At 65.1% G+C, this 54,135-nt stretch carries 59 protein-coding genes and 1 tRNA gene (1 of these 60 only partly in view); 30 read left to right on the top strand and 30 right to left on the bottom strand.

Going from position 1 to position 54,135, the window contains the following annotated elements; genetic code table 11:
- Nucleotides 1-290 carry the end of a YggS family pyridoxal phosphate-dependent enzyme gene (locus AC13EK_RS04830; RefSeq protein ID WP_017499451.1) on the top strand. The gene continues 445 nt to the left of window position 1, outside the view, so only the last 290 of its 735 coding nucleotides appear in the window; the start codon falls outside the window, past its left edge; it ends in the stop codon at nucleotides 288-290.
- Here AC13EK_RS04830 and AC13EK_RS04825 read toward each other — a convergent pair.
- A complete protein-coding gene (locus tag AC13EK_RS04825) occupies nucleotides 268-3,063 on the bottom strand; it encodes a TonB-dependent receptor (RefSeq protein WP_170828799.1) in 2,796 nt (931 codons plus the stop codon). The two genes, AC13EK_RS04830 and AC13EK_RS04825, sit on opposite strands and share 23 nt — an antisense overlap.
- 190 nt (nucleotides 3,064-3,253) lie before the next feature.
- Nucleotides 3,254-3,913 carry a ligase-associated DNA damage response endonuclease PdeM gene (gene pdeM / locus AC13EK_RS04820; protein ID WP_069338950.1) on the bottom strand — a complete coding sequence of 220 codons (660 nt, stop codon included), beginning with the start codon at nucleotides 3,911-3,913 and terminating at the stop codon, nucleotides 3,254-3,256.
- A 65-nt stretch (nucleotides 3,914-3,978) separates the two neighbouring features.
- Between pdeM and trhO the strand changes: the two genes are divergently transcribed.
- Entirely contained in the window at nucleotides 3,979-4,800 is an 822-nt protein-coding gene (gene trhO / locus AC13EK_RS04815; protein ID WP_069338951.1) for an oxygen-dependent tRNA uridine(34) hydroxylase TrhO, read from the top strand.
- Here the strand turns inward: trhO and AC13EK_RS04810 are convergent.
- Genes AC13EK_RS04810 through AC13EK_RS04795 form a run of 4 tightly spaced genes read right to left on the bottom strand, consistent with a single transcriptional unit; the run spans nucleotide 4,797 to nucleotide 6,835 of the window.
- Nucleotides 4,797-5,057, bottom strand: coding sequence for a hypothetical protein (locus AC13EK_RS04810; protein ID WP_004209188.1), 261 nt, complete (start codon nucleotides 5,055-5,057; stop codon nucleotides 4,797-4,799). The two genes, trhO and AC13EK_RS04810, sit on opposite strands and share 4 nt — an antisense overlap.
- Nucleotides 5,058-5,061: 4 nt before the next feature.
- The gene (locus tag AC13EK_RS04805) at nucleotides 5,062-5,796 is read right to left on the bottom strand and encodes a M48 family metallopeptidase (protein WP_375178286.1); all 735 of its coding nucleotides are present in this window, start codon (nucleotides 5,794-5,796) and stop codon (nucleotides 5,062-5,064) included.
- Nucleotides 5,753-6,178, bottom strand: a complete 426-nt coding sequence (locus tag AC13EK_RS04800; RefSeq protein ID WP_004209190.1) for a YcgN family cysteine cluster protein — start codon at nucleotides 6,176-6,178, stop codon at nucleotides 5,753-5,755. The genes AC13EK_RS04805 and AC13EK_RS04800 overlap by 44 nt, the downstream gene beginning before the upstream one ends.
- A gap of 3 nt (nucleotides 6,179-6,181) precedes the next feature.
- A complete protein-coding gene (locus tag AC13EK_RS04795) occupies nucleotides 6,182-6,835 on the bottom strand; it encodes an SCO family protein (RefSeq protein WP_069338952.1) in 654 nt (217 codons plus the stop codon).
- Between the two features lie 44 nt (nucleotides 6,836-6,879).
- Here AC13EK_RS04795 and AC13EK_RS04790 point away from each other — a divergent pair, with 44 nt between their 5' ends.
- The gene (locus AC13EK_RS04790; RefSeq protein ID WP_069338953.1) at nucleotides 6,880-7,518 is read left to right on the top strand and encodes an ankyrin repeat domain-containing protein; all 639 of its coding nucleotides are present in this window, start codon (nucleotides 6,880-6,882) and stop codon (nucleotides 7,516-7,518) included.
- A gap of 39 nt (nucleotides 7,519-7,557) precedes the next feature.
- Here the strand turns inward: AC13EK_RS04790 and AC13EK_RS04785 are convergent, their stop codons facing one another.
- From AC13EK_RS04785 to AC13EK_RS04735, 11 genes are all read right to left on the bottom strand, one after another.
- Nucleotides 7,558-8,064, bottom strand: a complete 507-nt coding sequence (locus tag AC13EK_RS04785) for an MmcB family DNA repair protein (RefSeq protein ID WP_010335781.1) — start codon at nucleotides 8,062-8,064, stop codon at nucleotides 7,558-7,560.
- Between the two features lie 103 nt (nucleotides 8,065-8,167).
- Nucleotides 8,168-8,839, bottom strand: a complete 672-nt coding sequence (locus tag AC13EK_RS04780) for a cell wall hydrolase (protein WP_063975995.1) — start codon at nucleotides 8,837-8,839, stop codon at nucleotides 8,168-8,170.
- Between the two features lie 175 nt (nucleotides 8,840-9,014).
- The gene (locus AC13EK_RS04775; RefSeq protein WP_069338954.1) at nucleotides 9,015-9,365 is read right to left on the bottom strand and encodes a DUF1491 family protein; all 351 of its coding nucleotides are present in this window, start codon (nucleotides 9,363-9,365) and stop codon (nucleotides 9,015-9,017) included.
- Nucleotides 9,358-9,855, bottom strand: coding sequence for a PaaI family thioesterase (locus AC13EK_RS04770; protein WP_004209196.1), 498 nt, complete (start codon nucleotides 9,853-9,855; stop codon nucleotides 9,358-9,360). Before AC13EK_RS04770 ends, AC13EK_RS04775 begins: the two co-directional genes overlap by 8 nt.
- Nucleotides 9,815-10,282, bottom strand: coding sequence for a PTS sugar transporter subunit IIA (locus tag AC13EK_RS04765; protein ID WP_010335784.1), 468 nt, complete (start codon nucleotides 10,280-10,282; stop codon nucleotides 9,815-9,817). Before AC13EK_RS04765 ends, AC13EK_RS04770 begins: the two co-directional genes overlap by 41 nt.
- A gap of 130 nt (nucleotides 10,283-10,412) precedes the next feature.
- Nucleotides 10,413-11,009, bottom strand: coding sequence for a ribosome hibernation-promoting factor, HPF/YfiA family (gene hpf, locus AC13EK_RS04760; protein ID WP_010335785.1), 597 nt, complete (start codon nucleotides 11,007-11,009; stop codon nucleotides 10,413-10,415).
- A gap of 71 nt (nucleotides 11,010-11,080) precedes the next feature.
- Nucleotides 11,081-11,782, bottom strand: a complete 702-nt coding sequence (dnaQ, locus tag AC13EK_RS04755; RefSeq protein WP_069338955.1) for a DNA polymerase III subunit epsilon — start codon at nucleotides 11,780-11,782, stop codon at nucleotides 11,081-11,083.
- Between the two features lie 32 nt (nucleotides 11,783-11,814).
- Nucleotides 11,815-12,408, bottom strand: coding sequence for a dephospho-CoA kinase (gene coaE / locus AC13EK_RS04750; protein ID WP_069338956.1), 594 nt, complete (start codon nucleotides 12,406-12,408; stop codon nucleotides 11,815-11,817).
- 11 nt (nucleotides 12,409-12,419) lie between these two features.
- Nucleotides 12,420-13,244 carry a shikimate dehydrogenase gene (aroE, locus tag AC13EK_RS04745; protein ID WP_010335787.1) on the bottom strand — a complete coding sequence of 275 codons (825 nt, stop codon included), beginning with the start codon at nucleotides 13,242-13,244 and terminating at the stop codon, nucleotides 12,420-12,422.
- Nucleotides 13,241-13,834 (bottom strand): Maf family protein, encoded by a 594-nt coding sequence (locus AC13EK_RS04740; protein WP_069338957.1) that lies wholly within the window; start codon nucleotides 13,832-13,834, stop codon nucleotides 13,241-13,243. The genes aroE and AC13EK_RS04740 overlap by 4 nt, the downstream gene beginning before the upstream one ends.
- On the bottom strand, nucleotides 13,831-14,658 hold the full coding sequence (locus tag AC13EK_RS04735; protein WP_026108809.1) for a pyruvate, water dikinase regulatory protein: 828 nt from the start codon (nucleotides 14,656-14,658) through the stop codon (nucleotides 13,831-13,833). Before AC13EK_RS04735 ends, AC13EK_RS04740 begins: the two co-directional genes overlap by 4 nt.
- Nucleotides 14,659-14,949: 291 nt before the next feature.
- Between AC13EK_RS04735 and hemE the strand changes: the two genes are divergently transcribed.
- From hemE to AC13EK_RS04715, 4 genes are all read left to right on the top strand, one after another.
- The gene (gene hemE / locus AC13EK_RS04730) at nucleotides 14,950-16,011 is read left to right on the top strand and encodes a uroporphyrinogen decarboxylase (protein ID WP_069338958.1); all 1,062 of its coding nucleotides are present in this window, start codon (nucleotides 14,950-14,952) and stop codon (nucleotides 16,009-16,011) included.
- Entirely contained in the window at nucleotides 16,011-16,451 is a 441-nt protein-coding gene (locus AC13EK_RS04725) for a CopD family protein (RefSeq protein WP_069338959.1), read from the top strand. Before hemE ends, AC13EK_RS04725 begins: the two co-directional genes overlap by 1 nt.
- 117 nt (nucleotides 16,452-16,568) lie before the next feature.
- Nucleotides 16,569-17,177, top strand: a complete 609-nt coding sequence (locus tag AC13EK_RS04720; RefSeq protein WP_069338960.1) for a hypothetical protein — start codon at nucleotides 16,569-16,571, stop codon at nucleotides 17,175-17,177.
- A 172-nt stretch (nucleotides 17,178-17,349) separates the two neighbouring features.
- A complete protein-coding gene (locus tag AC13EK_RS04715; RefSeq protein ID WP_257211443.1) occupies nucleotides 17,350-17,484 on the top strand; it encodes a hypothetical protein in 135 nt (44 codons plus the stop codon).
- On the opposite strand, the gene panC is transcribed toward AC13EK_RS04715, so the two are convergent.
- Nucleotides 17,481-18,326: a pantoate--beta-alanine ligase gene (panC, locus tag AC13EK_RS04710; protein WP_069338961.1), complete on the bottom strand. Its 846-nt coding sequence runs from the start codon at nucleotides 18,324-18,326 to the stop codon at nucleotides 17,481-17,483. The two genes, AC13EK_RS04715 and panC, sit on opposite strands and share 4 nt — an antisense overlap.
- 108 nt (nucleotides 18,327-18,434) lie before the next feature.
- Here panC and AC13EK_RS04705 point away from each other — a divergent pair, with 108 nt between their 5' ends.
- From AC13EK_RS04705 to AC13EK_RS04645, 13 genes are all read left to right on the top strand, one after another.
- Complete coding sequence (locus AC13EK_RS04705; protein ID WP_004209209.1) at nucleotides 18,435-19,241, top strand: division plane positioning ATPase MipZ; 807 nt, start codon at nucleotides 18,435-18,437, stop codon at nucleotides 19,239-19,241.
- Nucleotides 19,241-19,699, top strand: a complete 459-nt coding sequence (locus tag AC13EK_RS04700; protein ID WP_037519257.1) for a J domain-containing protein — start codon at nucleotides 19,241-19,243, stop codon at nucleotides 19,697-19,699. Before AC13EK_RS04705 ends, AC13EK_RS04700 begins: the two co-directional genes overlap by 1 nt.
- A gap of 19 nt (nucleotides 19,700-19,718) precedes the next feature.
- On the top strand, nucleotides 19,719-21,101 hold the full coding sequence (gene pgmG / locus AC13EK_RS04695) for a phosphoglucomutase/phosphomannomutase PgmG (protein ID WP_069338962.1): 1,383 nt from the start codon (nucleotides 19,719-19,721) through the stop codon (nucleotides 21,099-21,101).
- A gap of 422 nt (nucleotides 21,102-21,523) precedes the next feature.
- A complete protein-coding gene (locus tag AC13EK_RS04690; RefSeq protein ID WP_004209213.1) occupies nucleotides 21,524-22,825 on the top strand; it encodes an OmpP1/FadL family transporter in 1,302 nt (433 codons plus the stop codon).
- A 51-nt stretch (nucleotides 22,826-22,876) separates the two neighbouring features.
- Entirely contained in the window at nucleotides 22,877-24,022 is a 1,146-nt protein-coding gene (gene ispG, locus AC13EK_RS04685) for a flavodoxin-dependent (E)-4-hydroxy-3-methylbut-2-enyl-diphosphate synthase (protein WP_004209214.1), read from the top strand.
- A gap of 5 nt (nucleotides 24,023-24,027) precedes the next feature.
- On the top strand, nucleotides 24,028-24,369 hold the full coding sequence (locus tag AC13EK_RS04680; RefSeq protein ID WP_069338963.1) for a hypothetical protein: 342 nt from the start codon (nucleotides 24,028-24,030) through the stop codon (nucleotides 24,367-24,369).
- On the top strand, nucleotides 24,344-25,273 hold the full coding sequence (locus AC13EK_RS04675) for a DMT family transporter (RefSeq protein ID WP_234792536.1): 930 nt from the start codon (nucleotides 24,344-24,346) through the stop codon (nucleotides 25,271-25,273). Before AC13EK_RS04680 ends, AC13EK_RS04675 begins: the two co-directional genes overlap by 26 nt.
- Nucleotides 25,270-25,761, top strand: coding sequence for a GNAT family N-acetyltransferase (locus AC13EK_RS04670; RefSeq protein ID WP_069338965.1), 492 nt, complete (start codon nucleotides 25,270-25,272; stop codon nucleotides 25,759-25,761). The genes AC13EK_RS04675 and AC13EK_RS04670 overlap by 4 nt, the downstream gene beginning before the upstream one ends.
- Nucleotides 25,762-25,992: 231 nt before the next feature.
- Nucleotides 25,993-28,317: an FtsK/SpoIIIE family DNA translocase gene (locus AC13EK_RS04665; RefSeq protein ID WP_037508930.1), complete on the top strand. Its 2,325-nt coding sequence runs from the start codon at nucleotides 25,993-25,995 to the stop codon at nucleotides 28,315-28,317.
- A gap of 407 nt (nucleotides 28,318-28,724) precedes the next feature.
- On the top strand, nucleotides 28,725-29,363 hold the full coding sequence (locus AC13EK_RS04660; protein ID WP_004209221.1) for a LolA family protein: 639 nt from the start codon (nucleotides 28,725-28,727) through the stop codon (nucleotides 29,361-29,363).
- Between the two features lie 247 nt (nucleotides 29,364-29,610).
- Nucleotides 29,611-30,408: an exodeoxyribonuclease III gene (gene xth / locus AC13EK_RS04655; protein ID WP_483022064.1), complete on the top strand. Its 798-nt coding sequence runs from the start codon at nucleotides 29,611-29,613 to the stop codon at nucleotides 30,406-30,408.
- Nucleotides 30,408-31,469: a GTP cyclohydrolase II gene (ribA, locus tag AC13EK_RS04650; RefSeq protein ID WP_048938000.1), complete on the top strand. Its 1,062-nt coding sequence runs from the start codon at nucleotides 30,408-30,410 to the stop codon at nucleotides 31,467-31,469. Before xth ends, ribA begins: the two co-directional genes overlap by 1 nt.
- A complete protein-coding gene (locus AC13EK_RS04645; protein ID WP_069338966.1) occupies nucleotides 31,466-31,966 on the top strand; it encodes a L,D-transpeptidase family protein in 501 nt (166 codons plus the stop codon). Before ribA ends, AC13EK_RS04645 begins: the two co-directional genes overlap by 4 nt.
- A 7-nt stretch (nucleotides 31,967-31,973) precedes the next feature.
- Here AC13EK_RS04645 and AC13EK_RS04640 read toward each other — a convergent pair whose 3' ends face one another.
- A complete protein-coding gene (locus AC13EK_RS04640; protein WP_037490690.1) occupies nucleotides 31,974-34,736 on the bottom strand; it encodes a [protein-PII] uridylyltransferase in 2,763 nt (920 codons plus the stop codon).
- A 9-nt stretch (nucleotides 34,737-34,745) separates the two neighbouring features.
- Nucleotides 34,746-37,388, bottom strand: coding sequence for a DNA mismatch repair protein MutS (mutS, locus tag AC13EK_RS04635; RefSeq protein WP_069338967.1), 2,643 nt, complete (start codon nucleotides 37,386-37,388; stop codon nucleotides 34,746-34,748).
- Between the two features lie 137 nt (nucleotides 37,389-37,525).
- Here mutS and AC13EK_RS04630 point away from each other — a divergent pair, with 137 nt between their 5' ends.
- From AC13EK_RS04630 to AC13EK_RS04615, 4 genes are all read left to right on the top strand, one after another.
- The gene (locus AC13EK_RS04630; protein ID WP_010335805.1) at nucleotides 37,526-39,787 is read left to right on the top strand and encodes an NADP-dependent malic enzyme; all 2,262 of its coding nucleotides are present in this window, start codon (nucleotides 37,526-37,528) and stop codon (nucleotides 39,785-39,787) included.
- Between the two features lie 101 nt (nucleotides 39,788-39,888).
- Complete coding sequence (locus AC13EK_RS04625; RefSeq protein ID WP_004209228.1) at nucleotides 39,889-40,386, top strand: flavin reductase family protein; 498 nt, start codon at nucleotides 39,889-39,891, stop codon at nucleotides 40,384-40,386.
- Between the two features lie 157 nt (nucleotides 40,387-40,543).
- Nucleotides 40,544-41,524: a polysaccharide deacetylase family protein gene (locus tag AC13EK_RS04620; protein WP_069338968.1), complete on the top strand. Its 981-nt coding sequence runs from the start codon at nucleotides 40,544-40,546 to the stop codon at nucleotides 41,522-41,524.
- Complete coding sequence (locus AC13EK_RS04615; protein WP_069338969.1) at nucleotides 41,521-42,729, top strand: carboxylate--amine ligase; 1,209 nt, start codon at nucleotides 41,521-41,523, stop codon at nucleotides 42,727-42,729. Before AC13EK_RS04620 ends, AC13EK_RS04615 begins: the two co-directional genes overlap by 4 nt.
- Here AC13EK_RS04615 and AC13EK_RS04610 read toward each other — a convergent pair.
- Nucleotides 42,698-43,249: an arsenate reductase/protein-tyrosine-phosphatase family protein gene (locus AC13EK_RS04610; RefSeq protein ID WP_069338970.1), complete on the bottom strand. Its 552-nt coding sequence runs from the start codon at nucleotides 43,247-43,249 to the stop codon at nucleotides 42,698-42,700. The genes AC13EK_RS04615 and AC13EK_RS04610 overlap by 32 nt on opposite strands.
- Nucleotides 43,250-43,340: 91 nt before the next feature.
- Here AC13EK_RS04610 and AC13EK_RS04605 point away from each other — a divergent pair, with 91 nt between their 5' ends.
- A complete protein-coding gene (locus AC13EK_RS04605; protein WP_069338971.1) occupies nucleotides 43,341-44,375 on the top strand; it encodes a LacI family DNA-binding transcriptional regulator in 1,035 nt (344 codons plus the stop codon).
- A gap of 4 nt (nucleotides 44,376-44,379) precedes the next feature.
- Here the strand turns inward: AC13EK_RS04605 and uxaC are convergent, their stop codons facing one another.
- Entirely contained in the window at nucleotides 44,380-45,789 is a 1,410-nt protein-coding gene (gene uxaC / locus AC13EK_RS04600; protein ID WP_069338972.1) for a glucuronate isomerase, read from the bottom strand.
- A gap of 46 nt (nucleotides 45,790-45,835) precedes the next feature.
- Here uxaC and AC13EK_RS04595 point away from each other — a divergent pair, with 46 nt between their 5' ends.
- Complete coding sequence (locus AC13EK_RS04595; RefSeq protein WP_081331853.1) at nucleotides 45,836-47,365, top strand: UxaA family hydrolase; 1,530 nt, start codon at nucleotides 45,836-45,838, stop codon at nucleotides 47,363-47,365.
- Nucleotides 47,366-47,476: 111 nt separating this feature from the next.
- Here the strand turns inward: AC13EK_RS04595 and AC13EK_RS04590 are convergent, their stop codons facing one another.
- Both AC13EK_RS04590 and AC13EK_RS04585 read right to left on the bottom strand, forming a co-directional pair.
- A complete protein-coding gene (locus tag AC13EK_RS04590) occupies nucleotides 47,477-47,752 on the bottom strand; it encodes an HU family DNA-binding protein (RefSeq protein ID WP_017499409.1) in 276 nt (91 codons plus the stop codon).
- 199 nt (nucleotides 47,753-47,951) lie between these two features.
- A tRNA-Ser gene (locus AC13EK_RS04585) sits at nucleotides 47,952-48,043 on the bottom strand.
- 231 nt (nucleotides 48,044-48,274) lie between these two features.
- On the opposite strand from AC13EK_RS04585, the gene AC13EK_RS04580 reads away from it, so the two are divergent.
- Nucleotides 48,275-49,078, top strand: coding sequence for a DUF1134 domain-containing protein (locus AC13EK_RS04580; RefSeq protein WP_010335812.1), 804 nt, complete (start codon nucleotides 48,275-48,277; stop codon nucleotides 49,076-49,078).
- 3 nt (nucleotides 49,079-49,081) lie between these two features.
- Here the strand turns inward: AC13EK_RS04580 and dinB are convergent, their stop codons facing one another.
- The 3 genes from dinB to AC13EK_RS04565 are packed head-to-tail and all read right to left on the bottom strand — an operon-like array spanning nucleotide 49,082 to nucleotide 51,297.
- Nucleotides 49,082-50,179, bottom strand: coding sequence for a DNA polymerase IV (gene dinB / locus AC13EK_RS04575; protein ID WP_069338973.1), 1,098 nt, complete (start codon nucleotides 50,177-50,179; stop codon nucleotides 49,082-49,084).
- A 48-nt stretch (nucleotides 50,180-50,227) separates the two neighbouring features.
- Nucleotides 50,228-50,773: a YceD family protein gene (locus tag AC13EK_RS04570; RefSeq protein WP_004209271.1), complete on the bottom strand. Its 546-nt coding sequence runs from the start codon at nucleotides 50,771-50,773 to the stop codon at nucleotides 50,228-50,230.
- Nucleotides 50,770-51,297, bottom strand: coding sequence for a ubiquinol-cytochrome C chaperone family protein (locus AC13EK_RS04565; RefSeq protein ID WP_010335815.1), 528 nt, complete (start codon nucleotides 51,295-51,297; stop codon nucleotides 50,770-50,772). Before AC13EK_RS04565 ends, AC13EK_RS04570 begins: the two co-directional genes overlap by 4 nt.
- 162 nt (nucleotides 51,298-51,459) lie before the next feature.
- Here AC13EK_RS04565 and AC13EK_RS04560 point away from each other — a divergent pair, with 162 nt between their 5' ends.
- Nucleotides 51,460-51,972: an outer membrane protein assembly factor BamE gene (locus AC13EK_RS04560; RefSeq protein WP_004209273.1), complete on the top strand. Its 513-nt coding sequence runs from the start codon at nucleotides 51,460-51,462 to the stop codon at nucleotides 51,970-51,972.
- Between the two features lie 40 nt (nucleotides 51,973-52,012).
- Here the strand turns inward: AC13EK_RS04560 and AC13EK_RS04555 are convergent, their stop codons facing one another.
- Nucleotides 52,013-52,330, bottom strand: coding sequence for a hypothetical protein (locus tag AC13EK_RS04555; protein ID WP_483022063.1), 318 nt, complete (start codon nucleotides 52,328-52,330; stop codon nucleotides 52,013-52,015).
- A gap of 19 nt (nucleotides 52,331-52,349) precedes the next feature.
- Here AC13EK_RS04555 and AC13EK_RS04550 point away from each other — a divergent pair, with 19 nt between their 5' ends.
- Complete coding sequence (locus AC13EK_RS04550) at nucleotides 52,350-52,520, top strand: hypothetical protein (RefSeq protein WP_483022062.1); 171 nt, start codon at nucleotides 52,350-52,352, stop codon at nucleotides 52,518-52,520.
- Here the strand turns inward: AC13EK_RS04550 and AC13EK_RS04545 are convergent, their stop codons facing one another.
- Nucleotides 52,521-53,117 carry a recombinase family protein gene (locus AC13EK_RS04545; protein WP_483022061.1) on the bottom strand — a complete coding sequence of 199 codons (597 nt, stop codon included), beginning with the start codon at nucleotides 53,115-53,117 and terminating at the stop codon, nucleotides 52,521-52,523.
- 105 nt (nucleotides 53,118-53,222) lie between these two features.
- Between AC13EK_RS04545 and AC13EK_RS04540 the strand changes: the two genes are divergently transcribed.
- Nucleotides 53,223-53,426, top strand: a complete 204-nt coding sequence (locus tag AC13EK_RS04540) for a hypothetical protein (RefSeq protein WP_483022060.1) — start codon at nucleotides 53,223-53,225, stop codon at nucleotides 53,424-53,426.
- A 3-nt stretch (nucleotides 53,427-53,429) separates the two neighbouring features.
- Here the strand turns inward: AC13EK_RS04540 and AC13EK_RS04535 are convergent, their stop codons facing one another.
- On the bottom strand, nucleotides 53,430-53,927 hold the full coding sequence (locus AC13EK_RS04535) for a hypothetical protein (protein WP_483022059.1): 498 nt from the start codon (nucleotides 53,925-53,927) through the stop codon (nucleotides 53,430-53,432).
- Nucleotides 53,928-54,135 lie beyond the last annotated feature (208 nt).

Below are 54,135 nucleotides of genomic sequence, written 5' to 3'. Positions count from 1 at the left end.
CGGCGCTGATCGCCGCCGCGCGCGACGCCGACATCCCCTTGCTCGGCCTGATGTGCGTGCCCCCGGCCGATGTCGAACCGGCACCCTATTTTGCCCTGCTCGCAAAAATGGCGCGGGAAGAGGGCCTCCCGCGCCTGTCGATGGGCATGTCGGGCGATTTCGAAACCGCCCTGATGCTGGGCGCCACCGACATTCGCGTCGGCACCGCCCTGTTCGGCGAACGCGCCCCCGTCAGCCGCCCCGTCCCCCGGAGCGGCCTGGGGATGATCAGAAACGCCCCCGCAAGGTAATGCCGTAGGTGCGGGGCTCGGCCAGATAGGCGGAGATAAGCTGGTTCGCCATCGGCGCCCCTTGCGCGAACTGCCCGGTGGTCGATGTCGCCGGGCTGCTCGACTGGAGCGGGCTGCTGAAGGCGACCTGGGTATAATCCTGGTTGAAGATATTCTGGCCCCAGAATTCCACCGCCCAGCGCTGATCCTTGCCCCGCAGGCCGACGCGCGCATTGAACACCGCAAAGCCGTCCTGCGCCTTTTCCGGGAACAGGTCGGACCCGGTATTATAGTCGCTCATCATGCGGCCATCGATGTAGAAGAGTGCGGACAGGCCGTTCGACCCGATATCGGGCGTCCAGGCCATGCTCGCCGTGGTCACCAGTTGCGGCGCATTGCTGTTGATCGATCCGGGCAGCAGGAACAGCGCCGGATCGAGCGGCACGCTGCCATCGCCGCTGCCGACCAGCCGCTTGGCGAATTTCGCCCGTGCATAGGTCAGGCCACCGGTCAGGCGGAAATGGCGCACCGGTGAAGCGGTCAGTTCCAGTTCCACGCCCTGGCTGATCAGGCCCGGCCCGACATCGCCGGAATCGCAGGTCCGCGCCGCCGACAGGGCGCTGTCACAGCCATTGATATTCTGCACGACGAAGCTGGTGCCGTTGAAGGTGTTCAGCTGGAAATTCTTGAACTCCTGACGGAAGGCCGCGATGTTCGCGCTCCATTTCGGCTGGGTATATTTGAAACCGATTTCAAAGGCATCGACCTTCTCCGCAGCGAAGCGCAGGCTCGTCACATCGGCATTGGTGCGCGGCGCATAGACCGCCGGCACGGTATTCAGGCCGGTCGATCCCAGCTGGAAGCGGTCGAGGTTGAAGCCACCCGCCTTATAGCCCTTGGAATAGCTGCCATAGACCAGCATCTCGTCGATCGGCTTCCACGACAGCACTGCCGTGCCGCTGAACTCGCCGTCGCTGATCTTGTCGTTGAGGTCGAGCGCATTGAGCGTGGTCGAGCCATTGCCAAGGCAACCGAGCGTCAGGATGCCGCCCGCCAGCGCCGCCGCACTGCCCAGCGCCGCATTGGTCGCCAGCGTCGGCAGCGAAGAGGCCTGCAACGCCGCGCAGGTCGCGTTGTTGTTATTGAAGTCCGAAGAGAATTTCTTAGATTCATGGGTGTAGCGCAGGCCCAGGGTCAGATCGAGCCGCTTGGTGATATGAATGATATTATGGGTGAAGAGCGCCCAATTCTCGCTCTTCTGGCGATAGATGGAGGCAACGTCGCCGGTGCCTTCCGGGATTGCCGCCAGCGCGCGCAGGCCATTGCCAAGACCGGTGGAGATAGCCCCCGCCTGTGCCGCCGCAACGCCGGCCGGCAATCCGGCATTGATCAGCGCGGCGGTAAGCCCAGCGTTGAGATTTGCCTGCGTGCCGCCGATCAGCGCCGACGTGGCAAGACCGCTGCCGCAGGCCGCCAGTTGCGCTGCGGTGAAGTTGCTGTTGACGCCCGCACCCGCCATCAGGCGGCAGGCGGCAAAGCGGCCATAGTCGGCGCCGAAGCGGATATTATCTTCCAGCGTCAGCTTCTCATTGGCGTAATAGCCGCCCACCAGCCAGTCGAGCGCTTCGTTGAAGGCCGAACCCTGCGCCCGCAATTCCTGGGTGAAAGTCTTGAACTGGCGATAGGTGTTGGGATCGCGATAGAGAAGGTCGGCGCCCGAATAGTCATAATCGCCATAGTCGCGGGATTTATAGTCGCGATAGGCGGTGATGCTGGTCAGTTTCGCGCCGCCCAGATCATAGTTGATCTCGCCCGACACGCCCCAATCCTTGAGCTTGCTGACATAGTCGCGCCCTTCGGTGATGGTCAGCTCGCGATCATACGGATCGGCGGGGAAGACGCTGCCCTGCCCGGCCAGGATCGCGCCGATGCGGTTGAACGGCGCCGTGCTATAGCCGCCGCCGGTCGCCGGCCGCCGTTCGCGCGTCTCGACATAGGCCGCGCCGCAGCAGCTTTCGTCGCGATTGGTATAATCGCCGATCAGCCGGATCGACAGGGCATCACTGGGTTCGATCAGCGCCTGACCACGCAGGAAATAACGGTCGCGGTCATTGGTGTCGCCGACCTTGTTGCCGCTGGTATCGACCAGATCGTAGAAACCATCGCGCTTCGACCAGACGCCATCCAGGCTCAGCGCAATCCCCTTGGCGATCGGGCCGGTGATGCGCCCGGCCAGGCGCCAATAATCATAATTGCCATAGGTCGCCTCGGCCATGCCGCCCAGAATGAATTCCGGCGCCTTGCTGACGATGTTGATCAAACCGGCCGACGCATTGCGGCCGAACAACGTGCCCTGCGGCCCGCGCAGCACCTCGACCCGCTCGATCTCGCCCAGATCATTGAGGCCCGCGCCGGTACGCGAACGATAGACGCCGTCGATGAACACCGCGACCGAGCTTTCCAGGCCAGGATTGTCGCCGACCGTGCCGATACCGCGAATACGGGCCGAACCATTGGCCTCGGTCCCGGTCGAAGAGACCAGCAGGGACGGCGCCAGCTGATTGAGCGCGCGAATATCATTGGCGCCGCTATTCTGCATCGCCTGCTGGCCGACCGCCGATACCGCGATCGGCACGTCGGACAACGGGCTGGCGCGGCGGGTCGCGGTGACGATGATGTCGACGCTTTCGGTGTCCACTGCCGCCTGCGGCGCGGCATCCTGGGCATGGGCAAGCGGTATGGCGCCCACCAGTGCGACGGCACCGGCGGACAGCAGCCAAAGGCTCTTGTGCATCATGATGTGCATCCTCTCCTGGCCCACCTGGCTTTTTGCCGGGTCGGGACTATGCGCGATTATGCTGCCACAGTCGGAATAACGCAATATATCGCGTGATTCCGGGCGTTTTCCGCAGTTGCGTGATGATGGCCGCATGGCCCTGTTGCCTAGCAGCAACAATTTAACGCCCGGTTTCCGTAGCGTTTGCTTACGTCAGCGGAAAGCGCAGCAATCGGTCGGAAACGGGTATCAACGCCATTGCACCCGGCCCGACGGCCTTTTGTATCTCGCCATGGCCCGCATCCAGCCCGCCCGTCAGCGCGCCGAGCGCCGGCAGGATCAGCTTGGTCGGCGATCCGACGAAGCAGCGGCGCGATACATGCCGGCCGCGCAGCGACAGGCGCAGCTTGGGGTGGAAATGGCCCGATATCTCCGGCCGGGGGTCGGCCGGGTCGGCCTCATGCCGCAGCCAGACGCCGTCCACCTCCGCCTCGACCGCACGGCGTCCGCCCGGCATATGCGCCACGCCGACGTCATGATTGCCGGTTATCCACAGCCAGTCGAGCCGTTCGGTCAGCGCCTGCAATCGCGCCCGCGCCCGCGGGTCCAGCCGCGCCGCGCCATCGGCATCATGAAAACTGTCGCCCAGCGACCAGATCGCCCGTGCGCCGGTGCGCGCCACCAGCGCCTCGATCATGTCCAGCGTCGCCGCGCTGTCATGGGGCGGCAGAAACTGGCCGAAGCGCGCATACCAGCTCGCCTTCTCGAAATGCAGGTCGGCCACCAGCAGCGCGCCATGCGCCGGCCAGAACAAAGCCGCCTCCGGCAAAGCCAGGAAATCATGACCTGCGAACGAAAGGGGAACCATCGCCCGGCTATGCGCCCTCTTCGCCCGGCTTTCAAGTATGCGCGCCAGCGCCTATAGGGCTCCCCATGTTCACCGTCGCAGCCCTCTACCGTTTCGCCACCTTCGCCGACCCGCAGGCAACCGCCGCCGATCTGCGCGCGCTGTGCGCCGATCTCGGCACTTGCGGCACGCTGATCCTGGCGCGTGAGGGCATCAATGGCACGGTCGCGGGCACGGCCGAGGCGATCGAGCGGCTGGTCGCCCATATCCGTGCCCTGCCCGGCTGCGCCGATGTCGATGTGAAATATGCGACGGCCGACAGCGCCCCCTTCGGCAAGATGAAGGTGAAGGTGAAGGCGGAGATCGTGACGCTGGGCGCGGGCGACCTGGACCCCGCCCATCAGGCCGGCGTGCATCTCGATCCCGCGGACTGGAACGCACTGATCGCCGATCCCGACACCGTCATCATCGACACGCGCAACGCCTATGAGGTGGCAGTCGGCACGTTCGAGAATGCGATCGACCCGGCCACCCGCTCCTTCCGCGAATTTCCGGCCTGGTTCGACGATTTCGCCGCCAAGCTGCGCGACGAAGGCCGCAGCCCCAAGATCGCGATGTTCTGCACCGGCGGCATCCGCTGCGAAAAATCGACCGCGCTGGTTAAGGCGCGCGGCTTTGACGAAGTCTATCACCTCAAGGGCGGGATCCTGCGCTATCTGGAGGAAATGCCGCAGGCGCAAAGCCGCTGGCAAGGTGACTGCTATGTCTTCGATGAGCGGGTCGCGGTCGGCCATGGCCTGAAACAGGGCCATTATGCCACCTGCAGCGCCTGTGGCCTGCCCTATCCGCGTGATACCGACCATGACTGCCCCGGCGACGCCGACGGCGCCTGGCCGCATCGGGGCTAATCCGCGCTTTCTACCAGTTCGACCATCTCGAACTGATAGGATGTCCAGCCCCGCATCCGCGCGCCGTCGGGCGCGGCGGCGCGCTTCTTCTTCGCCTCGGCCAGCGAGCGGGTGTGGCCCCAGAAAACCTCGGTCTTGCCATTTTCCAGTATGGCGACGATCCGCCAATAATGGGTGAAGGGGTCGGCGGTCGGCCCGATCTTCTTCACATAGCCGTCGGGCATGGTGGCAGTCAGATAGCGTTTCCGGCGCGCCATCGGTTCAGGCCTGATAGCGGTGCAGGCCCGCCCCATGCGCCTTCAACCAGGCGCGCGCCGGGCGCGGATCCTCGCCATAGATGCGGGCATGGGCGGCGTGGAAGGCCGGGCTATGGTCCATGTGCAGCAGATGCGCCAGTTCATGCGCCACGGTCGATCGCCGCACCCAGGCCGGCGCCAGGATCAGCCGCCAGCTATAGCGGATCGCCCCGGTCGATGTGCAACTGCCCCAACGGCTGCGCGTGTCGCCGGTGCCGACCGAGGCGACGATCAGGCCATGATCCTGCGCCATCGCCAGCGTCTCCGCCTCCAGCACCGCCTTGGCCCGTGTCCTCAGCCAGCGCAGCACCCGCGCACCGACCGATTCCGCCGCCCCACCCAGGATCAGCCGGTCGCCCTCCAGCCGGATCGTGCGGGTAGCCCCCGCGATCCAGCAGATGCGCACCTCGCGCCCCTCCAGCGGAAAGGTCGCGCCATCGCCCAGCAGCGTCACCGCCGGCGTCACCGCCATTTGCGCCCGAACCCAATCCTCATGCCCCTGCGCCCAGCCCAGCGCGCGCTTGAGGTTCGCCCGCGCCGGCAAGGACAGCCGTAATTCGCCGCGCAACCCGTCGATCGTCAGCTTGTAGGCGCGCGCTCGCGCGGACCGGCGCACCCGCACCGGCATGGCGACGCCATCGATCAGGATTTCTGCCTCAGAGCTCTCGGTCGACAAGATGATGTTCCCAATCGCCGGCATCGGCCTCCGCCACGGTCCAGCCGCGTACGGATTCCTTGGCCCGATGCACCGCCTCGCGATCGCCGCAGACCAGATAATGCCAGTCCGGCAGCGGCAGCCCTGCCTCGCGCAGCCGATAGGCACAGGTGCGCGGCAGCCAGCTGATCTGTTTCACCTTGGCCGGGGTCAGTCGCACGCAATCGGGCACGAACCGCCGCCGGTCGGGATAGTTGGTGCATTGGCCGCTATGCCGGTCGAGCAGGCGGCAGGCGACATTGGTCGGATAGATGCGGCCCGTGTCCTCATCTTCCGCCTTGTGCAGGCAGCATTTGCCGCAACCGTCGCACAGCGCTTCCCATTCGGCGCGGTTCAGCTTGTCGAGGGGCTTGTCCCAGAAGTCCAAATGTCACTTGACCCATTTTTCGAGAAAGGCGCGCACGATATCGGGTGCGCCCTCGTCCACGTCCGGCGTGCCCGGATCATCCACCGGCACCAGCGCGATCGGCTTGCCGTCCGGCCCGAACAGATAGGGCGTGCGGCTGTGGCTGACCAGATAGTCGCTCGCCCCTTCCGGCTTTTCCGCATTGTAGAGGACGACGAAGTCCTTGGCCACCTTCGCGATCTGTTCCGGCGTGCCGGTCAGGCCGACGAGGCGCGGGTGGAAGGCCGCGACATAGGGCTTCAGCACCGCCGGCGTGTCCCGCTTGGGGTCGACGCTGATGAAGATCGGCTGCACCTTGGCGGCTCGGGCCGGCGCTGCCTTCTCGAAGGCGCTGAACGCCTGCATGATCCGCTGCAGATCGACCGGGCATACATCCGGGCAATAGGTGTAGCCGAAATAGACGATCCGATACTGGCCCTTATAATCGTCCCAATGCACGGTCCTGCCGTCCTGATCGGTCAGGGTGAAGGGCGCGCCGATGCGCGCACCGACCAGATTGCCCTGCTCGCTCTCGCCGCTTGATGCGTTGCCGCCAGCCCCCATATTGCATGCTGTCAGCAAGGCCAGAAGCGGCAGGGCGAGCGAGATCAGCGCTTTGTTCATGGTGTCGCCTGCCATGCCTTGCTATGGGCCGATTTGCAAATCGAACGGGGCGCGCGACGATGAAGATTGGGATGAAGAGCGGACTTTCCACCTGGCTGTTTCTGGCGCGGCCTGCCGCCATCACCCTGGCACTGATGGCCCCGGTTGCGGCCCAGGCCCAGTTTTCCAACAATTACAACTTCCTCAAGGCGGTGAAGGACGCTGACGGCGACAAGGCAACCGAACTGCTGCAGAAGCCGGGTTCAACCGTCATCAACAGCCGTGACGTCACCACCGGCGAAACCGCGCTGCACATCGTCATCGGCCGCCGCGACACGACATGGCTCAACTTCATGCTGTCGAAGGGCGCCAATCCGAACCTGGCCGACAATAATGGCACCACGCCGCTGCTGCTCGCCGTGCAGAACCGTTTCGAGGAAGGCGTGCGCCTGTTGCTCGCCCGCGGCGCCCAGGTCGACAAGGCCAATGGCAGCGGCGAGACCGCATTGATCCGCGCGGTGCAGCTGCGCGACATCGGCCTGGTCCGCCTGCTGGTGGCGCAGGGCGCCAATGCGGACAAGCGCGACACGATCGCTGGCATGTCCGCCCGCGACTATGCCGAACGGGACAGCCGCACGCCGGGTCTGGTCGAAGCCCTCGATTCCGCCAAGGCCAACGCCGCCGCGCCCAAGGGCCCGGTCCAGGGCCCGGTCTTTTGATATGAAAAAGGGCGGCCAGGCCGCCCTTTTCTTTAACCCTTACCAGCCCAGTTCCGCCGCATAATCCGGGTCGGCCAGCGCCGACAGACGGCGGGCGGCGCGGCGGGCGAAGCGCAGCGTCTCTGCCTTGCGCCGGGCGGCGGCCAGCGGCTCGAACGGCGCGGCCCGCACCAGTTCGGCATCATATTGGTCGGCGACGATCAGGCCGGTGCGAGCCGGCCACAGCGCCTCGCTGTCGAACAGGCTGGTGTCGAAGCCCGATGGCACCGCCCAGAAATAGCGGTCGCAATAGTCGAAATAATCCGGCCATTTCATGTCGCCCAGCAGGTCCGCCCGGCTGCACTTGATCTCGACGATGGTCAGGCGCCCGGCACTGTCGATCGCCATGATGTCGGCCCGCCGGCCATTGGGCAACGGCACTTCCAATATGCCGTTCATGTCATGGCGATGGAACAGGCGCAGCGTGCCGCGCGCAACCGCCAGCGCGGTCCCGTCGGTCAGCGGTGAACAGCGATCGGCATCTTGGGCGGCGTCTTGGATGGTCATGGCACCAGACTAGAACAGGAAGGGAACAAAAGAAAAGACCGATTCGGACATGGGGTCCGAACCGGCCTTCAAAAGGGCGTCTCTGTCGCGCGGTGAGCGCGGATCAGCGATAGAAGACGTGATTGTCGATCGACGCCAGCTTGGTCTTGCCCCAGCCCGGCGACACGCGGCGGGCATGGAAGAACAGCGCGCCTTCGGCCTGGCTGTCCCAGCTGTCGTCGAGGGCAATCTGCGCGATCGCAACCGCCTCGCGCCAGGAATCGCTGGCGATGTTGATCGGCGGCATGCCGTGACCACGCACGAAGCTGAACTGGCTCGGCTGATAGACGACGCCGCACAGGCTGCTGGCGAAGCGGCCCGACTTGGCGCGGTTGATGATGACGCGGGCGACGGCCAGCTGGCCCTCCAGCGTTTCACCCTTGGATTCGAAATAGACCGCACCGGCCAGGCACTTCATGTCGCCTTCGACATCCTCGGGAGCGCCTTGCGCATCAACCAGGGCTGCCAGGGTCTCGGCCTTGGGCTCGATATCGGTCGAAAAATTGCTGCCAGCCTTGGAGCCGGAATCCAGCGACTGCGCGACTTCCTGCGGCGCAGCGAAAACGACGGCGGGCTTGGTGCCGGCCGTGGGTGCGCTAGTCAGCGCGGCGGTTTCCGGAAGAGAAACCGTGGACAGGGAGGCCTCGCTGGCGCTCGACATGTCCGACGCCGTAACAGCCGCAGCGGCCGACAGCGTAAATGCCGCGATGATCGCGGCCTTCAGACGAAAACTCATTATTGCTCAAAATCGTGCGGTTATTGGCCAGAAACGTCGATTGTAACCGATATTCTGTGACGTTCGGCCGCCCCCCGTCTGCGTGTTTACCGGCCCGCCCCCCATGGACGAATGCAGGCAACCTGCGCGTTCAGCGTCGGCCGCCATTCCCCGCGCGCGTGCAAGGAGTCAACGATCAGCAGATCGTTTCAGCGGCGAACCGTTCCGCATCCGCGATATCAAGCTCCACCAGCCACAGGTCGGGGTCCGATCTGCGCCGGCGTTCGGCATAGGCGGCGAACGCCTCCGGCCCCTCTTCCGCAGGGGGTCCACAGCGCATCAATGCATGGCCGCCGCGAAAGTTCGATACCCGTTCGAAAATTGCGGATTCCCGCCCCTTGTCCATCACCTGGACCAGGATGACGCCGCTCATCTCGTCGCCCTTGGCCAATATCATGGCAAAGCCACCGGCGGCATTCACCCGCTTCACCAGCGCGCCGACCAGCATCGCGCTGGTCAGCCGCGCGGCCGGATTATCCTCAGCCATGATATCCCGGCAGCGATGACAGCGGAATCTGCGACCGCATGAAGGTGCCGGTGCCCCGGCCCACTTCTTCCCCGTCCGAATCGAGGATGCTCGCCTCGGCGACATAGACGCGGCGCTTGCCGCTGATCCAGCGCCCCTCGGCGCGCAGCTTTCCGGGGCCGATCGGCCGGGTGAACAGCAGGTTGAAGGCGGTGGTCAGCAGGAAGCGGTCGCTGACCAGACTGTTGGCGGCATAGAAGGCCGCATCGTCCAGCATCTTGAAATAGACGGTGCCATGCACCGCGCCGGCGGCATGGAAATGCCGCTCGTCGACCTCGAAATCGATCACCGATCGGCCGGGCTCCGGCACGCGCAGGGTCGACAGGAACAGGTCGTTGATCGGCGCGCTGTTGTAGAGATGCTCCAGCGCGCGAAAATGCGCCGCCTCGCCACTGGCGAGCGCAGCGGCTTCAGGCGGCGTCACGCGCCTCACCACCGGCCAGCAGCGCATGCAGCGCCTCGGCCGACTTGGCACCGCGCAGGCGCGTCACCTGCGCCTCGTCGCGCAGATAGCGCGATACACGCGCCAGCGTCTTCAAATGCTCGGCACCGCTGTCCTGCGGCGACAGCAGCGCGAACACGACATCGACCGGCGCATCATCGACCGCGTCGAACGGCGCCGGCGGATCGAGCAGCACGACCACGCCGCACATGCGGTCGAGGCCCGGCAGCTTGGCATGGGGAATGGCAACGCCGCCACCGAAGCCGGTGGAGCCCAGACGCTCGCGCTCCAGCAGCGCGTCGGCGGCCGCTTCGGCATCGACGCCATAGGATTGCGCCGCCAGAGCCGCGATCTTCTGGAACAGCATCTTCTTGCCGTTCACAGTCACCTCGGTGGCCAGCGCGTCCGGCGAGACAATATCGTTGAAATGCACCATTTTACTTCCGGGGGCAGCCGAGGCGCGCCCAGCCTGTCGAAAAAAATGCGCGTTGCTCGGAGAAACTAAAGCCCGGCCCCATAGGCCGCCTGCACCCGGAGGTCAACAGGCGGCCCGGCTTGGCAGGGGGTCAGCCGCGCGGCTCGACCCAGCCGATCGTGCCGTCCTGACGGCGATAGACCATATTATAGGCCGACGTCCCGGCATTGAGGAACAGCAGCGCATTGGTGTTGCGCAGGTCCAGCATCATCACCGCGTCGGACACGCTGGCCTCGGGAATGTCGACCCGCGTTTCGGCGACGATCAGGGGCGCATCGGCCGCTTCGGCCTCCTCGTCGGCGGCACCGGCGAAGATGGTATAGCCCGCGCCGTCGATATCATCGACGCTGTAGCCATTGGCGCGCTGCGCCTCGGCCGCGGCGGCCTGGATGCTGCGGTCCTTCAGGCGGCGCATATAGCGGCGCAGCTGCTTCTCGATCCGGTCCGATGCCTGGTCGAAGGCGGGATGCGCCTCCTGCGCCTCGCCGGCGCCCTTCAGGATCAGGCCGGTCATCACATGGCAGACGATATCACAATGGAAGGCGCCATGCGGGGCCGGTCGGAAGGTCACCTGGGCGGAAATCGTGCGGGAGAAATATTTCTCGGCTATCGCTTCCAGCCGGTCGCTGACGTGCTGCTTGAGCGCCTCGCCCGTCTCGACCTGATGCCCGGAAACACGGATATCCATATGCCTTCTCCTTATTCTTGCCGGGACGCCGGATCAGCGGCCCGGTTGGCACGTGGCAAACGCCGGCAGGTTCAGGCCGGCGGCGCCTCCTCGAGCCAGAGCGGCTTATCCAGCTTCGCGACGAAAGCGGCATGCCTCTCCAGCTCCTCCGCGCTCGCCGTGAAGACGCGCGCGGGACGAACAGGGCGAACAACGGCGGTTTCCGTCAGTTCCACCCTGACGATCTCTTTCTCTTCCTCCTGTGCAAGACCCAGGCCGATCTGACGGCCGCCGGTCAATTCGACATAGAGCTGCGCCAGCAGTTCGGCGTCGAGCAGCGCGCCATGCTTGACGCGATGGCTGCGGTCGATGCCGTACCGGGTGCAGAGCGCGTCCAGGCTGTGCTTGGCGCCGGGATGCAGGGTGCGGGCGATCGCGACCGTGTCGATCATCCGGTCCATCGACACGGCGTCGCGCGCGCACAGCTTCAATTCGTGATTGAGGAATCCGAAGTCGAAGCGCGCATTGTGCGCGACCAGCGGGCTGTCCTCCAGGAAATCCATCAGCTCGGCCACGCCCTCGCGGAACAGCGGCTTGTCCGCCAGGAACTGGCTCGACAGGCCATGCACCGCCTCGGCGGCCGAGGGCATGTCGCGCTGTGGATTATAATAGGCATGGAAGGTGCGGCCGGTCGGCACGCGATTGATAAGCTCTATGCACCCGATTTCGACCAGCCGATCGCCGGATGCCGGATCAAATCCCGTCGTTTCGGTGTCGAAAATGATCTCGCGCATCGCCCTTTTGAACCGACTCTCTATGACTCTACTTATCTGCCTGTCCGGGCGCCAAGGCAAGCGACCAGACGCCTGACCTGTGCCCGGGTTGCGGCAAATGTCGTACCCGTGTTGATGATATAGTCTGCCCTAAGCCGCTTTTCAGCATCGGGCAGCTGCAAGTGCAGGATTCTACGAAATTTTGCCACCGTCATGCCCGGCCGGGCCAGCACCCGCCGCCGCTGTTTCCAGGCGGGCGCACTGACGACGATGATCCCCGCCATGCGCCGGTAGCCACCTGTCTCGAACAGCAAGGGCACGTCCAGAATCACGAATTGGCGCGACCGATGGCGTTTGAGGAATCGTCGACGCGACTCGCCCACGGCGGGATGGACGATCGCCTCCAGTGCCTTCAATTCGGCGGGATGGCCGAACACCGCCGCGCCCAGCTTGGCCCGGTCGACGCCCTGCGGCCCGGTGGTGCCGGGAAAGCGCGCCTCGATCGCCGGGATCAGCCGGCCGCCCGGCCCCTGCAGCCGATGCACCTCGGCATCGGCATCGAACACCGGCACGCCTTCACGACGAAACATCGCCGCAACCGCCGACTTGCCCATGCCGATCGAGCCGGTGAGGCCGTAGATCTTCACCCCGTCGCCGTTCAGTCCGCCGCCAGCAGCAGCGCGCGCAGTTCCGCGTCCAGCTCGCGCGGTGCCTCCGCATCGAAAAAGATGTCGAATGCCAGCGCCGCCTGGCCGATCAGCATTTCCAGCCCGTCGAGAGTCTTGAGGCCCCGGTTGCGCGCCGCCTTCAGCAAGCCCGTCTCCAGCGGCGCATAGACGATGTCATAGACGGTCGCGCTCGCCGGCAACGGCGACAGGTCCAGATCCAGCGCCGGCTGGCCGACCATGCCCAGCGACGTGCTGTTGACCAGCAGGTCGGCGGCCGGCAGCGCATCGGTCATGCCGATCACCTTGCCCTTCACCCCGGCCCGATCGAGCAGTGCCTGTCCCTTGGCCGGATCGCGCGCCATGATCGTGATCTCCGGCACGCCCAGGCTGGTGAGCGCGAACAGGATCGCCCGCGCCGCGCCGCCCGCGCCGATCAGCACCGCATGGCGCCCCTTCCACTTGTCGCGCAGAAGCGGCTGCAGGAATCCGCCGGCATCGGTGTTGGTGCCGATCAGCGGCCCGGCGGTCTCGCTGGCGATGGTGTTCATCGCACCGATCCGGTCGCGCACCCCACCCGGATCATCGGTATAGTCCATCACCGCGATCTTGTGGGGAATGGTGACATTGCAGCCAAGCCAGTCGGGATCGGCCCGGCGCTGCAGGAAATAGGCGGACAGCCCCTCGGGCGTCACATGAGTCTTCTTATACTCCGCCTCGATATCCAGCGCCTGCAGCCAGAAATTGTGGATAAGGGGCGATTTGCTGTGGTCGATCGGATCGCCGATCACCTCTGCATAGGGGAGCTTGTCGGTCATGACGCCAGAACGCCCCTTATGCGCAGGAAGTCAAGAAGCGGCAGCAGCGGCAGGCCCTGGATGCCGAACTGGCTGCCTTCCACCCTGGCGAACAGTTGCGCGCCCGGCCCCTCTATCCGGTAGCAACCGACGCACCATTGGCATTCGTCCCAGTCGCCCTCCAGATAGGAGTCGATGAATCCGTCCGACAGGGGCCGCACCGTCATCCTTACCCGTTCGACATGGCGCCAGATCGGTTCATTGTTGAGCACGATCACCGCTGCGCTGTGGAGATGATGCACCCGACCCGACAGCAGGCGCAGGATGCGCGCGGCATCCGCCCTGTCCACCGCCTTGTCGATCATCGTCCCGTCGTCGAGAGTCAGGGTCTGGTCGCAGCCCAGCACCAGCGCCCCCGGCACCCGGCGCGACACCTTGAGCGCCTTCAGCTCCGCCAGCGCATCGGCCAGCGCGCGGCCGTCATGGCCATCGGCGCGCAATGCTTCCTTGGCGGCCTCTTCATCCACACCGGGCGACAGCGCCTCGAACGGCACGCCGGCCGCGCTCAGCATGGCGCGCCGGCTGGCGCTCTGCGAGGCTAGGACGATCATGCTTCATTTCCTTCCGCCAGTTCGCGGTCGTTGAACAGGTTGATGATGGCGGCGGCCGCTTCCTCGATCGACCGGCGGGTCATGTCGATCACCGGCCAGCCATTGTCGGCGAACATGCGCCGGGCAAAGGCCAGTTCCTCCTGCACCTTGTCGCTATCCACATAGGCGGTCTCGGGCGCCTGGTTGAGCGACAGCAGCCGGTTGCGCCGTATCTGGATCAACCGCTCGGGACTGATGGTCAGGCCCACCACCATCGGATGCTTCAGGCCATAGAGGCTGCGCGGCGGCGGCGATTCCGGCACCAGCGGGATGTTGGCGGTCTTGTAACCGCGATTGGCAAGATAGATGGAGGTCGGCGTCTTCGACGCGCGCGACACGCCCGCCAGGACGATATCGGCCTCCTCCCAATTCTCATGCCCCACGCCATCATCATGGGCGATGGTGAACTGGATCGCCTCGATCCGCGCGAAATAGGCTTCGTCCAGGATATGCTTGCGGCCCGGCCGGGTCCGGGTTTCCTGCCCCAATATGTTGGACAGGGCATCGGCCACGCTGTCGAGCGCAGCGACATGGGGCAGGCCGAGCGCGCGGCAGCGCGTTTCCAGCCGCCGCCGCAGCACATGGTTGGTAAGTGTGAACAGCACCAGGCCGGGATGGGCGGATATCTCCTCCATGATCCGGTCGAGATGCACTTCGGATCGGACCATCGGCCAGAAATGGCGGATCGCCTCGACATTTTCGAACAGGCCGATCGCCGCCTTGGCGATATTCTCCAGCGTCTCGCCGGTGGAGTCCGAAAGCAGGTGAAGATGGATACGTGACACAGGCATATCTCTGTGAGTCCCCTGTGGATAAAGCAAGGGATAGAGTTGTGGATAACTTTGCAGCCCCATTTCGTCCCCAGAAAGCGGAATCTTATCCACAGCCTCTCAACAGGGCCGGAATCTTATCCACAGCCTGTGGGTAATGGGGATGATTCAGATGACTCGCCGCGGAATCGCTTGACTCCAGGAGTCAAGCTGTTGGCAAAAGCGGGGACAGCGCATAAACCCCCGAACCAACAGCCCAACAACCTCAACATTCCTTTTTAAATATCTTTATAAAGTAGAGAGTTCATGACGGGTCCCGACGCTCACGCCGGCGCAGTCAGCGCCAAGCCGCTCCTTTCCGTATTGCGCGGCGCGGTGCCGCCCGTCCCGCCGATGTGGCTCATGCGCCAGGCTGGCCGCTATCTGCCGGAATATCGCGCACTCCGGGCCGACAAGGGCGGCTTCCTCGAACTGGTCTATGACAGCGCCGCCGCGGCAGAGGTCACGCTCCAGCCGCTGCGCCGCTTCGGCTTCGACGGCGCCATCCTCTTTTCCGACATCTTGATCGTCCCCTATGCCATGGGACAGGATCTCTGGTTCGAAGCCGGTGAAGGCCCGCGTCTCGCCCCGATCCTGGCGGAGACCGACCTGTCCGCGCTGAAACCCGATTTCAGCCGCTATGAGGCTGTGTATGAAACGGTGCGGCAGGTGAAGGCTGCGCTGGACCCGTCGGTGACCTTCCTGGGCTTTGCAGGCAGTCCCTGGACGATCGCCACCTATATGGTCGCGGGACAGGGCAGCAAGGACCAGGGCGCCGCGCGTCGCATGGCGTATCAACAGCCCGATCGCTTCGCCGCGCTGATCGACGCGATCGTCGACGCAACCGTCATCTATCTCTCCGGCCAGATCGAAGCCGGCGTGGAAGCGGTGCAATTGTTCGACAGCTGGGCCGGCAGCCTCGCCCCGCTCCAGTTCGAACGCTGGGTGATAGAGCCCAATGCCGCGATCGTCCGCAAATTGAAGGCGCTCCATCCCGACATTCCGGTGATCGGCTTTCCCAAGGGCGCCGGCGCGAAACTGCCGGCCTATGCGATCGGCACCGGCGTCGATGCGGTGGGTGTGGATGAAACGGTCGACCCGCATTGGGCCAACCAGGCGCTGCCCGCCGGACTTCCGGTGCAGGGCAATCTCGATCCGCTGGCGCTGATTGCCGGCGGTCAGGCGGTGGAACAGGCTGTGGATAACTTGCGCGCCGCCTTTGCCGGCCGGCCCCATATCTTCAACCTGGGCCATGGCATATTGCCCGATACGCCGATCGCCCATGTCGAGGCGCTGATCGCCTATGTGCGCGGAACGGAGACACGCTGATGCCCTATCTCGGCGCCGCCTATCTGTGGGTGAAGGCCGCCCATGTCATCTTCGTCATCTTCCTGATGGCGGGGCTGTTCATGATGCCGCGCTTCTTCGTCTATCATCAGGAAACCGTGCCGGGCTCGGCGGAGGACCAGCGCTGGATCGAGCGTGAGACGCGCCTGCTCAAGATCATCCTCAACCCGTCGCTGATCCTTACCTGGGTCTTCGGCCTGATGCTGATGGTGGAAATCGGCGCCTGGCATTTCGGCTGGTTCCACGTGAAGCTGCTCTTTGTCCTGGCATTGTCGGGCTATCATGGCTGGATCGCCAGCTATGCGAAGAAGCTCGCACGCGGTCAGCGCAGCCTTGCCGACAAGCAGTTGCGCATGCTGAACGAGGTGCCCGGCATCGCCGCAGCGGTGATCGTCATCATGGTGATCGTCCGCCCCTTCTGATGGTCGTAGCGTAAAGCGTCCGAAAAGATCGGGCGCTTTACTCGGCCTCTGGCGCAAGTCTTCGGACTATGCTTTGCCTCCGCCGGTCCGCATCCTGCGGACTTTCTGTGGGGTATCATGATTCGTCTGTTTTTCTGCGCGGCCGCGTTGGCCGCGCCGATGGCGGCTGCGCAGCAGCCTGCCGTCACCATCGCGCCTGCCGTCGATGGCAATGTCCTGCGCGCCGGTGCCAAGGTGCCCGTTCGCACGCTGGTGGAACTCACCACCAAGAAGAAGGCGGTGAAGGTCGGCGATCGCGTCAATATCGAGACCGCCGAAGCCGTGATGGTCGGCAATAATGTGGCGATCCCCGCCGGCACGCCCGGCATCGCGGAAATCACCAGCGTGCGGAACAAGGGCATGTGGGGCAAGTCCGGCTTCATCGAGGGCCGCGTGCTCTACGTCCGGCTGGGGGGCCGGCAGGTGCGCTTGACCGGCACCTTCAATGACAAGGGCGTGACCGGCACCGCCGGCGTCGTCGGTGCGATCGCGCTGATCCCGGTCGCCGGCTTCTTCACCACCGGCACCAGCGCCAACATCCCGTCGGGCTCGATCATCCCCGCCTTCCTGGACGAGGATATCGCCTTCTCGGTCGACAGCGCGGCGGCGACGCCCGCGCCGATCGCCGCGACCCCTGCCGCAACGCCGGCAGAAGGAACCGCCGCTCCGGCCGCTGGCGCGCTCTGATCGACAGGGGGGATCGGGGCCTTCGCCCCGGTCCCTCGGGCTGCTGTCCTACGCCGCCATGGCCATGCTATAGCCGGGATGTCGCCGATCGGGTGACAAGCGAATAGGATCGTCCCTGCGCAACATAATGTCAAAATGTGCGGGAAATGTGCGAAGTTAAGCGGAGGCGCCCATGAATGACCCGCGCATCTGGTTCGGCCCCAAGCGTATCGGCTGGGGCTATGGTCCCCGCACCTGGGAGGGCTGGGCGGTGGTCGGCCTGTTCGTCCTTGCCGCTGTCCTGCTCAAGCGCGGACTTTCGGCTTAGGCCGGATCGACCGCGATATTGTCGATCAGCCGGGTCTTGCCCAGTTTCGCTGCGCCCAGCAGCCGTGCCGGACGGTCGAGCGTTGCGATCGGCTCCAGGCTGTCGGCGTCGCACAGGGTCACATAGTCGATCGGGTCGAAACCATGGGTCGCCAGCGTGGCGATTGCCTTCGCCAGTGCCGCCTCGACCGGCTCGCCCTTCTCGATCTGCCGCTTCGCCTCACCCAGAGCGCGCGGCAGCGCCAGCGCATCCTTGCGCTCCTGTTCGCTGAGATACGCGTTGCGCGACGACAGCGCCAAACCATCCTCGGCCCGCTGGGTCGGCATGCCGATGATCTCGATGTCGAGATTGGTGTCGGCAACCATCCGGCGGATCACGGCGAGCTGCTGATAATCCTTCTCGCCAAAGATCGCGACATCGGGCGCGACCTGGTTGAACAGCTTGGTGACGACGGTGGCGACGCCATCGAAATGGCCCGGCCGCGCCGCGCCATCCAGTCCTTCGCTCACCCCCGACACCCGGATATTGGTGGCATAGCCGGCCGGATACATGACTTCCACGCTCGGCGCCCACAGGATATCGACGCCGGCTGCCTGCAACAGCTGCGCATCCTTCGCCTCGCGCCGGGGATAGGCGTCCAGATCCTCGTTCGGGCCGAACTGGCGCGGATTGACGAAGATCGACACCACGACATGGGGGCCATGGCGGCGGGCTTCCTCGACCAGCGCCATATGCCCGTCATGCAGCGCCCCCATGGTGGGGACCAGCGCCAGCGTCTTTCCGTCGGACTTCAGCGCGGCAACGGCAGCGCGCAGGGCGGGAAGGTCACGGAGAATTTGCACGGGACGAGGGGCTCCGATAAGGGCAGGGACACAGGGGCGTCCTGCTAGGCTTCGCGCCACGGGACCGTCAAGAATCTAGAGCGACAAACACGGGGTTATCAAGGTCCGATGGCGAACGCGCAAACGCACCTCATCGTCTTCGCCAATGAAAAGGGCGGAACCGGCAAGTCGACGACCGCCGTCCACACGGCGATCGCGCTGACCGCGCTCGGCCATAGCGTCGGCCTGATTGATCTCGACCCGCGCCAGCGCACCGTCACCCGCTATATGGAAAACCGCGCCGAAACCGCGCGTCGCCGCGGCATCGATCTGTCGGCACCCGACTTTGCGGTGTTCCAGGGCGACAATGTCGCCGCGCTCGACGAACAGGCGGCGGCGGTTGCCGAGGGCAAGGATTTCCTGATCGTCGACACGCCCGGCCGCGACGATGATTTCGCCCGGCACATGGCGGCCCGCGCCAACACGCTGGTCACGCCGATGAACGACAGTTTCGTCGATTTCGACCTGATCGGCCAGGTCGATGCCGAAACCTTCCGGGTGCGTCGCCTGTCCTTCTATTCCGAACTCATCTTCGAAGCGCGCAAGTCGCGCGCCAAGGCCGATGGCGTGTCGATCGACTGGGTGGTGCTGCGCAACCGCGTCCAGCATCATGATGCCCGCAACAAGAAGAGGGTTGGCGATGCGCTGATGGAATTGTCGCGCCGGGTCGGCTTCCGCGTCATTCCCGGATTGTCGGAGCGCGTCATCTTCCGCGAACTCTTCCCCTCGGGCCTGACCCTGCTCGACAAGGGGCATCTGGGCGACCTGGGCATCAGCCACATCGCCGCGCGCCAGGAACTGCGCGAGATGGTGGCCGGATTGGCCTTGCCGACCGGCGATCATGCTGCGTCCGTGGACATGCTCGGCGCCGCCTGATGGGGCTGATCGCGCTGGTGCTGATCGGCCTGGCGGGCTGGCTCATCTGGACCGGGAGATTGCAGCGCATGTCGACCAAGGATGGCATGGCATTGGGGGCGGCACTGGTCGGCGCGGTGCTGGCCGCCAAGGGCAAGCCGGCGCTCGGCGCGCCAATCCTGCTGGGCGCGGCTCTCTTCTTCGCGTCGCAGGGCAAGGCGAAGAAAGGCGCTAACCGCGCCAGGCGCAAGGCTGCGCAGCCGGTGCAGACTGACAGGGCCGACGTGGAGGGCGCCCGCGCCCTGCTCGGCCTGTCGGCGGATGCCCGCGCGACCGACATCCGCGCCGCACATCGCCGCCTGATCGCCTCGGTCCATCCCGACAAGGGTGGAACCGAAGCGCTGGCTGCCCAGATCAATGCCGCGCGCGACCTGCTGCTCGCCGACCTTGCCGAGCGGGATCGTCCGTCCGCCGGCTGATTGCCCCAGAAAGGACTATATGGCCCACCGCTTCCACCCGACCCTGCTGCGCGAATATGACATGCGCGGGGTTGTCGGCCCGATGCTCGGGGAAGCGGACGGCTATGCGCTGGGGCGCAGCTTCGCGACCTGGGTGCGGCACGCCGGTGGATCAGCGGTCGCGGTCGGCTATGACGGGCGGCTGAGTTCGCCCATGCTGGAGGGCGCGCTGGTGCGGGGCCTCACCGACAGCGGCGTCGATGTGCTGCGCGTTGGCCTCGGTCCCACGCCCATGCTCTATTATGCCGAGGCCGAACTGGACGTGGCGGGCGCCATCCAGGTGACCGGCAGCCATAATCCCGCAGATCAGAATGGTTTCAAGCTGGTCCTGGATCATGCGCCCTTTCATGGCGAGGCGATCCAGCAGCTCGGCGCGATGGCGGCGGCCGGCGACTGGCTGGCGGGCGAAGGCCGGGTGCGCGATGTCGATATCATGCCGGCCTATGTCGAGCGGCTGGTGCGCGATTTTGACGGCGCCGCCTGGCGGATCGGCTGGGACGCGGGAAACGGCGCCGCAGGACCGGTCGTGGAGAAGCTGGTGCAACTCCTGCCGGGTGAGCATCATCTGCTCTTCACCAATGTAGACGGCAATTTTCCCAACCATCATCCTGATCCTACCGAAGAAGCGAATCTGGCCGATCTTCGTTCCCTTGTCCTCTCCAGGAAGCTCGATTTCGGCGTGGCTTTCGATGGCGATGGCGACCGGATCGGCGTGGTCGATGGCCTGGGCCGGATCATCTGGGGCGACCAGCTGCTAGGCCTGTTCGCGCAGGTGGTGCTGAAGGATCGTCCCGGCGCCCCGATCGTCGCGGATGTGAAGGCCAGCCAGGCCCTGTTCGACGAGGTTGAGCGGCTGGGCGGTGAACCGGTGCTGTGGAAGACCGGGCACAGCCATATCAAGTCCAAAATGAAGCAGATTGGCAGTCCGCTGGGTGGCGAGATGACCGGCCACATCATGTTCGCCGACGATTTCTACGGTTTTGACGATGGACTCTATGCCGCCGTTCGCCTGATCCGCGCCGCGGCCCGGTTGCGCCGCACCATCACCGACCTGCGCGGCGACATGGCCGAAATGGTCAACACGCCGGAAATCCGCATCGCCGTGCCGGAAGACCGCAAGTTCGCGATCATTGAAGACCTGCGCGACCGCCTGGTTGCATCCGGCGCAATCGTGGAATCGATCGATGGCGCTCGCGTCCGCACTGTCGATGGCTGGTGGCTGCTGCGCGCGTCCAACACCCAGAATGCGCTGACCGCGCGGGCGGAGGCGTCGGATGCTGCGGGATTGGCGCGCCTGCTGGCCGAAATCGAATCCCATTTGCGTGATTCGGGCGTCGATCAGCGATTGCAAGCGGCGAAATAGCCTGTCGCAGCGCGCAAAATTGATATCGCTATCATTATTTCATGCGGAATTTCCCTTAGGGAAACATGGTTTTATGACACCGGTTGCACGAAACGCAATCGCGCCATCATGTTTCGCATTTGCGACGAACGCCGCCTGGCCGCAAAAGGAACTCGCCTTTCAGGCATCCTCTCCTAAAACTTCATAGCCGTCCCTTGGGGCGGCTTTTTTTTTGACCTGTGACGTTGGCGCAACAGGGCGGCACTTGCCGTAGCGTCCAGCCGGCCGAAATCCGGGCAATTGAGCGAAAAATCGCGGAAATCCGTCATTGGCGCCTGTAGAAATCGTCGGGATAGCTGTTATGCGCATGGTTCCATAAGTCGCATGAGGCGTTTAAGCGCCCGCACCAAATGGCCAAATGAGTTTTTAGCAGAGGAAACGCCATGTCCCTTCGCCGTCGCATTCTTCCCACCATCCTGCTGACCGGCGCGATCGTCGCACCGATGCCGGCGCTGGCCGGTGGCTTCTATCTTCAGGAACAGTCGCCGGTGGAAACCGGCCGCGCCATGGCTGGCGGCGCCGCTGCAGGTGACGATCCCTCGACCATCTATTTCAACCCCGCCGCCATGACCCAGCTGTCGGGCGTCCAGGTTTCGGCCGGCGTCAACGCCCTGATGGCTTCCGCCCACCAGACTAACCGTGGCAGCTATCGCTCGGTCCCCGGTTCGACCGCCCGCGTGCCGGTGACCGGCAATGACGGTGGCCAGCCGTTCGAAAGCGTCATCCCGGTCCCCAATTTCTACGCCTCGGCGCAGGTCACCGACCGGCTGTGGCTGGGCCTCGGCGTCAATGCGCCCTTCGGCCTGAAGCTGGAATATGATGACGGTTTCTTCGGTCGCTATGACTCGATCTACACCGACCTCAAGACCTACAACATCCAGCCGTCGGCCGCGTTCAAGCTGAACGACAATTTCTCGATCGGCGGCGGCGTCGACGTGCAATATGTGAAGGCGAACCTGACCAACGCGCTGCCGCAGGTGTCGCCGCTGGTCACCACCGACGGCTTCACCAAGCTGAAGGGCGATGACTGGACCGTCGGCTGGAATGCGGGCCTGTTCTACACCAACGGCACTACCAATGTCGGCGTCCACTATCGGTCGGGCATCAACCACAAGCTCAAGGGCACCCAGACCATTTCCGGTCTGGTGACGCCGCTCAGCGCCGCCAATGGCGAGTTTGATGCCTCCGCACCGCTGGACCTGCCCGATATCGTCACCGTGTCCTTCATGCACAAGCTGACGCCGAACCTGCGCGCGATGATCACCGGCAAATGGTATGGCTGGTCCAGCTTCAAGGGGATCGAGGTCACCTCGGCCACCGGCACCACCAACAAGGAACTGGATTACAAGGACAGCTACAGCGTCAGCCTGGGCGGCGAATATGATTTCAGCCCCGCCTTCACGCTGCGCGCCGGCACCATGTTCGACCGTTCGCCGACCAATCCGCAGCATCTGACCACCCGCGTGCCCGATGGCGACCGCGTGTGGCTGACGGGCGGCGCGACCTGGAATATCTCGCCGGCCTTCGCGCTGAACGTCGCCTACGCCCATACCTGGGTGGAAAAGGCGAACATCATTCGCCCGGACAGCTATTTCCCGTCGCCGGCCACCGTCACCGCCACGACCCTGGCACAGACCAGCGGCAATGCGGACCAGGTTGCCGCATCGCTGACCGCGCGCTTCTAAAAGGCCGCGTTAATGCTTATAGGGGGCTCCAGAGATCTGGAGCCCCTTTTCATGTCCGAACATAATCCCGGCCTGCGCCCCTGGCGCGACATCGCCCGACGGCAGTCGCGGCAGATCATGGTCGGCAACGTCCCCGTGGGCGGCGGTGCGCCGGTCACGGTGCAGACCATGACCAACACGCTGACCCATGACGTCAAGGCGACGATCGATCAGATCCGTCGCTGCGAGGATGCCGGCGTCGACATCATCCGTGTGTCTTGCCCGGACGAGGAATCGACCGCGGCGCTCAAACAGATCGTCCGCGCCGCGCGCGTGCCGATCGTCGCCGACATCCATTTCCACTATAAGCGCGCGCTGGAAGCCGCCGATGCCGGTGCTGCCTGCCTGCGCATCAATCCGGGCAATATCGGTTCGGCCGCGCGGGTGAAGGAAGTGGTGGACGCCGCCAAGGCCAATAATTGCTCGATCCGCATCGGCGTCAACGCCGGCAGCCTGGAACGCGACCTGCTCGAAAAATATGGTGAGCCTTGCCCGGAAGCGCTGGTCGAAAGCGCGCTCGACCATATCAAGCTGCTGCAGGACCAGGATTTCCACGAATATAAGGTCGCGGTGAAGGCGAGCGACGTGTTCCTGGCGGTCGCGGCCTATATGCAACTGGCCGATGCGGTCGATTGCCCGCTGCATCTGGGCATTACCGAAGCCGGCGGCCTGATCGGCGGCACGGTCAAGAGCGCGATCGGCATCGGCAACCTGCTCTGGGCTGGCATTGGCGACACGATCCGCGTCTCGCTCTCGGCCGAACCGGAAGAGGAAGTGCGGGTCGGCTATGAGATGCTCAAGACGCTCGGCATCCGCACCCGCGGCGTCAAGGTCATCTCCTGCCCCAGCTGCGCGCGGCAGGGCTTCGACGTGATCCGCACCGTCCAGGCGCTGGAGGAACGGCTGCAGCATATCAACACGCCGCTCTCGCTCTCGGTACTGGGCTGCGTCGTCAACGGTCCGGGCGAAGCGCGCGAGACCGATATCGGCCTGACCGGCGGCGGCAATGGCAAGCATATGGTCTATCTGTCGGGCGTCACCGATCACACGATCCAGGATGCCGACATGGTCGACCATATCGTCAGGCTGGTCGAGGCCAAGGCGGCCGAGATCGAAGCCGCGGCGAGTGACGCGGGACAGGTCCAGGCGGCCGAATAAGCTGCATGCGTTTGGCTGTCCTGCTTCTGCTTACGCTTCTGCTGGCTTGCAGTGATGCGAAGGCAGAACAGATTTTGCGTGTGCAATTGAGCGCAGGCAAACCGGAGGCTCAGTCCTGCACGGCGAGGATCAGCGATCAGTCCTTCGATATATCGGACCCTGCCTTGGAAACTACGCTCAAGCCTTTTGCAGAGCGGCATATGAACGTGCATCTCATTGGGGTGACCGATGTGCCTTATCGCTGTGTGGGTAGTCTCATCTACTTAATGCAGCGCATAGGCTTTCCCAAGATTGGCTTCATTTCTGAGGCTCCGCCGGCTGATGAAAATGCGGAATCCCGACATTAGCCAATCCGTTCCCCCAAAGGGTGTCGCCATCCCCTTCCTCATCTGCTGCCTTGGCGTCGCGCTCTTTTCGGTGATGGACGCGGCGATGAAGGGGCTCAGCCTCTCGATCGGCCTTTATAATGCGCTGCTCTGGCGTGCGATCACCGGCAGCCTGCTCGGGCTGGTCCTGATGCTCGCCACCCGCCAGCGCTGGCCAAACCGCTCCGTGCTGCGCCTGCATCTGCTGCGTGGCGTTGTCGTGGCGCTGATGGCCAGCTTCTTCTTCTGGGCGATCATGCGCCTGCCACTGGCCGAAGCCATTGCCCTCTCCTTCATCGCTCCGTTGATCGCGCTCTATCTTGCGGCGCTGCTGCTCAAGGAACGGATCGGGCGGCAGGCGATCGGCGCCTCGCTGCTCGGCCTGGTCGGGGTCGGCGTGATCCTGTCGGGGCGGATGCGCGGCGACTATGATGGCGACGCGCTGATGGGGGCGGGCGCGGTGCTGCTCTCGGCGATGCTGTTCGCCTGGAACCTGATCCTCCAGCGCCAGCAGGCCCAGCTTGCCTCGCCGATCGAGGTCGCCTTCTTCCAGCATCTGGTCATGCTGGGCGTGTTTGCCATCGGCGCGCCGGCCTGGGCGATCGTGCCGACCGGAGCGGCGGTGCCGCTGGTGCTGCTGGCTGCCATCCTGGCCTTCACCTCTCTCGCCGCGCTCGCCTGGGCCTATGCGCGTGCGGAGGCCCAGCGACTGATCCCGGTCGAATATACCGCTTTCGTCTGGGCCGCGATCTTCGGCTGGCTGGCCTTTGGCGAGCAACTGACGCTTACTACCCTTGCCGGTGCCTTGTTGATCGTCGCCGGCTGCCTTATCGCCGCGCGCACGAAACGGGCGGATATCGCCCATGTGGAAGCGGGAGCGGCATGAGCAAGGTCATCATCAGGGACGCGCAATCGACGGATATCGATACCATCGCGAATTTCATCCTGGCGCTCGCCGACTATGAGAAGCTGGCCCATGAAGTGAAGGCCGACCGCGAGACGCTGGCCCGCTATCTGTTCGGTCCCCGGCCGATGGCGGAGGTGCTGATCGCCGAGCATGATGGCGCGCCGATCGGCTTTGCCCTCTTCTTCCACAATTTCTCGACCTTCGAGGGGCGTCCGGGCCTCTATCTGGAGGATCTGTTTGTCCTGCCCGAAGCGCGGGGGCTCGGCGCCGGCAAGGCGTTGCTCGCCCGTCTCGCCCAATTGGCGATCGCGCGCGATTGCGCTCGGCTCGAATGGTCGGTGCTCGACTGGAACGCGCCGGCGATCGCCTTCTACCGGGCGCTCGGCGCCCGGCCGATGGACGAATGGACCGTGCAGCGCGTCGATGGCGATGCGCTCAGCGCCCTCGCATCGCATCCTGCAGGCTGACGCCCAGCAGCACGATCGCAAAGCTGCTCAGGGCAATTACGACAAAGGCGGGATAGAAAGAGGCGAACATGGCGACATCTCCTTTCGCCGCCTATTTTGCGCCTGCGCCCCAGGCCCGCGACATACGCAATGTTGCGGATGGGGCGGGACGAGCCGAGGGGCCGCAGGCTTGACGAGGACTCCTGGCTCGGCGCATTGTGCCGGAACGGAACATTTGGGGGACATTTGACCATGGCTGTCAGCCGCGGAGCCAAGCGCGCGCCGGAATGGCGCGAAATGCTCAAGCGCAGCATCGTGCGCAGCGGTGCGCTGATCGGGGCGATCTCGCTGTTTCTGGCGACCCTGTTCCTGGCGCTGGCGCTGCTGAGCTATCAGCCCAGCGATCCGTCGATGAACACGGTGGCGGGCGATCATGTCGCCAATATCATGCGCGCGCCCGGCGCCATGGTGGCCGACATGCTGCTGCTGCTGTTCGGCGTGCCGATCGCGCTGCTGCTGCCGCTGATGGGGATTACCGCCCGTCGCCTGTGGGGCGATCATGAGATGATCGGGTGGAAGGCGCAGTTCGGCAAATGCCTGGTCGGCATCATCCTGATCGGCATCGCTTTGGCCTTGTTCCAGCCTGATCCGCTGGTCGGCCTGCCCTCCGGCTGGGGCGGCATGATCGGCCTTGTCACCGCCAAGGGGGTGATGAGCCTGACCGCCCAGGCGCCGGCCGCGCAGGGCTGGATCATCGGCATATTGGTGGTCGTGGCCATGCTGGCCGGCCTGTTCGTCTGGTATCGCAGCCTGGCGCTGGAAAAGCCGATCTTCACCATCCGTCGTCCGACCCTGCCCCGGCTCAGCCTGCCGCGTCCTTCGCTCGCCTTTGCGGGACAGGGAGGAGCTGCCGATCTGGACGAGGATGATGACGGCCCGGTCGAACGGGTGATCGCGCCGCGCAAGCAGGTGTCGAACGAGCCCAAGCCGCCGATCACCATCCAGGCGCCCAAGCCCGCCCCGGTGCAGCGCTCGACCGCGCCGGTGTCGCAGGATGACCTGTTCGGCCACAGCTCGCTGCCGTCCGCCGACCTGCTCAACCCCATCCCTGCCAATCAGGGGCAGAAGATCGACAAGGCGGCGCTGGAACGCAACGCCCGCCTGCTGGAGAGCGTGCTCGACGACTTCCATGTGAAGGGCAATATCGTCGAGGTTCGCCCCGGACCCGTCGTCACCATGTATGAGCTGGAGCCGGCACCGGGCATCAAGGCGAGCCGCGTGATCGCGCTGGCCGACGATATCGCCCGCAACATGTCGGCGCTGTCGGCGCGCGTCGCGACCATTCCCGGCCGCACCGTCATCGGCATCGAACTGCCCAACACCAATCGTGAGGGCGTGTCCTTCCGCGAACTCATCACCAGCGAGCAGTTCGGTGCGGAAGCGACCCTGCCGATCATCCTGGGCAAGAATATCTCGGGCGAGCCGATCATCGCCGATCTGGCGCCGATGCCGCATCTGCTGATCGCGGGTACCACCGGTTCGGGTAAGTCGGTCGGCCTCAACGCCATGATCCTGTCGCTGCTCTACCGCATGACGCCGGACCAGCTGCGCCTGATCATGATCGATCCCAAGATGCTGGAACTGTCGACCTATGACGACATTCCGCATCTGCTCGCCCCGGTCGTGACCGAACCGAGCAAGGCGATCCGCGCGCTCAAATGGGCGGTGGAGCAGATGGAGGATCGCTATCGCATGATGGCGTCGATCTCGGTCCGCAACCTCGCCAATTACAACGAGAAGGTTCGCGCCGCGAAGGCCAAGGGCAAGCCGCTCGGCCGCCGCGTCCAGACCGGCTATGATCCCGAAAGCGGCAAGCCGATCTATGAGGAGGAGCAGCTGGATTTCCAGCCGCTGCCGCAGATCGTGGTGGTGGTCGACGAGCTGGCCGACCTCATGATGACGGCGGGCAAGGAAGTCGAATTCCTGATCCAGCGTCTGGCGCAGAAGGCGCGTGCTGCCGGCATCCACCTGATCCTCGCGACCCAGCGGCCTTCGGTTGACGTCATCACCGGCGTCATCAAGGCGAACCTGCCGACCCGCATCAGCTTCTTCGTGACCAGCAAGATCGACAGCCGCACCATCCTGGGCGAACAGGGTGCCGAACAGCTGCTGGGCAAGGGCGACATGCTCTACATGCATGGCGGCAAGGGCCTGATGCGCGTCCATGGTCCCTTCGTTTCGGACGATGAAGTGCGCGTGGTTGCCGACCATTGGCGGGCGCAGGGATCGCCCGATTATATCCAGGCGGTCACGGAAGAGCCGGAGGAAGGCAGCTTCGCGCTTGACGGCGTGGACCTGGGCGATGACAGCCCGGACGCGCAGCTGTTCCGCAAGGCCTGCCAGCTGGTGTTCGAGAATCAGAAGGCCTCGACCAGCTGGCTGCAGCGCCAGCTGCGAGTCGGCTATAACAGCGCCGCACGCCTGATCGAACGGATGGAGGAGGAAGGGCTGGTCGGCCCGCCCAACCATGTCGGCCGCCGCGAAGTGCTGCGTGACGAGAATGGCAATCCGCTCTGACGCTACGAAATACCTGTTTTCCTTGAGCGATTGCGTTCCGTGCAACCATGCTTGCTGCCTTCGCATTTGTCGTGACAGGGGCTTTGGGACATTAGGAACAGGCCTTTCAGGCATCCTCTCCTAAAAACTTTTCAGGCTGATCTTCGGATCAGCCTTTTTTTTGTCCGCGAATCGGTCTAGGCAGGCGTCGCTGCTGCCGCGCCGATAAACATAATTGGAGCGGTGCCGCCGGTAAGACCGGCATGGCGAGGCGGGAGCACGGGGGATCGAGCCAGCCATTTCACGGCCGCTCTCCCCCGTCTGGTCTTTCCGATCGATCCTTTCCCTGCGATGGAACAGCAAGGTTCACAGCGGGTTCAAGCCCCACCTCCTATGCCCCCTTTTCCGAACAACCCGGAGATGATTGCATGAAGCGCATCCTCGCGCCTGTCGCCCTGTCCCTCGCCACCGCGCTGGTTGCGGTGCCGGCGGGCTATGCCCTTGCCCAGCAGGCGGCACCGTCCGACCTCAATCAGGTCAATGCCTATATCCGCGCCGTCACCACCCTGACCGCCGATTTCAGCCAGACCGACCGCAATGGACAGGTGCTGACCGGCAAGCTGACCCTGAAGCAGCCGGGCAAGATCCGCTTCCAATATGAAAAGGGCGTGCCGCTGCTGATCGTGGGCGATGGCAAGGCGCTGACCCTGATCGACTATGAAGTGCGCCAGGTGCAGCGCTGGCCGATCGGCAATTCGCCGCTGGCCGCGCTGATCGACCCGACCAAGGATCTGTCGAAATTCGGCACGGTCGTGCCCACCGGCGACCCGACGGTGCTGAGCGTGCAGGCAAAGGATCCCAAGCGGCCCGAATTCGGCACCATCACCATGATCTTCAAGCGCAAGCCTGCGTCGCCGGCCGGGCTGGAGCTGTATGGCTGGGTCGCGCTCGACGCGCAGAATAATCGCACGGCGGTGCGCCTGTCGAACCAGCAATATGGCGTGCCGGTTGCCGATTCCGCCTTCCGCTGGACCGATCCGCGTCCGCGCGGCCGTCCGAACGGCTAGGGCGGGCCACAGGAACGATGGGCTGAAAACTTTCTGCCATCGTTCATCTGCCGCTCATATCGGATCGCCTAGATAGAGATCACGGCGAGAGACGCAGACCGGGATTTCCCCCCTGTTACCCGGCACACCGCTCCCGTCGCAAAGCGCTTCAAGGGCGCGATCGAGACCCCCGTTCCACGCCCCCGGAGCGGGGGTCTTACTTTGTCCGGCGCTTGCGCGCGGGCGCGCGGCACCCTAGGTGCTTTTCATGGCCGATACCCTTTCGATTGCATCCTGGAACATCAACAGCGTCCGCGCCCGGATCGACATCGTCGAACGCTTCCTGACCGAAGAAGCGCCCGACATTCTCTGCCTGCAGGAAACCAAGGTGGTGAACGAGATCTTCCCCACCGACATGTTCAAGCGGCTGGGCTATGTCCATCAGGTGCTGAACGGCCAGCGCATGCATCATGGCGTTGCGATCATGAGCAAGGTGCCGATCCACGAGGATGACCGGTTCGATTGGCAGGCCAATGGCGAAGCCCGCCATGTCGGCATCCGTCTCGACAATGGCGTGCGGATCGAGAATGTCTATGTCCCCGCCGGCGGCGATGTCGCCGACCGCACGGTCAATCCCAAATTCGGCCAGAAGCTCGACTTTATCGAGCGGATGATCGAGTGGTCCGGCGCGCTCGACAACAAGCCGACGATCCTTACCGGCGACTTCAACATCGCGCCTTTGGAATGCGACGTCTGGAGCCACAAGCAGCTGCTCGACGTGGTCAGCCATACGCCGGTCGAATGCGAATTGCTGGGCCGGTTGCATGCGTCGAACGACTGGGTCGATATCGGCCGCCATTTCCACCCTGCCCCGGCGCGTCTCTACACCTGGTGGAGCTATCGCGCGAAGGATTGGGCGGCGTCGGATCGCGGCCGTCGCCTCGACCATATGTGGATGACCAGGGATGTCGCCGACAAGGCGGTCGCCCACCGTGTCGTCGAACCCGCGCGCAGCTGGGAAAAGCCGTCCGACCATATCCCGATCATCACCGAGTTCGCCTTCTGATGAACGGGCGGGATGCTGCCCGCGCCATCGATGCGCTGCGTCGCGGCTGGGCGATCCGCCTGACCGCGCCTGATGGCGCGATCCGGCTGATGGCGATCGAGGGCGCGGATGCGGTGACGCTGGCCGATTTCGATCCGCAGGGGCAGGCCGATATCCTGATTTCCGCCGCCCGCGCCGAAACGCTGAAGCTCGCCAACCAGCTGGCGGCGGCCGATCCCGATCTGCCGGTGCTGATCGAACGGGCACCGTGGATCGACGCGGATGTCGCGACCTCGATTTCCGATCCCGTGCTGGACCTCGCCTCGCCGCTCAAGGGGCCGTTCCGTGCGCGCGCGCTGCCGGCGCCGCAGGCGGCCAAGGCGGCGCTGCGCCTGGCCCGGCTGGCCGGTATCCTGCCCGCCTATTTCCTCACCGAAGGCGACGGCCCGGTCGAGGCGGAGGTCAGCGCCGATGATGTCGGCGATTATGACGATGCCATCCACCTCGCCATCGCCACCCGTGCTCGCCTGCCGGTATCGGCGAGCGAGAGCGCGGAGATCATCGCCTTCCGCAGCCCCGACGAGCCGCGCGAGCATGTCGCGTTGGTGGTCGGCAAGCGCGACGCATCGCCCCCGGTCATCCGCATCCACAGCGAATGCCTGACCGGTGACGTGTTCGGCAGCCTGAAATGCGATTGTGGCCCGCAGCTGCATCAGGCGCTGCATCAGATCGCCGACGCGCAATGGGGCGTGCTGCTCTATCTGCGCCAGGAGGGCCGGGGCATCGGCCTCGTCAACAAGCTGCGCGCCTATGCGTTGCAGGATCAGGGCTTCGATACGGTCGACGCCAATGTGCGGCTGGGCTTCGCGATCGACGCGCGCGATTTCTCGGTCGCGGCGCGGATGCTCGATCTGCTCGGCATTGGCGGCGTGCGGCTGCTTACCAACAATCCGCAGAAGGTTGCCGGGTTGCAGGCGGCGGGGATCGAAGTGGTCGAGCGGTTGCCGATCATCCTGCCGGCCAATCCGCATAATGAACGCTATCTCGCCACCAAGCGCGACCGGACCGGCCACCAGCTATGAGCGTCGTCCATGTCGATGCCGCCGCCGGGCGGCTGCGCTTCGGCGATCTCGACATGGCCTGCACCATCGGCCGCAGCGGCGCCTGCGCGGCTGCCGACAAGCGCGAAGGCGATGGTTGCACCCCCCTGGGCAATTGGCCGATCCGCGCGGTGCTGCTGCGCCCCGGCAAGGTCTCCGCCACCGGCATCGCCCTGCCCTGGCGCTGGACCCATGCGGGGGATGGCTGGTCGGACGATCCGGCCGATCCCGCCTATAACCGTCCCGTGCGCCTGCCCCGGCCCTTCTCGACCGAAAGCCTGCAGCGCAGCGATGACGCTTATGACGTGATCGTCATCCTGGGCCATAATGATGCGCCGCCGGTGCCGGGCATGGGCAGCGCCATCTTCTTCCATCTGTCCGAAGGACGCCCGACCGCCGGCTGCGTCGCGGTCGATCGCGACGACATGCTGCGCCTGTTACCTTTGCTGTCACCCGGCGACGTCATGACCATTGCCTGAGTAGCGATCAGGCGCGCTCCAGCGCCTCGCCCACTTCGCCGCCGGCCGCCTCCAGCAGCCGCCGTTCCAGCGTCTGCAACCGGGCCTTGCTCTCGATCTTCCCGCCCAAGAGGTCGGTGACGTAGAAGGTGTCGACCGCGCGCTCGCCATAGGTGGCGACATGGGCGCTGTGGACCGTGACCTTCGACTGGAACAGGGCATTGGCCAGGCTGAACAGCAGCGCCGGCCGATCGCGGGCATTGACCTCGATCACGGTGAAGCGGTTCGACGCCTTGTTGTCGATCAGCACATTGGGCTCGATGCGGAAGGCTTCGGCGCGGGTGCGGGGCAGCGGGCGCGCTTCCAGCTTGGTGATCATGCGGTGGCGGTTGGACAGGGAATCCTCGATCGCTGCCTTGATCCGCGCCAGCTGCTCGGGACTGTGGAAGGCACCGCCCAGCGGATCCTGCACCAGGAAATTGTCGATCGCGACGCCATCGCGCGTCGTATGGATGCGCGCGTCGATGATGTTGCCGCCAGCCAGATGGATGGCGCCGGCGATGCGGTAGAACAGGCCCGGATGGTCGGTTGCATAGACGGTGACCAAAGTCGCGCCGCGCTGGGGATAATATTGCGCGGCGATCGACAGCGAGGAGTCACCCGCTTCCAATATATGCCGCGCATTATGGACCAGGATATCGTCCGGTTCGGCGATCCAGTAGCTTTCGGGCATGCGGCCGCTGAAGGCGGCGAAGGTCGCCTCATCCATGCCCAGCGCCTGGCGCAGCGCCTCCTGCTTGGCGGCAACCCGCTCGCTGCGGCCCTTCTGCTTGTGGCCCAGGCGCAGCACTTCCTCGGCCGCGTCATAGAGGTCGCCCAGCAACTGCCGCTTCCAGCTGTTCCAGACGCCCGGCCCCACCGCACGGATATCGACCACGGTCAGGCACAGCAGCAGGCGCAGCCGCTCGGGGCTCTGCACCACTTCGACGAAATCGAGGATCGTCTTGTAGTCGGCCAGGTCGCGCTTGAAGGCGGTGGCTGACATCAGCAGGTGATAACGCACCAGCCAGGCGACGGTCTCGGTCTCGGCGGCGGTCAGGCCCAGGCGCGGGCAGAGATGCTCTGCCACTTCCGCGCCCAATATGCTGTGGTCGCCGCCGCGCCCCTTGGCGATGTCATGCAGCAGCACCGCGACATAGAGCACCCGGCGCGACAATATCTTGCCCATCAGCTCGGTCGCCAACGGATGGTCGGTGGCCAGTTCGCCCTTCTCGATCCGGGCCAGCAGGCCGACGGCGCGGATGGTATGCTCGTCCACCGTATAATGATGGTACATGTCGAACTGCATCTGCGCCACGACGCGGCGGAAATCGGGGATGAACCGGCCGAACACGGTGGACTCGTTCATCCAGCGCAGCACCGTTTCCGGGTCGCGCGGGCTGGTCAGCACATCCATGAAGGCGGCGTTGGCCCGTGCGTCCTTGCGCACCTTGGCGGTAATCAGGCCGGCGTCGCGGCTGGCCGCGCGCATCGCGCTCGGATGAATCTGCAGCCCATGCCTGTCGGCCACGGCGAAAATCTCGACCAGGCGGACCGGATCGGCCTGGAAGAAATCGTCGCTCGGCAGCGCCAGCCGCCCGCGATCCAGCACGAAGCCATCCAGCTTCTTGGGCCGGCGAAATATGGACGGAATATAGCGGCGTCCGCGCTCGGCCAGCTGGTCGTCCAGATGCGCCAGGAACACCGCGGTCAGGTCGCCGACCGCCTTTGCATTGAGGAAATAATAGCGCATGAAGCGCTCGACCCCGGATCGTCCGGCCCGCGCGGTGAAGTGCATCCGCGTCGCGGTTTCCAGCTGCAGGTCGAAGGTCAGCCGGTCTTCGGCCCGCCCCGTGATCATGTGCAGATGGCACCGCACCGCCCACAGGAAATCCTCGGCCTTCTGGAACTGGCGCAGCTCGCTCTGCGTCAACAGGCCGACATCCACCAGTTCGGCGACCGATTTCACCCGGTTCACATATTTGCCGATCCAGAACAGCGTGTGCAGGTCGCGCAGGCCGCCCTTGCCTTCCTTGACATTGGGCTCGACGACATAGCGGCTGTCGCCCATGCGGCGGTGGCGCTCGTCGCGTTCCTCCAGCTTCTCGGTGACGAAGGTGCGGGCGGTGCCCTGCATGATCTCGCTGTCGAAACGGACGGCGACTTCCTCGTAAAGTGCCCGGTCGCCCCACACATAGCGCGCTTCCAGCAGGGCGGTGCGCACGGTGAGGTCGGCCTTGGCCATCCGCATCGTCTCATCGATCGAACGACTGCTATGGCCGACCTTCAGCCCCAGATCCCACAGCGAATAGAGCATGGATTCGATGATCTGCTCGGTCCAGCCGGTCGGCTTCCAGGGGGTGATGAAGCCGATATCGACATCGCTGTGCGGCGCCATCTCGCCCCGGCCATAGCCGCCCACGGCGATCAGCACGATCCGCTCGCCGGTGCTGCGGTTGCCGGCGGGATAAAGATGATGGGTGGTGGCGTCGTAGAGCAGCCGCAAGATCTGGTCGATCAGGAAGGCGAAGGCCGTCACCGCCTCGCGCCCGCGCGTCGGCTTTGCCTCCAGCCGGCGCGCGACATCCTCGCGGCCATGCTCCAGGGCGGCCTTGAGTTCCTTGACGATCAGCCCGCGCAGCTTGATCGGATCGCCCCGGTGCTCCTGCGCCAGGGCGTTGATGCTGTCGGAAATCGCGCGCCGGTCAATGATCGCGCGGCGCGACCCCAGGCTGGGGAACTGCATGACCATGGCTCTCGTCTACTCGTGGTGACTGGCGGCGGCCAGTTGTTTCAAACGATATATGTGATCGAGTGCCTCACGCGGGGACAGGGCGTCGGCATCGATGCCATCCAGTGCGTCGCGCAGCGGATCGGCCACCTCTTCGGCCTGCGTCGCGACACTGGCGAACAGCGGCAGGTCGTCCAGCCCTGCGGCGATGCCGCCGGTCTTGGCCTTGCCTGCCTCCAGACGGCCCAGCACATCCTTGGCGCGCTTGAGCACCAGGGGCGGCAAGCCGGCAAGCCGCGCTACCGCCAGGCCATAGCTGCGATCGGCCGGCCCTTCGGCCAGTTCGTGCAGCAGCACCAGGTCGCCCTTCCATTCGCGCGCCCGCACATGGTGCAGCGACAGCGCATCAAGCGTTTCAGACAGGCGTGTCAGCTCATGATAATGGGTCGCGAACAGGCAGCGGCAGCGATTGACCTCATGCACCGCCTCGACCACTGCCCAGGCGAGCGCAAGGCCGTCATAGGTGGATGTGCCGCGCCCGACTTCGTCCAGGATGACGAAGCTATGCTCGGTCGCCTGCGCCAGGATCGCGGCGGTCTCGACCATCTCGACCATGAAGGTCGACCGGCCGCGCGCCAGATTGTCGGAGGCGCCGACGCGGCTGAACAGGCGGTCGACCAGGGTCAGCGTCGCCGATTCCGCCGGCACGAAGGCCCCGGCCTGGGCCAGGATGACGATCAGCGCATTCTGCCGCAGGAAGGTCGACTTACCGCCCATGTTCGGGCCGGTGACCAGCCACAGCCGGTCGGTCGCGACCAGCCGGCAATCATTGGCAACGAAGGGCTGGCCCTGCGCACGCAGCGCATCCTCGACCACCGGATGGCGCCCGCCGACAATGTCGAGGCAGGGGCCGACCCCGTCCTCGACCACGAAATGGGGCCGTTGCCAGCCGCCTTCGGCCGCCCGCTCGGCCAGCGCGGCGGCAACGTCGAGCCGCGCCAGCGCATCGGCGGCACGGGCGATGTCGGCCTTGCGGTCCAGCACCGCCTCGATCAGCGTTTCCAGATGGGCGGCCTCCGCCACCAGCGCATGGGCGCCGGCCTGCGCCACGCGGCCGGCCTGCTCATGCAGGTCGATCGAGTTGAAGCGCACCACCCCGGCCAGCGTCTGGCGATGGGTGAAGCCGCTTTCGGGCTGCATCAGCTGGTCGGCGGCGCGGGCCGGCACCTCGACATGATAGCCCAGCACGCCATTATGGCGGATCTTGAGTGCGCCGATCCCGGTCTGCTCGCGATATTGGGCCTCCAGCGCGGCGATCGCGCGGCGGCCGTCACCGGCCAGGCGGCGCAGTTCGTCCAGCGCCGGGTCGAAGCCGTCGGCGATATAGCCGCCATTATTGGTTTCGGTCGGCGGGCTGGGCACTAGCGCGCGCGCCAGCGCATCGACCAGCGCGCCATGCCCGTCGAGCGCCGGCAGCAACTGCGTCAGCAACAGTGGCTGATCGGCCAGCCGCCCCAGCCGCTCGCGCAGCAATCGCGCTTCGCCCAGGCCGTCGCGCAATTGGCCGAGGTCACGCGGGCTGCCCCGGCCGACGGCAACGCGGCCCAGCGCGCGGCCGATGTCGGGCAGCGCCCGCAGCGCCGCACGCAACTGACTGCGCAGCGTCGCGTCATCATGGAACAGCTGCACCAGGCCCAGCCGCGCGTCGATCAGCGGCGCATCCATCAGCGGCGCCGACAGGTCCTGTGCCAGCAGCCGGGCGCCGGCCCCGGTGACGGTCCGATCGACCGCGCCCAACAGGCTGCCCGCCCGCGTGCCGCCGGTGGTCGCGACGATTTCCAGGCTCTCGCGCGTCGCCGCGTCGATGGCGACATGGGCGCCGCTGGTCTTGCGCAGCGGCGGCGCCAGGAAGGGCAGCGTGCCCTTCCCCGCATGGTCGAGATAGGCAATCAGCCCGCCCATCGCCGCCAGTTCGGCGCGACTGAACTGGCCAAAGCCATCCAGCGTCGCGACCGCGAACAGGCGCTTGAGCGCGTCTTCCGCACGGGCGCTGGAAAAGGCAGCCTTGTCGAACGGATGGCTGTTGGCGACCTCCAGCGTCGACCCTTCGGCGATCACCACTTCGCTCGGCCGTAACCGGGCGAGTTCGGCGGGCAGGTCGCCAGCGCGCACGGTCATCGTCTCGAACCGGCCGGTCGAAATGTCGGCGGCGGCCAGGCCCAGCTCGCCTTCGCCGCCGGTCTGGGCCAGCGCCACCAGCATATTGTCGCGCCGGCTGTCGAGCAGGGTTTCCTCGGTCAGCGTGCCGGCGGTGACATAGCGGACGATGGTGCGTGCCACGAGCGCCTTGCCGCCCCGTGCCTTGGCCTCGGCCGGCGTCTCGGTCTGCTCGGCGATGGCGACGCGATGGCCGCCCTTGATCAGTCGGGCGAGATAGGATTCGGCACTATGCACCGGCACGCCGCACATCGGGATCGGCTGCCCGGCATGTTCGCCACGGCTGGTGAGCGCAATGTCGAGCGTCGCGGCCGCCATCTTGGCGTCGTCGAAGAAGAGTTCGAAGAAATCGCCCATGCGGTAGAAGAGCAGGCAATCCTGCGCCTCTGCCTTGAGGGTGAAATATTGTGCCATCATGGGGGTAGGCTGGGTGGTGGTGGAGGTCGAATTGGCCATGGGGCAAGCGGATAGCCTGATCGCTCCGCTGAAACCAGAGCTTCGCCAAAGGGCAGGAAAATTGCGCTTCTCGCACTTGCCCACAAGATAATCTTGCCGCTAGGGCGGCGCTATTGTTCCATTATGTGGGTATCGCGATGACCGAAAAGTCAAATGTGGAATTTTCCGAGCGCGAGGCGCTGTTCTTCCACGCGACCGGCCGCCCCGGCAAGATCGAGATCATTGCCTCCAAGCCGATGGCGACGCAGCGCGATCTCTCGCTCGCCTATTCGCCCGGCGTCGCGGTGCCGGTGCGCGCGATCGCCGAAGATCCGGCGACCGCCTATGATTATACCGCCAAGGGCAATCTGGTCGCGGTGATCTCCAATGGCACGGCCATCCTGGGCCTCGGCAATCTCGGCGCGCTGGCGTCCAAGCCGGTGATGGAGGGCAAGGCCGTCCTCTTCAAGCGCTTCGCCGACGTCGATTCCATCGATATCGAGCTGAAGACCGAGGATGTCGATCGCTTCATCGACGCGGTCGAACTGATGGAGCCGAGCTTCGGCGGCATCAATCTTGAGGATATCAAGGCGCCCGAATGCTTCGTCATCGAAACGACGCTCAAGGAACGGATGAACATTCCGGTTTTCCATGACGACCAGCATGGCACCGCGATCATCGCGGCGGCGGGCGTCATCAATGCCGCGCTGCTGACTGGTCGCGACATGAAGGACATGAAGGTGGTCGTGAACGGCGCGGGTGCCGCTTCCATTTCCTGCACCGAGCTGATCAAGGCGCTTGGTGTCCCCAATGAAAACGTCATCATGTGCGACAGCAAGGGCGTCATCTACCAGGGCCGCACCGAGGGCATGAACCAGTGGAAGTCGGCCCATGCGGTCAAGACCGACGCGCGGACCCTCACCGAAGCGGTCAAGGGCGCCGATGTGTTCCTCGGCCTCTCGGTCGCTGGCGCCATGTCGCAGGATATGGTGAAGTCGATGGCGGCCAATCCGATCATCTTCGCCATGGCCAATCCCGACCCGGAAATCCTGCCGCCTGACGCTCATGCCGTGCGTCCCGACGCGATCGTCGCCACCGGCCGGTCGGACTTCCCCAACCAGGTCAATAATGTCCTGGGCTTCCCCTTCATCTTCCGCGGCGCGCTCGACGTGCGGGCGACCGGCATCAACGAGGCGATGAAGCTGGCCGCCGCCAAGGCGATTGCAGACCTGGCGCGCGAACAGGTGCCCGAGGAAGTGGCAAAGGCCTATGGCCGTTCGCACAGCTTCGGCCCCGACTATATCATCCCCGCGCCGTTCGATCCGCGCCTGATGGAGGTGGTGCCGGCCGCCGTCGCCCAGGCGGCGATGGATACTGGCGTCGCACAGAAGCCGATCGCCGACATGGCTGCCTATCGCGATTCCCTGAAGGCGCGGCTCAATCCGACCACCTCGGTTCTCACCAGCGCCTATGAACTCGCCAAGGCCAATCCCAAGCGGGTCGTCTTTGCCGAGGCGGAAGAGGAAGTGGTGCTGCGCGCCGCGATCCAGTTCCGCGAACTGGGCTATGGCATCCCCGTGCTGGTCGGCCGCGACCATGTGCGCGACAAGCTCAAGGAACTGGGCGTCCGGGATCCCGACAGCTTCGAACTGCACAACAGCGTCAATTCGCCGCTGGTGCCCGAGATGGTCGATCTTCTCTATGCCCGGTTGCAGCGGCGCGGCTATCTGCGTCGCGACTGCGAGCGGATGGTCAATCGCGACCGCAACATCTTCGGATCGCTGCTGGTGAAGATGGGCGTGGCCGATGCGATGATTTCCGGCGTCACCCGGCCCTATGGTCAGACCCTGCGCGAGGTGAAGCGGGTGATGGACCCGGCGGCCGGCCGTACCCCCTTCGGCATCCATGTCATGGTGACCAAGGACAAGACCGTCTTCCTGGCCGACACCACCGTCCATGAACGGCCGTCTGCGTCCGAACTGGCCGACATTGCCGAGGGCACGGTCGCGGTTGCCCGCCGCATGGGCCATGACCCGCGCGTCGCCTTCCTGTCCTATTCCAATTTCGGCAATCCGCCCGGCGCCTTCCTCGACAATGTACGCGACGCGGTGAAGCTGCTCGACCAGCGCGACGTCGATTTCGAATATGAAGGCGAAATGACGCCGGACGCAGCGCTCAATCCGACCGTGATGAAGAACTACCCGTTCAGCCGTCTGTCCGGCCCGGCCAATGTGCTGGTCATGCCGGGGCTGCAGTCGGCCAACATCTCGGCCAAGCTGCTGCGTGAACTCGGTGGCACGTCGATGATCGGGCCAGTGCTGGTCGGCATGGAAAAGTCGGTGCAGATCGCGACCATGTCGTCCAATGCGTCCGAACTGCTGACGCTGGCCGTGCTGGCCGCAGGCGGTATCGCGCTCTGATGATCGTGGCGGGGCACCAGCCCCGCCCCTATCCGCTACGACCGGTTGGTTTCTGACCGGTTTCGCTTGCCTTGCGCCATCGTCTGCTGGAAGACCATGGCATGAACAGCGCAACCATGATTGACAGTGCCACCTTCCGCCGCGTCCTGGGCCATTATCCGACCGGCGTGTGCGTCGTCACCGCGTCCGCCGAGGATGGCGCCCCGGTCGGCATGGTGGTCGGCTCCTTCACCTCGGTGTCGCTCGATCCGCCGCTGGTCGCCTTCTTCCCGGCCAAAAGCTCGGGCAGCTGGCCGCGCATCCAGCAGATCGGCCGTTTCTGCGTCAATGTCCTTGCCAGCGATCAGCAGCCGCTCTGCCGCCAGCTGGCCGCACCTGGCCCCGACAAGTTCGCCGGCGTGTCGCACCGCGTATCCGACAATGGATCGCCCATCATCGACAATGTCGTCGCCTGGATCGATTGCAGCCTGCATGCCGTGCATGAGGCCGGCGATCATTATATCGTGCTGGGTGAGGTGGTTGCGCTGGAAGTGGAACGGCCCGACCGGCCATTGCTGTTCTTCCAGGGCAATTATGGCGAATTTTCTCTGCTCGCATGAGGAACAGGCGGCGCGACACCGTCTGATTGGACAAGAGGGCAAGAAAAAAGGGGTAAAGCTCGTTAAAAGTCCGTAATGATCCATACATGGGTCAGAAACATCACGGCTCCTTAACGTCTGCCGTCTATCATCGTCCCCATTCCGGATCGGACTGATCATGACTGCGCTGCTCATCACCATCGACACCGAATTGTCCGCAGCGCTGCACCAGCGCGGCGTCGGTCTTGAGCAGAATCTGCGCCAGTCGATCTGGGGTGATACGGCGGCCGGTGCTTTCGGCATCGGCTGGCAGATGGACCTGATGGACCGTCATGGCCTCAAGGGCGTCTTCTTCCTCGATCCCCTGCCGGCGTTGATCCACGGCCCCGCCTTTCTCCAGCCCATCGTCGCCGCCATCGTCGGGCGCGGGCATGAAGTGCAGCTCCATCTGCACAGCGAATGGCTGGCCTGGGTCAAAGATTCGCCAGTTGAAGGGCGACAGGGCCGCAATATCGGCGATTTCAGCCTGGCCGACCAGATCACCCTCCTCGGCCTTGGCCGCGACCTGCTGGAACAGGCGGGGGCCCCGCGGATCAGCGCGTTCCGGGCCGGCAATTTCGGCGCCAATGACGATACGCTGCGGGCGCTGGCGGTGATCGGCATCGGCTGGGACAGCAGCGTCAATCCGGCCTATCTCGGTCATGGGTGCGGCATCAGCATGGATGCCGGCCAGATCGGCGCGGTTCGCGCCCAGGGGCTGGTCGAACTCCCCGTGTCGGGGATCGCGGATCGCCCCGGCCATTTCCGCCCGGCGCAGATCTGCGCCATGTCGGCCGCCGAAATGCGCGCCGGCATGCGCCACGCCGCGCAGGAAGGTCATGATGCCTTCGTCATCGTCACCCATAGTTTCGAAATGCTCTCGCGCGACCGGATGCGCCCGAACCGCACGGTGATGCGCCGTTTCGAGCAATTATGCCGCACCGCAGCAGCGACGCCGGGCATGCGTCCTGCCGGCTTCCATGATCTGTCGCCCGCGCTCGCCGATGCCCCCGCGCGCGCGCTGACCCGCGTGCCGCCCAGCCGGCTGCGCACCGGCCTGCGTATCGCGCAACAGGCCTGGGCGACCTGGCGCTACGAACATCGGCTGGTGCCTGCGTGAGCCGCCTGCCCTGCGCGATCGTCATCGGCCTGGAAAATGCGATCAGCCTGACCATCGTCCGGGAACTCGGCCGTCATGGCGTGCCGGTCCATGGCGTCGGGCCGGCAAGCGGGATCGCGGCGGCATCGCGCTACTGCACGGACAGCACCGATCGGCCGTCAGGCCCGGCGGCCGATTGGCTGCCCGACCTGATCGCCCGGACCGGCGCCCGCGCCGTCTTCGCCATTTCGGAGACCGATCTGCTCGATCTGGCGCTGCTGCCGCCGATGATCGGCGATTGCCATATATTGGTTCCGCGCGCCGAAGCGCTCAACCAGGTGATCGACAAGCGTCGTACCCTGGCGGCCGCGGCGGCGCAGGGGCTGTTGATACCGCGAACCTGGCAGCCGATGGCGGGCGACGATTTCCAGGCCCATGCCGCATCCATGCCCTATCCGCTGGTCGCCAAATGGGCCAACCCGCCGGCGGTTATGCCGCTGCTTGAGCGGGCCGGGCTGGAATGGATCAAGGCGGAATATGTGCGGACGCCGGATGCGTTGCAGGCGCTGCTTGCCCGCTATCGTCCGGTCGGTATCTGGCCGATGATCCAGCAATATTGCAGCGGTGTTGGTCTGGGACAGATGCTGTTCATGGCCGATGGCGATGCGACCCTGCATTTCCAGCATCGCCGCCTGCACGAATGGCCGCCCGAAGGGGGCGTATCGACCCTGTGCCGTGCCGAACCGCGCGACCGCCATGGGCAACAAATGGCATTGTCCGAACAATTGCTGCGGGGGCTCGGCTGGCAGGGGCCGGCCATGGTCGAATATCGCTATGATGCAGGCAGCGATCATTATTGGCTGATGGAGGTGAACGGCCGTTTCTGGGGCAGCCTGCCGCTGGCCGGCCATTGCCATGCCCATTTCGCCTGGGAAGCCTATCGCCGGGCGGTGCTGGGTGAAACGGATGCGGCGCCCCTGCCCCGTGATACGCTGCGCGCCCGCTACATGGTGCCGGAAACCAAGCGCCTGCTGCGATTGCTGATGGGCGGAAAGATCGCCGATCCCTTCTTCCGGGCCAGCCCATGGCGCGACCTTGCCACCTATCTGCTGGGCTTCCTCGACCCGCGCATGCGCTATTATGTCTTCAGCTTCAGCGATCCCCGGCCGCTGCTGCGCGATCTGGGGCAGATCGTCAGGAAGGCGTTGCGCCGGGATAAGTCCTGACCAGCGCCGTCACCGCCTGCTCGATCCGCTGCAGGCAATAGGCCATGTAGCGATCGTCCAGGCCATAGGGATCGTGCAGATGCGGCATCATCGGCTGTGTCCATGTGCCAAGCAACTGACGTGGTAGGTGCGACAGGCGCGGATCGGCAGCCAGCCGATGCAGTTGCCGCACTTCCATCGCCAGCAGCAGGTCGCCCGGCTGCGGCTGATAGTCGGTCCTGTCGAGCGCCTTGTGGGCGGACAGGTCATGGCCCAGGGCCTGCGCCGCTGCGATTGCCGGATCATGCGCCGGTCGCCCGGTGGTGGTCGACAGGCCGAAGGAGGCCGTGCGGGCGCCGGCCTTGCCGGCCACCACATCGGCAAAGGCGCTGCGACAGATATTGCCCTGGCAGACGAAGACCAGCCGACGCACCTCGGCCGGGTCTGGACGCAGCGTGGCCGATTGCCCCAGCGCGAGCTGCGGATAGGACAGGGCCAGGCGCACCAGACCGCGAAATGTGCCGAACCGCGCGTTGATCATGCGACGGTGCCGATGGGGAGCAGGGAATCCATTGAAAGGGCCTTAGCCCAAACAGGTTGCGATTTCCCTCCCCCTGTGGCTAGCCGCAAAGATGCGATCAACAAAGGACAGTCCGCAGGGAAGCGATTCCACCATTGCCGATGTCGCCGCTGCGGTGGGCGTCTCGATCCGAACGGTATCACGGGTTCTCAACCAGTCGCCCAAGGTCAATGCGGAAACCCGCGAGCGCGTCCAGAAGGCGATTGCAGCGCTCAACTTCCGTCCTTCCATGCGCGCCCGCGCCTTCGCCATGGGCCGCTCCTTCCTGATCGGCATGGTCCATAATGATCGCAACGCGTTGGTGCTCGACGCCGTGCAGCGCGGCATAGTCGGCGAAGCGGGCCGGCGCGGTTATGAACTGGTGGTCCATCCCACGCCGATGGATGCCGCCGCCTCGGTCGAGGATGTGCTGCAATTCGTCCGTCGCTCACGCACCGATGGTCTGGTGGTGCTGCCGCCGGTATCGGGCATTGCCGGCCTGCCCGAAGCGCTGGCGCGCGAGCATATCCCCGCCGTTGCCCTGTCGGCCCTGCCGATCACCGGCTATGCCGATGTGATCCTGTCGCCCGAGCGCGAGGCGGCCGCGCAGGTGGCGCGCTATCTCCTCGATCTTGGCCATCGCCGCATCGCGATGGTCGGCGGCCCGGCCAATGCCATTTCCGCGCAGGAGCGCCGGGCTGGCTTTGTCGAGGCGCTGGCCGCCGCCGGTGTCACTTTGCTGGACGAGGCGGAGGGCGATTATGGCTTCCAGTCGGGCCTTGCCGCCGCCGAGCGCTTCCTGTCGCTGCCGACCACGCCCACGGCGATCTTCGCCGCCAATGACGTCATGGCTGCCGGCGTCCTCAAATGCGCCGGAATCAAGGGCATTGCCGTTCCGCAGTCGCTGTCCGTCGTCGGCTTCGACGGCAGCCTGTTGTCGCATGTCGTGTCGCCGGCGCTCACCACCATCTGGCGCCCCTTTGGCGACATGGCGCGGATCGCGACCCAGCAGCTGATCGACCGGATCGAGGGGCAGGCCGTGACCGCCGAACTGCCCCCGCCGCTGCGCCTGGTGGAGGCGGAATCGAGCGGTCCCGCCCCCGCCTGACCGATCAGAGCCGATAGGCGCGGCGCACCAGGCCCACGGTCAGTTCCTGCGCCAGCTCGGCCGCTTCCCAGTCGGCCAGCCGATGTTCGGCGACCAGTCGTGCCAGGAAGGCGCAGTCGATGCGGCGGGCGACATCATGCCGCGCCGGGATCGACAGGAAAGCGCGGGTGTCGTCGTTGAACCCGACCGTATTGTAGAAGCCGGCGGTCTCCGTCGTCATCTCGCGGAAGCGGCGCATCCCTTCCGGGCTGTCATGGAACCACCAGGCCGGGCCCAGCCGCAGGCAGGGATAATGGCCGGCCAGCGGCGCCAGTTCGCGGGCATAGGTGGTCTCGTCCAGGGTGAAGAGAATGATGGTCAGATTGGCGTCGTTGCCGACCACGTCCAGCATCGGCTTGAGGGCACCGACATAGTCGGTGCGCATCGGGATGTCGGCGCCCTTGTCGCGACCATGGCTGTGGAACAGCGCCGCATTATGGTTGCGGCAGGAACCGGGATGGATCTGCATCACCATGCCGTCCGCCTGGCTCATCTTGGCCATTTCGGTCAGCATCTGGGCGCGGAACAGCTCGGCATCGTCGGCATCGGCCGAGCCGCCGACGATCTTCGCGAACAGCGCCTCGCATTCCATCGTCGACAGATTGGCGGTGCGCGGCGTCGCAAAGCCATGATCGGTCGCGGTTGCACCCATGGCGCGGAAATCGGCGCGGCGCTTGGCATGGGCGGCCAGATAGCCTTGCCAGCTTTCGACATCCTCGCCGGTCATGTCGCCGAAGCGGACCAGCGCGCCCCGAAATTCCTCATGCTCGGGGTCGATCACCGAATCCGGGCGATAGGTGGTGACCACCCGCCCCTGCCAACCGGATTCCCGGATCGCCTGATGATGGCGCAGATCGTCGTCCGCGCCTTCGGTCGTCGCCAGCAATTCGATATTGAACCGCTCGAACAGCGCGCGCGGGCGGAAGGCGTCGGTGGCGAGCGCCGCGTTGATCGCATCATAGACCTGGTCGGCGCTCTGTGCGTCCAGCGCCACGTCCAGCCCGAACACTTCGGCAAAGACATGGTCCAGCCACATGCTCGACGGAGTGCCCCGGAACAGATGATAATGGCTGGCGAACAGGCGCCATGCCGCGCGCGGATCGGTATCGGGCAGGCCGCCGCGATGCGGCACGCCCAGATCGTCCAGCGCGATGCCCTGCGAATAGAGCATGCGGAACAGATAATGGTCGGGCGCCAGCAGCAGTTCGGTCGCGTTGGACCAGGGGGCATTGGTGGCGAACCAGGCCGGGTCGGTATGGCCATGCGGGCTGATGATCGGCAGGTTGGCGACCTCGGCATAGAGCGCGCGGGCGATCGAACGGGTCGTGGGATCGGCGGGGAACAGGCGGTCGGGCGACAGGGTAAGCGGATGCATGGCGATCTCCTTGTCCGCCGGTTACCGCCTTGTGCCAACGCTGGCAATGGCCTATTCCAAACCCATGTCGATCCTTGCCGAAACCGCCCCGCTGCTGGCCCTTCAGGTCGCACCCGAAGATGATGTCGCCGTTGCGCTGCACCCGCTGAAGGCTGGGCAGACGGTGCGGGTCGGCAAGGTCGATGTGCCGTTGCGCGATCCGGTTCCGGCCGGGCACAAGTTTGCGCTCCACGATATTGCGGCCGGGGCGCCGGTCCGCCGCTATCGCGCGCCGATCGGTTTGGCGACGCAGGCGATCCTGGCTGGCGAGCATGTCCACAGCCATAATCTCCACACCGCGCTTTCGGGCGAACTGGCCTATCGCTTCACCGGTGCGCAGCCGCAGCCGCTATCCTCGACGGACCGACCCGTCCCGCATTTCCGCGGCTATGTCCGCGCCGACGGCAGCGTCGGCACGCGCAACGAGATATGGATTCTCCCGACCGTGGGCTGTGTCGGCCGGCTGGGCGAGCGACTGGCGATGAAGGGGGCGGCGCTGGCGGAGGGGCGTATCGATGGCGTCCATGCCTTCAATCACCCCTTTGGTTGCTCGCAACTCGGCGCGGATCTCGACGGCACGGCCGCGATTCTCGCCTCTCTGGCGCTCAATCCCAATGCCGGCGGGGTGTTGCTGCTTGGACTGGGCTGCGAATCCAACCAGCTAGATGCGCTGCTGTCGCGCATTCCGCCCGATCGGCGCGCCCGGCTGCGCACCGTCCGCGCGCAGAGCGAAAGCGACGAGTTCGAGGCTGGCATGACGGCGCTTGCTGAACTGATCGATCTCGCCAGCGCGGATCAGCGGCAGGATGTGCCGCTTTCGGCGTTGCGTCTGGGGGTCAAATGCGGTGGCTCCGATGCGATGAGCGGCCTCACCGCCAATCCGCTGATCGGTCGGATGGCCGATGCCGTGGCCCAGGCACAGGGCAGCGCGATCCTGACCGAAATCCCGGAGATTTTCGGCGCGGAGACGCTGTTGATGCAGCGCGCCGAGAATGAGGCGGTGTTCGATCGGCTGACGCAGGCGGTCAACCGCTTCAAACGCTATTTCCTCGACCATGGCGAGCCGGTGTCGGAAAATCCCAGTCCCGGCAATATTGCCGGCGGCATCACCACGCTGGAGGAAAAATCGCTGGGCGCGGTGCAGAAGGGCGGGATCGCCATCGTGACCGACGTCATCGACTATGGCGACCGGATCAGCCGCACCGGCCTCACCATATTGGAAGGCCCCGGCAATGATGCCGTGTCGACGACAGCGCTGGCGGCGGCTGGCGCAACCCTGACCTTGTTCTCGACCGGTCGCGGCACGCCACTTGGCAGTCCGGTACCGACGGTCAAGATCGCGTCGAACAGCGCGCTGGCCGATCGCAAGCCGGGCTGGATCGATTTCGACGCCGGACGCGTCCTGCAGGAAGGGATGGATGCCGCGGCCGATGCGCTGCTGGCGCATATCGTCGCGATTGCCAGCGGGGCGCCGGCCCGGAACGAGGTGAATGACGAACGCGCCATCGGCATCTGGAAGCGCGGCGTAACCCTTTAGTTTTTCGCCCAAGGATCAATGGGCGTTGGGGCGATCCGTCCGTGCGGGACCGGAGGACGCCGGCAGAATAAGCCCGGTGCCGCGCCATCAGGCGGGCACCGGGCCAGTTCCTCAGCCGTTCAGCTTGTCCTTGACCGCCTTGGCGGGGGTGAAGGTCAGCTTCTTGGCGGCAGCGATCTGGATGGTCGCACCGGTCGAAGGGTTGCGGCCTTCGCGGGCGGGCGTGTCCTTGACCTTGAACTTGCCGAAGCCGTTGAGCGAAACTTCTTCGCCCTTCGCGGCAGCATCGGCGATCGCGGCGAACACGCCATCGACCAGCTTGCGAGCATCGGCCTTGGTGATGTTGTTGGCCGAAGCCAGGCTGTCGGCGAGGTCGCTGTTGTTCATGGAATAGACTTTCCTTTGTTGTTGGCGCGCATTGCATAGCTGGCACGAAAGCCAAGGTCCATCGCCCCCAAGCGTCCGATTGCGCTTAAAAGTGCGGTTAATGGGGCGTTTTCGACGCTTTGTGCATGCGACGATGCCAACCGGCCGGTCAAAGGCCGATATTGCGGCCTGAGCGGCCGGATCATTATCAAGGGAAAGGTGGCGGAGACGGAGGGATTCGAACCCTCGGTAGCCCCTTAAGGCTACGACGGTTTAGCAAACCGCTGGTTTCAGCCACTCACCCACGTCTCCGCACGAATTTGCCTACCGGAAACCGGGAGGCAGTGGCTAGGCGACGGGCTATAGCGACGGCTTTGATCCATGGCAACGGTCCAAATGTGCGATTTTTCATGCGGATTTGCACAATCGGATTCAATCTGGCTTAGAATCGACTCCGGTGGGCGTTCGTTCATTGTCGTTTCAGCTTGGCGACGGATAATCTGACGGATGTTTTCAAGAGCGGGCTTCGGGGAGTATCGGGTAATGATCGGCAGCATGGGGCGCACGGGCGCCCGCTTCGCACGGGTGGGTGCCCTGATGGCGGCACTCGGCGGGCTTCTGCTGGCGCCGGTCGCCAGCGCGCAGATTCGCACGGTCGATCCCAACACGGCGATCGATTCCGATCTTGCGCCGCCGCCGGTCCAGAACAGCACGCCGACCGATCCCGGTGTCGATTCCAGCCTGCCGCCGCCAGCGACTTCGACCGATTCCGGCACCTATAATGCCGCGCCCGCTGCCGGCGGGGCGACCGCCACCGGCGCACCGGTCACCTCCAATTCGCCGCCAGCCGCGATGGCGCCGGGCGAATCCTATCAGGAAGATGATCTGATCGGCGCGGCCGAAGGCGTGTTCGGCAAGGGGGCCGAGGGCCTGGCCGGCATTATCGAGAAGATCCTCAAGGATCAGGGCCAGCCCAATGCCTATATTTCCGGGCGCGAGGCGTCGGGCGCCTTCGTGGTCGGCCTGCGCTATGGTTCGGGCACGCTCAACCACAAGATCGAGGGCAAGCGCGAAGTCTATTGGACCGGCCCGTCGATCGGCTTCGACGTCGGTGGCAATGCCGCCAACACCTTCGTCCTGGTCTATAATCTCTATGACAGCCAGGATCTCTACCATCGCTTCCCGGCCGCCGAAGGCACCGCCTATCTGGTCGGTGGCTTCACCGCCAGCTATCTGCGCTGGGGCAGCGTGGTGCTGATCCCGATCCGCCTGGGCGTCGGTTATCGCCTCGGCGTCAATGCGGGCTATATGAAGTTCAGCGAAAAGCGGACCTGGCTGCCCTTCTGACGGTCATAGCAGGGAGAGCTGGGCGCCCGCGTCGCCGCTCTCCCCCACTTCCCCCTCGCCTTCCAGATTATGGATGCCCAGGCCCAGCAGCCGGGCCCCCATGCGCAGCGGCAATTGCGCCTTCAGCAGCGTACAGCCAGCGTCCACCAATTGTTCGACCGATCGAACCGGCGCGGCAAAGCTGCGTGACCGGGTGATGATGCGGAAATCGGCGAACTTCACCTTCAGCACAACGGTCCGGCCATAGGCCTGCGCCTTCTCGATCCGGGCCCACAGGCTTTCCGCTATCCGCTCGATCTCGCGCAGCAAGGCCTCCTCGGCGACAAGATCCTCGAAGAAGGTGTCCTCGACGCTGACCGACTTGCGCTCCTGCCGTTCATGCACTGGCCGATCGTCCTCACCCCGCGCGGCGCGATAATAAAAGAGCGCGCTGCTGCCGAAATGAGTCTGGAGGAAGGACAGGTCGCGATCGCGCAGGTCGGCGCCGGTCTCGATCCCCAATTTGTGCATCCGTTCGGCGGTGACCGGGCCGATGCCGTGAATCCGCCGCACCGGCATGCGCGCCATGAAGTCGGCGCCTTCCGCCGGCCGCACCACGCACAGCCCGTCGGGCTTGTTCTGGTCCGACGCCAGCTTGGCGATCAGCTTGTTGTAGGAAACGCCGGCTGATGCGGTGAGGCCTGTTTCCTCCTGGATCAGCCGCCGGATTTCCTGCGCCACCTGCGTCGCCGACGCGATGCCCGGCTTGTTCTGCGTCACATCCAGATAGGCCTCGTCGAGCGAGAGCGGCTGGATCATGTCGGTAAAGCGCGCAAAGATCGCGCGGATCTGGGCAGATACGCTGCGATAGACTTCGAACCGCGGCTTCACGAACAGCAGCTCGGGGCATAATCGCCGCGCTCTTGCACCCGGCATCGCCGATCGCACGCCGAACTTGCGCGCTTCATAGCTGCAGGTGGCGACGACGCCGCGCGGACCGCCACCACCCACGGCGATCGCCTTGCCGCGCAGACTCGGGTCGTCACGCTGTTCGACCGACGCATAAAAGGCGTCCATGTCGATATGGATGATCTTGCGCAGCGCGGGCGGCGGGGCGTCCATGGCCGGCCTTATGCCACCATGGGAACGAAAGGGAAACAGTCGGGCGTGTCAGCCCTTCTTCTTGCCCTTTTCATCCTTGGCCATGGCCAGCAGCGCGGCAAAGGGGCTGGCCTGATCCTCGGTCAGCACACCGGCCTCGCGCAGATAGCTGTCGGCCTCCGGCGCGCGCGGATAGGGTTCCATCGCCAGCGCGACCGTCTCGGCCACCGCTTCGCCCATGTCGATAACATTGCCGTCATAGCCGATCGTGTCGCAATCCTCCGCGTCCAGCTCCAGCTCCTCGCCCTCGGGCAGGTCGCCGCTCTCGGGCACGAAGCGCAGCAGGAAATCGGTATCGATGGTTTCGGGCACCGGCAGGCCGGTGGCGACGCAGGGCTGGGCCAGGGCGGCGCGGACCCGGCCGCGTGCCAGGATCGTGCTGCCCTCCGCGCTCAGCCGATAATCCGCCTCCAGCCGGTCGAGCGCCAGCAGCGCAAAACGGCGCATCAGCGCGGCGCGCTCGCCCTCATCGGCGCTGATGGTCACCAGGCTGTCACCCAGCTTGCCCAGCTGGTCGGCGCGCACGGGGCGCGAAAATTCGATCATGTCGCTCATCCAAGGTCTCCAGCCAGCAAGGCGTCGCGGGTCAGGCAGGCCAGCCGTGTCCAGCGCGCGCGCAGCGCGCCCTCGACATGGGCCAGGGCGTCCGTCGACGGGGCGTCACCGCGATACAGGTTTCGGCGCAGCGCATCCTCCAGATCGCCCTCCCCCGTCAAGGCCGCACGATAGGCCGCCAGTCGCCCGCCCAGCGCGCTCATCATCCGGCCGATATGCTTGCCGACGACAACATCACCAATCCCTTCCTGGCGCAACTGGCCGTCCATGTCGTCGACGAACAGCTCGGTCAGCCACACGCTGTCCTGCGCCGCGCCCAGCGCCTCCAGTCGCATCAGCACTTGCGCCAATATCGCGACGATCATGTCGAACCGGCCGTCCAGCGTATCGGGCACACCGCCCTGCAGATACCAGTGTGGCTGCCGTCCCTCGGCCACCACCGCATGATAAAGCGGCATCAGGCCGGCCTTGGGATCATCGCGGCCCAGCAGGCGCTGGAGGAAGGAAGGACGGGATTGGGACATGGGTTGCCGTCTTTTCGTGATGGAATGTGGGCCAGCGGGCTTCGCGGGCGCGTGCGCCCCTTGCCGGGGCCTGCGCATTTCCATATTGATCGCTGGGCCGCCCGATGCAATGGCGGCTTTCTGTTTCTTGGGTTCGCGGGCCCGTCCCCGCAGGAGAAGACCATGCGCAAGTTTAGCCGCCAGTCCCGCCGCGGGCGTTTCCTGCTGGCTCTGGGCCTCGGCGCGATCGTGATCAGCGCATCGGGCTGTACCCGCATCCGCACGCATCAGGGCTATCAGGTCGACAAGCTGCTGGTGGACTCCGTCCAGCCCGGCATCGACAATCGTGCCTCGGTCGAAGGCACGCTGGGCCGTCCCAGCTTCGTCGCCCAGTTTGGCGAACAGGACTGGTATTATGTGTCGCGCGACATGCGCTCGCTCGCCTTCTCCAATCCCAAGCCGGTGTCGCAGACGGTTCTGCATGTCCGGTTCGACCCGGCGGGCAACGTCGTCGCCGTCGATCGCATGGGCCTGGAGCAGGTCGCGCACATCTCGCCGACCGGCGACAAGACCCCGACGCTGGGCCGCCATCGCAGCCTGTTCGACGAGATTTTCGGCAATATCGGTGCCGTGGGGGCCATGGGTGCCGGCTCGGCCGGTGGCGCCGGTCCGGGCGGCGGCCCGAACGGCAGCTGAGGCTGGCCGCACTGCGAAGACATTGGCGCCGTCCTGTCCATCATGGACCGGGCGGCGTTTTTGTTCGGGCGGGATGAGCTGGCCATCGGATCGACAGCGGTTCGACCTGCGACAGACAAAAAAACCGCCGTTTCCGGCGGTTTTTGCTTCCTTCCTCACCGAAGGAAAATGGTGCCAGAAGAGGAGCGTAGCAGGTCGAGGAAGCAGGGTCCGCCTGCGAGTTCGAGTTTTCTCCTGCCTTTTCAACGCCACTCGATGTGAGTGCCAGAAGAACACTCGCATCATCACGCCCCTGACCGCCTGCGACATGCTCGATGAGCGAAGCCGGCGAGCCTGTGATATGATCTGGCTGGGTCATGTGCGGAGGCTCCGGGATCGTGGTTGAGCATGGCGGACGATGCGATGATGATGGGGCCGACGAGCCGTGCCCGATCTGCCGGGGCGATGAACTCGACCCGGATTCTCTCGCGATGATCGAGCAGGCTGCGGCTCAGCCGGGTCGAGTGATGACCGCCGAAGAAGCGATCGAGTGGCTGCGAACCCTGTAATCAGGCGGCGAACGCCATCTGTTTCTTCAACCGATGGACGGTGCCAACGCCGACGCGCAGCTTCTTCGCCGTCGCGTTGATGCTGACACCGCGGGCGAGCGAGCGCCTGATCTGCTCGGCCTTGTCGGGATCGAGAGGCGGACGGCCTCCCTTCCTGGCGCTGCGCGCCAGCCCGGCTTTCACCCGTTCAGAGATCATCGCTCGCTCGAACTCGGCGAACACGCCCAGCATGCCGAACATGGCCTTGCCACTCGGCGTCGAGGTGTCGAGCGCCTGCACATGCAGGTAGAGATCGACGCCACGGGCATCGAGATCGCCCAGCATGGTGATCAGGTGCTGCAACGATCGCCCGAGGCGACAGACCGACCACGCCGCCACCATGTCGCATTCACGTCGAGCAATGGCCTTGAGCAGCGCGTCGAGGCCGGGACGCTTCTCGCGTCCGCGTGCGCCGGAGATGCCTTCATCGGTGAAGTGGGCGACGACCGTCCAGCCCATGCGCTCTGCCATCATGTGCAGATCGCGGAGCTGATTCTCAGTGGTCTGCTTCCCGTCGTTCGTCGAGACACGGGTGTAAATCGCTACGCGCTTGGTCATTCCAGAAAGACTCGCTCCAGTTCTGGAATGCGTCAAGCAGTTCTAATAGTTCGATTATTTCGCGCATCCATGAGAGCGTCGAGCCTTCACTCGACAGGAGGCATCATGGCACGCACGGCGATCCGGGATCAGCGCAACTTCATCATTGGCTATATCGAGGACACCTCGAACGGGGATCAGCGCGCGCTCGACATCGGCTACCGCATCGTCGGCTATTATGACGCGGCCAGCGACAGGACGAAGGACACCGGCTTCCGCATCGTCGGGATGGGCAACCAGTTGGTGGGGCTCATCGAGCGGGCGCGATGATGGTCAGGCCGCGTCGGCCTGCTCGAAGTGATCCCATGAGAGCATGAGGCGGTCGCCCTTGATCTTGGGCAGCGCCTTCCGGTCGATGAGCTTCCCCCTGACCTCGAAGTCGGCGCTGATCTTCACGATCAGCACCTTGCTGAAGTTGCGCTTGAGATTGAGGGCGACGACATCGTTGGTCTTGAAGGGCGTGATGGTCTTCACCTCGACGAAGTCGTTGCCGATCTTCCCATCCGATCCCTGCGCATAGTTGCGGTGCAGCTTCAGCCCGTGGATGATCGCGCCATAGAGTTCACCAAGGTCGCCGTAGACCTGTAGGTGCCGCCCGGTCAGTTCGTGGTAATCCTGCGCCGTGGCAAGCAGGCTTTGGAAGATCGGCACCAGATCGGCTTCGAGGTCCGGGAAGCGGGCTTCGAACTCTAACCGTTCGAGGTGAGAGTTGATCTCGGTCCAAGTGATCCACTCGCCATCGTCATAGATGGCATTGTCGTCATTCCACATGCCTGACAGGTGCTCCCGTTCCTCGTCTCCATCTTTACCGCCTCGGCGTTAACACCTCTTTCCCGAATCAACTGATTTACGAAATGGAAAAAACGGCCCCCCCGGATCGACGGAAATCCGACTGTTTTGACGGTCAGATTCGGCGATGCTTTTGGAATGCCCCGGCTGACACCGCGTAGCCGGGTATCAGGGGCGATTTTCACGAAAG

This window comes from Sphingobium sp. L-44, from assembly GCF_056859495.1.
The sequence above is the reverse complement of the archived record's forward strand: the minus strand, read 5'-3'. Positions and strand labels throughout refer to the sequence as shown.

Bases quoted from the DNA above. Each gene is read 5' to 3' on its own strand.
- AC13EK_RS04565 (WP_010335815.1), bottom strand. From the start codon at position 51,297: ATGTCCCAATCCCGTCCTTCCTTCCTCCAGCGCCTGCTGGGCCGCGAT.
- xth (WP_483022064.1), top strand. From the start codon at position 29,611: ATGGCCGATACCCTTTCGATTGCATCCTGGAACATCAACAGCGTCCGC.
- ribA (WP_048938000.1), top strand. From the start codon at position 30,408: ATGAACGGGCGGGATGCTGCCCGCGCCATCGATGCGCTGCGTCGCGGC.
- dinB (WP_069338973.1), bottom strand. From the start codon at position 50,179: ATGGACGCCCCGCCGCCCGCGCTGCGCAAGATCATCCATATCGACATG.
- AC13EK_RS04630 (WP_010335805.1), top strand. From the start codon at position 37,526: ATGACCGAAAAGTCAAATGTGGAATTTTCCGAGCGCGAGGCGCTGTTC.
- AC13EK_RS04700 (WP_037519257.1), top strand. From the start codon at position 19,241: ATGGGGCTGATCGCGCTGGTGCTGATCGGCCTGGCGGGCTGGCTCATC.
- trhO (WP_069338951.1), top strand. From the start codon at position 3,979: ATGTTCACCGTCGCAGCCCTCTACCGTTTCGCCACCTTCGCCGACCCG.
- AC13EK_RS04590 (WP_017499409.1), bottom strand. From the start codon at position 47,752: ATGAACAACAGCGACCTCGCCGACAGCCTGGCTTCGGCCAACAACATC.
- AC13EK_RS04545 (WP_483022061.1), bottom strand. From the start codon at position 53,117: ATGACCAAGCGCGTAGCGATTTACACCCGTGTCTCGACGAACGACGGG.
- AC13EK_RS04625 (WP_004209228.1), top strand. From the start codon at position 39,889: ATGAACAGCGCAACCATGATTGACAGTGCCACCTTCCGCCGCGTCCTG.
- AC13EK_RS04670 (WP_069338965.1), top strand. From the start codon at position 25,270: ATGAGCAAGGTCATCATCAGGGACGCGCAATCGACGGATATCGATACC.
- AC13EK_RS04560 (WP_004209273.1), top strand. From the start codon at position 51,460: ATGCGCAAGTTTAGCCGCCAGTCCCGCCGCGGGCGTTTCCTGCTGGCT.
- AC13EK_RS04580 (WP_010335812.1), top strand. From the start codon at position 48,275: ATGATCGGCAGCATGGGGCGCACGGGCGCCCGCTTCGCACGGGTGGGT.
- hemE (WP_069338958.1), top strand. From the start codon at position 14,950: ATGACGGGTCCCGACGCTCACGCCGGCGCAGTCAGCGCCAAGCCGCTC.
- AC13EK_RS04790 (WP_069338953.1), top strand. From the start codon at position 6,880: ATGAAGATTGGGATGAAGAGCGGACTTTCCACCTGGCTGTTTCTGGCG.
- AC13EK_RS04690 (WP_004209213.1), top strand. From the start codon at position 21,524: ATGTCCCTTCGCCGTCGCATTCTTCCCACCATCCTGCTGACCGGCGCG.
- AC13EK_RS04680 (WP_069338963.1), top strand. From the start codon at position 24,028: ATGCGTTTGGCTGTCCTGCTTCTGCTTACGCTTCTGCTGGCTTGCAGT.
- AC13EK_RS04570 (WP_004209271.1), bottom strand. From the start codon at position 50,773: ATGAGCGACATGATCGAATTTTCGCGCCCCGTGCGCGCCGACCAGCTG.
- AC13EK_RS04765 (WP_010335784.1), bottom strand. From the start codon at position 10,282: ATGGTGCATTTCAACGATATTGTCTCGCCGGACGCGCTGGCCACCGAG.
- AC13EK_RS04825 (WP_170828799.1), bottom strand. From the start codon at position 3,063: ATGCACAAGAGCCTTTGGCTGCTGTCCGCCGGTGCCGTCGCACTGGTG.
- AC13EK_RS04535 (WP_483022059.1), bottom strand. From the start codon at position 53,927: ATGTGGAATGACGACAATGCCATCTATGACGATGGCGAGTGGATCACT.
- AC13EK_RS04805 (WP_375178286.1), bottom strand. From the start codon at position 5,796: ATGCCGGCGATTGGGAACATCATCTTGTCGACCGAGAGCTCTGAGGCA.
- AC13EK_RS04620 (WP_069338968.1), top strand. From the start codon at position 40,544: ATGACTGCGCTGCTCATCACCATCGACACCGAATTGTCCGCAGCGCTG.
- ispG (WP_004209214.1), top strand. From the start codon at position 22,877: ATGTCCGAACATAATCCCGGCCTGCGCCCCTGGCGCGACATCGCCCGA.
- AC13EK_RS04705 (WP_004209209.1), top strand. From the start codon at position 18,435: ATGGCGAACGCGCAAACGCACCTCATCGTCTTCGCCAATGAAAAGGGC.
- pgmG (WP_069338962.1), top strand. From the start codon at position 19,719: ATGGCCCACCGCTTCCACCCGACCCTGCTGCGCGAATATGACATGCGC.
- AC13EK_RS04720 (WP_069338960.1), top strand. From the start codon at position 16,569: ATGATTCGTCTGTTTTTCTGCGCGGCCGCGTTGGCCGCGCCGATGGCG.
- AC13EK_RS04610 (WP_069338970.1), bottom strand. From the start codon at position 43,249: ATGATCAACGCGCGGTTCGGCACATTTCGCGGTCTGGTGCGCCTGGCC.
- AC13EK_RS04540 (WP_483022060.1), top strand. From the start codon at position 53,223: ATGGCACGCACGGCGATCCGGGATCAGCGCAACTTCATCATTGGCTAT.
- AC13EK_RS04725 (WP_069338959.1), top strand. From the start codon at position 16,011: ATGCCCTATCTCGGCGCCGCCTATCTGTGGGTGAAGGCCGCCCATGTC.
- AC13EK_RS04555 (WP_483022063.1), bottom strand. From the start codon at position 52,330: ATGACCCAGCCAGATCATATCACAGGCTCGCCGGCTTCGCTCATCGAG.
- AC13EK_RS04795 (WP_069338952.1), bottom strand. From the start codon at position 6,835: ATGGCAGGCGACACCATGAACAAAGCGCTGATCTCGCTCGCCCTGCCG.
- AC13EK_RS04605 (WP_069338971.1), top strand. From the start codon at position 43,341: ATGCGATCAACAAAGGACAGTCCGCAGGGAAGCGATTCCACCATTGCC.
- hpf (WP_010335785.1), bottom strand. From the start codon at position 11,009: ATGGATATCCGTGTTTCCGGGCATCAGGTCGAGACGGGCGAGGCGCTC.
- aroE (WP_010335787.1), bottom strand. From the start codon at position 13,244: ATGACCGACAAGCTCCCCTATGCAGAGGTGATCGGCGATCCGATCGAC.
- AC13EK_RS04595 (WP_081331853.1), top strand. From the start codon at position 45,836: ATGGCCTATTCCAAACCCATGTCGATCCTTGCCGAAACCGCCCCGCTG.
- AC13EK_RS04780 (WP_063975995.1), bottom strand. From the start codon at position 8,839: ATGAGTTTTCGTCTGAAGGCCGCGATCATCGCGGCATTTACGCTGTCG.
- dnaQ (WP_069338955.1), bottom strand. From the start codon at position 11,782: ATGCGCGAGATCATTTTCGACACCGAAACGACGGGATTTGATCCGGCA.
- AC13EK_RS04740 (WP_069338957.1), bottom strand. From the start codon at position 13,834: ATGATCGTCCTAGCCTCGCAGAGCGCCAGCCGGCGCGCCATGCTGAGC.
- AC13EK_RS04660 (WP_004209221.1), top strand. From the start codon at position 28,725: ATGAAGCGCATCCTCGCGCCTGTCGCCCTGTCCCTCGCCACCGCGCTG.
- AC13EK_RS04810 (WP_004209188.1), bottom strand. From the start codon at position 5,057: ATGGCGCGCCGGAAACGCTATCTGACTGCCACCATGCCCGACGGCTAT.
- pdeM (WP_069338950.1), bottom strand. From the start codon at position 3,913: ATGGTTCCCCTTTCGTTCGCAGGTCATGATTTCCTGGCTTTGCCGGAG.
- AC13EK_RS04675 (WP_234792536.1), top strand. From the start codon at position 24,344: ATGAAAATGCGGAATCCCGACATTAGCCAATCCGTTCCCCCAAAGGGT.
- AC13EK_RS04770 (WP_004209196.1), bottom strand. From the start codon at position 9,855: ATGCGCTGCTGGCCGGTGGTGAGGCGCGTGACGCCGCCTGAAGCCGCT.
- uxaC (WP_069338972.1), bottom strand. From the start codon at position 45,789: ATGCATCCGCTTACCCTGTCGCCCGACCGCCTGTTCCCCGCCGATCCC.
- AC13EK_RS04645 (WP_069338966.1), top strand. From the start codon at position 31,466: ATGAGCGTCGTCCATGTCGATGCCGCCGCCGGGCGGCTGCGCTTCGGC.
- AC13EK_RS04775 (WP_069338954.1), bottom strand. From the start codon at position 9,365: ATGGCTGAGGATAATCCGGCCGCGCGGCTGACCAGCGCGATGCTGGTC.
- mutS (WP_069338967.1), bottom strand. From the start codon at position 37,388: ATGGCCAATTCGACCTCCACCACCACCCAGCCTACCCCCATGATGGCA.
- AC13EK_RS04785 (WP_010335781.1), bottom strand. From the start codon at position 8,064: ATGACCATCCAAGACGCCGCCCAAGATGCCGATCGCTGTTCACCGCTG.
- AC13EK_RS04715 (WP_257211443.1), top strand. From the start codon at position 17,350: ATGAATGACCCGCGCATCTGGTTCGGCCCCAAGCGTATCGGCTGGGGC.
- AC13EK_RS04640 (WP_037490690.1), bottom strand. From the start codon at position 34,736: ATGGTCATGCAGTTCCCCAGCCTGGGGTCGCGCCGCGCGATCATTGAC.
- AC13EK_RS04665 (WP_037508930.1), top strand. From the start codon at position 25,993: ATGGCTGTCAGCCGCGGAGCCAAGCGCGCGCCGGAATGGCGCGAAATG.